Source organism: Neolewinella persica DSM 23188, from assembly GCF_000373105.1.
Lineage (GTDB): Bacteria > Bacteroidota > Bacteroidia > Chitinophagales > Saprospiraceae > Neolewinella > Neolewinella persica.
The window spans coordinates 1-57,671 of record NZ_KB890449.1 but is presented as its reverse complement, the minus strand read 5'-3'; the positions used below and the strand labels follow the sequence as shown (position 1 = coordinate 57,671).

Sequence of the window (57,671 nt, the reverse complement as noted above, 5' to 3'; positions counted from 1 at the left end):
TTTACCAGGCCAGTGGTCGACATAAAGAAGGCGCTGATTTATACGCGACACTGATCAAAGAAAACCCGGAAGAGGAAGTTTACTATCTGGAGCGGGCCGCGTTCCTGGTCCGAGCGCAAGACATTAAAGGTGCCATTTCAGCCTATAACGCCCTGGAACAACGTATTGGAATCAACCTCGAATTGGCCCGCCACAAGCATGCCCTATATCTTGGGCAGGGAGACACTAAGAAAGCGGAAAAAGAACTGACGGCCCTCGTGGAATCGGAACCCCGCAATCTTCAGTATCGTCATATGTTGGCGGGGTATTACACCAGCCAGAACGACGCCAATAAGGCGAAAAAAGTCTATCAGGAAATATTGTCCATCCAACCGGCCGACGTCCGGGCACAATTGGCACTGCAGGAAGTCTCTCCGAACAAGCCTTCTGCGGGCGGTGATTTGGAGTTGATGGCGTTACTGGGGCGTCCGGATGTAGACATCGACCTTAAAGTAGGCAAATTGCTTCCCCTGGTCAATCAGGTGGCGGGGTCGCAGGATGCAGGCATGGGACAAAGGGCAATGGCCCTGGCCGCCGAGCTTCGGCGTGTTCACCCAGACGAAGCGAAGGCTGCTGCCATTCAGGGAGATATCTTTTTCCACACCGGTCAACTGGCCAAAGCAAGTGAAGCCTATAAAGCTACGATTGAACTGGATGACACCGTCTATCCCGTATGGGAACAACTCCTGGGTACGCTTTACCTTGACAATCAGGTCTCAGAATTGCGCAAGTATGCAGAGGAGGCACTGGATGTATACCCAAACCGGCCAGCCGTTTATGTCAATTATGCCCTGGGGGAGGCGCTGCGCGCTAACTTCAGTGAAGCTACGTCCTTACTTGATCAGGCCCGTCTGATGGTCAGCGGCCAACCCGACGCCATTGCTGCCCTGGATGAATTAGCTACTGCCTTCGCCGGCTTCGCCGCCGAAGATACCGCCGGCCCACTTGACCTGGCCAAACTACCTGGCGGTACTGCCGGCCCGGTTGGCTTCCTGTGGAATAACACCGACAACGCAGCGGCTCTCCTTGCCTACGACTCCCCCACCAATACTAACGCCCTCTTCCTCGAATACCTGGGAGATGCACAGGCTGCCGCCGGAAATAAGGCCGATGCCGAAAAAGCCTATTCCCGGGCTAAGACTGCCGGCAGTAAGTCTACCACGCTTGGCCGTAAACTATCAAAAGTTCGTAGTTAACCAGGTTTCTGGCGTTCTTCACGTACCTCAGTTGAAGTGCACTTTTTGTTGCAGACACCATCCCAACTAAACTTTGCGCTTAAGGCCCTTACCTTGGCACCTGCGTCCCCGCCAAAAAATCACTCCTTCCTATGCGTACTTACCTACTTCTTGCCTGTACCTGCCTGTTCTTTTTTTTCGCCTGCAAAGTAAAAGTCGGAGCAGGCAAGGACGGACGGGACGGCGTAACTACCGTCAGCAAAGCCGCGAAGGTGATCAAAGGCATGGAAGACAACAGTTTCGATGCTGAGTTTATGGAAGGCCGGGCTAATATTAAGCTGGAAAGCCGCGACTTTAACATCGGTGGCACCGCCGTCATCCGAATGGAAAAGGACAAGGCCATTTGGATGAGTGTCAAGAAGTTTGGCTTCGAAGGGGCTCGTGCACTGATCCGCCCTGATTCCTTTTTTGTCCTCAACCGCCTCAACGGAGATTACACCGCCGAGCCTCTGAGTTACATCGAGCAGAAGTATAAAATCCCCGCGCGCTTTGACCTGCTGCAGGAGGCCGTCCTGGGCAACGCGGTGTTTTTCACCCGTGATCTGGACCTCAAAACAGAAGGGGAAACCTACTTGCTTAGTGGCCGCGACCAGCGCTTTGCCACCAATTATAAGGTAGGCTCCCGAGGTTTCAAGTTGGAAGAAATGGAGCTAAAGGAACTGGTCCAAAACCGTTCCCTCACCATTAACAACGCTGACTTCCGCCAGGCGGAAGGTAAAACGGGTGAGCCTGATTTCGCGCATTCACGCACCCTCCGGATCGATGCCGAAGCCACCGGCCCCGCCAAACTTGATTTGAAGTTTACCCGGCTTAGTTTCAGTGGCCCGCTTGATATGCCGTTTCAACGGAGGTGATGCAGGTTGCAGGTTGCAGGTTGCAAAAAACAGCGGCAGCGCCAGGATCACTGACACTGCCGCCGGGCGCCTTCCCTTAAAATTTGGAAGGTTAAATGCTAGTCATATTCGCGATAGGGGCTGAACCTGCAACCTGCAACTTGCAACCTGCAACTTGCAACCTGAAACTTGCAACCTATTTAGTCCTTATTGTCGTCGTAGAACGTTTCCTTGTCCATTACGATGACCTTATCGCCTCCCTTAAGTTTACGGCTTAATGCAGTATAAGGACCAGCAACAACCTCATCTCCTGCGGAGATCCCAGTTTTGATCTCGATCACATTAGCATCCTGAACGCCGGTGGTCACTGTCGTTTGAGTAATGGTATCACCGGAGATCACGAAGACAACTTCTTCCAGGTTATCTATTCCGGAAATATCCTCATCATCGGTTTTCTTTTCCCGGGTTGTAACCGATTCAATCGGTACACTGATGATACCACTGGCTGTTTTGGTTAGGATGTCTACACTAGCTGACATACCTGGGCGGAAGGGATAAGTATTACCACTAGCGACAAGGTCTGCGTAGCTTTCCTGATCAATGCTGATGCGCACTTCGAAATTGGTTACCTGATCGCTGTTGAGCACATTATCCGCAGCCGTTCCAGCGGTGGTGCTTGAATTCGCGATTTGGGTAACACGTCCCTTAAAGGTCCGGTTGAGGTAGGCATCAACTTCTACTTCAGCGACATCTCCAATCTTTACGGAAGGGACGTCATTTTCACTGACTTCTACCCGGACTTCCATCGCATTGAGGTTGGCAATCCGCATCAGTTCGGTACCCGTCATTTGGATGGTACCAACTACGCGTTCACCCTGTTCTATGTTGAGCAGGGAAACCACGCCGCCCATTGGCGCATAAATGGTGGTACGCCGCAAGCTGGTCCTTAACTCACTCAGCGTCGCCTGAGAAGATTCAACGCCAAACTGGGCGGCGCGAGCACTTTCGCGGGCACCCTTAATATTACTTTCGGCCGCTTTCATATTGGCTTCGAGGCCCCGGAGGCTGGCCTGGCTGGCTTCCAGTTCCGCCGTACTTACCACACCATCGGCGGCAAGGCCTTTGTTTCTTTCGTAGATCTCCCGGGCATTGGCCAACTGGGCTTCAATCTGGGCCTGCTGGGCTTCGAGACTGTTGATCTGCGCATTAGCGTTAGCCAGCTGAGCTTTGCTGCTATTTACACCGGCGACTCCCCTTGCCACTTGGCTCTGGTAGGCATCAGCATCAATTTTTGCGAGCAGTTGGTTCGGCACCACGCTGTCTCCTTCTTCCACATAAAGCTCAATGACCTCACCGGAAACATCGGAGCTGATCTTGACTTCCGTTTGCGGGAAAATTTTGCCACTTGCAGAAACAAGTTCCTGAATGGTCCGGGCCTTTGCCTCGGTGGTAAACACTTTCGTTCCGGTTTCTTTACGCCCGCTGAAGGCTACAGCGGCAATGGCGCCGACGACGATCAGTGCAAAGATTAAGAGGATTATTTTACGTGCCATAGTGAGGAATAGCTAGAGGTTGATTGCGGATGGTTGATGGTGTGCCGGGGCCGTGCTGCAGTATTGCGAGACAGGGCCAGGAGTGGGTGGTAAAAGAAGCAGGACAGGAGGTCAATCCCGTCCTGCTTCGGGGATTTGGGGTACTGGGTAGTTGGTATAGGTTAGTTGAGCGAGAAGCCCTGGCCGAGGTAGAATTTGATTACCTGACGGTTGAAAATAAGTTGGTATTTGGTTCTTGTAAATTCTGTTTGCGCCTGTTCCAGACGGTTGGTGGCCGTGACCAGATCGAGGCTGTTGGCCGCGCCGGCGCGAAAGCGTCGCTGGGCATTATCATAAGCTGCCTGAGCGGCTTCCTGACTTGCCTCAGCAGCACGGTAGGTTTGCCGGGCACCACGTAGATTGGCCAAAGCAAGTTCTACGTCGTTACGCAGTTGGTTATCGGCCTGCTCAATGTCAAGGACAGCATTAAGCTTTTGCACTTGAGCACGCTGGACGTTGATCTTGTTGCGGCCCTGGCTGTAAATCGGAACGTTCAGCGACATGCCTAAGGACTGACCAAAGTTTCGGTTGAGCTGGTTAAAGTATCCAAGTTTTGGGAAGGTGGGGGAACCGCTGGCACCAAATTCTGCCAATGTTGCATCCTCTCCGTTTATCACGACCGGAATTGCTGGTCCTTGGACAATTTCAATGCCAGTAAGGTCTGGATTAGTAAAGTCCCTGGCCACAGTAGAGAAGTTCGTGCTCAGGCTACCGAAGAGGCTGACGGTGGGCCGCAGGCCCGACTTAGCAATTTCGATGCCCGTCTCTGCTGCGTCGCGGCGCAGTTCAGCGGCAAGCACGGTGGGCTGCACGTTTCGGGCAGCGGCATAGATTTCGTTAACGTTGAACGTTTCAAATAGCTGTTCTTCACTCGGGTTAAGCTCCGGTGTAGAAACGGTGAACTCCTGTTCAAAGTCAACTTCAAGCAGGATACGCAGTCCGAGAATGGACGTTAGCACCTGATTTTCCAGCTCGACTATGGCCCGTTCATTGGCCGCTTTCTGTGCAACCAGGTCGAAACGTTGTGCAGCGGGCAAGGCACCTGCATTGATCAGCCGGTCGGTATTACTGAGTTGGTCGTCGGTAAGCTGTAGTTGAGCGCGGGAGTTAGTGAGTTGTTCCTTCAGCAAGACGATGGTCAAATAGCTGTTGGCTACCTGCAGGCCGATGTTGTTACCGGTAACTTTAGCATCCATCTCCGCAGCTGCGAGGTTGAATTCCGCCTGGCGCAGGTTATTTTTGATCAGGCCGCCATTGTACAGCGTGACCCCCGCGTTGAGTTGGTAGCCCTGGAAGCCAATCGTCTGGGCGTTGAATTCGTTGGTGGTCGGGTCAATCGTTCGACCGAACTGCGCACCGACATTGGAGGAACCGTTGGCGGTGGGCAAGCGTCCATTCTGTGCTTGTTGCAAGTTAAGACGGGCGATCTCGGCGAAATTATCCAACCGCTTTACCTGGAGATTGTTTTCCAGCGCATGGTTAACGGCCTTTTCCAACGTCCATGGAGTAGTACCCTGAGCGGAAAGACCATAGGAGCAGAGGCAGGTAATAAGGAGTAAGTAAGCTTGGCGCATAAATAGTATTTGACTACGGATGGCAAAGCTACCAAATGCCACGAGGTTGGGAAGTTTAATCTATGAACGGCATATCTTTATGGATGAAAGGAAGCAATAGTACCCGCTATTGGCCGTTGACCTGTTCGTACCAAACGTTACTAAGGCAATACACCAGAATAATTGGTTACTGGACCAACTCCGGCAAAGAAGCCCCAGTACCCATACTTTTGGGGCCAATGAACACTACGATACCGATGGAGAATATACTAGTACAACAGATGTCTCAACTCACCTTCTTATCCCCGGAAGAACGCCAGGGGATCAGAGAAAGCTTCCCGGTAAAGACTTTTGAAAAAGGGCACTATTTGTTAAAAGAAGGAATGGTGGCAAACGATGCTTTCTTTGTCGTAAAGGGCTGTATTCGTGAGTTCAAAACCCTGAATGGAGAGGAAAAGACAACAGCTTTCTATACCGAGAACCAATCAGCAATAAACTTCGGTAGCCAGGCAAATGGAAAGCCCTCTGCCATATATTTCATCTGTACGGAAACAACTACAGTAGCTATTCTTAATCGAAAAAAAGAGGAGGCCCTTTACCAAAAGCACCCCCGTTTCGAATCATTCTGCAGAGAAGGCATGGAGCAAATGATGGGAGCCCAACAAGAAACGCTCACAAAATTCATCACCCTTAGCCCCCGGGAAAGGTATTTACTACTGGTAGATAACCGGCCTGACCTGATTAATAGGATTCCCCAGTATCAAATCGCCAGCTACCTGGGAATTAAGCCTGAGACATTGAGCAGGATAAGAAGAAAAATAATGCCTGGCCACAGTTGAACGGCTAAGAGTTCAGAAGACAAAGCCAACATGGAGGCCCGGTTCGAATAAGAAGTAATTGGCCCACTTATCCTCTTCCAATTGAAACGAAGCGGGCAAATTAGTATTAACGGGCCAGTAGGTGAAGGCGACGGAAGGCGATACAAACCATCTTCTCTTTAAAACCTTAAAGTGGTAACCGAACCGAAGGCTGTTGAACAGCTGAAAACCACTTTGTATTTTCTGCTTACGTTCGTCCCGATAAATTTGCCGGAAAGCCGTCGAATGTATTTGGCCAAAGGCTCCTTTCCATAGAAACCGCTTGTAAGCAAACCCTACGCCAAAGGCCTTGACATCTCCAGGAAAATCAGACGCCGGATTCTCAAAATCCGGGCCATGGGGCCTGCCCCCTGGCCCCCGATAGACCCAGGTAATCGCTTCTATTGATATTTCATCTTTTGCGGTCGGTCGGTAACCGTAGCTAAGCTGGTAAAACTCCGGAGAACGATCCAGGAGGGGTGTAAAAATCATGAAGGCCTGCGTACCAATGAAATGTTTACGTTCAAAACCCCAATTATCCTCAGTTTGAGCCTGAGTAGGCAGGCAGAAGAATACTACTAGTGCGTAAGTAAGGACGGTTATTGCTTTCATCAAATCGTATTTTAGGTCAAATCTCGGAGGATACCGCCCGTTTTTCATTGACTAAAGTCAATAAAGCCCGCTAAGAAGGTTAAAGGACAGATTTGCGCTCCGTTGAATAACCTCGCCTAAAAGAGCTTTTTCACCATTCCTGAGAACCATTAACAAAATCACCTCCAAAGAACTTCTCGAAGAATTGATTCAGTAGTAAAACGTCGGCAGGTAAACCCAATCCCCATTTTGAGAAATACCGGGCCGGATTAAATGAGCTGCGACTAATCAAGATTCAATATCTGGCTAAATGAATCTTCTCTTAAAAAACAAGCTATCCCCGCAACTTCTCTCCCCGAATAGCCCATTACTTCCTAAACCCTTCGAAATGACCTACTCCAACGACTGGCTCCTCCAGCAACTTCGAGACGAACACTCCTTCAAATACCTATACTTCTGGGGCCACCGCACCAGAAAAGATGGTGTCATTACCTCCAGTTGTCTCAGCCAGTGGTATCCCCGTGGCTTCGACCATGAGGAAGTTTATTACCCCACTGCAGAACATTGGATGATGGCCGAAAAGGCTCGTCTTTTCAACGATGAGACTATCCTCGAAAAAATTCTGGTTACTGAAAACCCCGCCATAGCCAAAAAACTTGGTCGCCAGGTCAAAGACTTTGACGTAACCATTTGGAAACAGCACATGCGTCAAATCGTCACGGAAGGCTCTTTCCTGAAATTTAAGCACAACCCCGATCTACTGGAATTCCTCGAAACCACCGGCAATAAAATCCTCGTAGAAGCCAGCCCCTTTGATCCTCACTGGGGCATAGGCATGAGTGCTGCCGACGCAGAAAGCGTCGGCCCCGAAGACTGGAAGGGGACTAATTGGTTGGGGTGGTGTTTGATGGAAGCTAGAGATTTGATCCGCAAATCTTAGGCAAATAGGTCCCTGCGCTCCTTTTCTCGGTAGACGGCCTTCGGCCTTCAGTAGGTAGTGCTCCGCACGGGGCAGTTCGCTGCACTCGTTTATGCCACATATTTCAGCTTTCCGCTTCTCCAACGACGGCTCTCTGTACCCCCTCGGTGCCTCCCTCTCTGTGAGAACAAAGCTTCGAAGCATCCGAGCGAAGCGAGCTGAGCCATGTGGCAGCCTACCTTCTACAATCTGCCTAGTGAGCGTAGCGGACGTCTACCAAGTTGCACAGCACCGTCTAATCAAGCGTACTATTCAGCAAAAGTGCCCCTATCAACCGATCATATCTCCCCCCGATCGGCCGCCAGTACACCAATGCCAGGTAATCATTTTCGGTTTCATCGAAGCTGCCTTCAAGTTCATCGTAATTGATCCGGTCGGTAGAGCCCTTCTCCGGCCTTTTCTCCGTGACGTAGTGATAGTTGTAAAAGCCCTGCTTAAGCATCGTTCGACCAACATAAGCGTTGATCTGTGGATTCCAGATCATTTTCAAGCCAGGCTTCAGCTGGTACTCACTTAATCCGCCAAAAATATAAACGTCGCGGTCAAGTGGGAAGGGGGTCTTCAACACCCAGGTCATTTCAATGTATTCCCCATTAAAGTCGAAGCGCAAGCGATCGAAATTTTCCTGCAAAAACTCATCTGCGAGGGTGAGCACGTCCCGGTCGAACCGGAAATTGACGAAGTCACCGTTTAAGTCAAAGTAGCTAAGGTAAGTACCCGTATCCCTGGGCTTTTCCGCCTCCATCATCATGGCGTAGAAGTCTCCCTCGTTGGTGATGCCCGCCATCGGGGAGCGGGGTGCACGGACGGAGCGGATGTCGAGGTTCCGAAATTCATTACCTCCTTGGAAGCTGACCTTGCCTTGGTAATCAAACCGGACGTAATCTGGTTTCAGCAGGTTAGGGATGATGCCGGTAACGGCGTTGTCCCATCGGTTATTCTGGAGTACAGTCAGGCTCAGTTCCCGCATCGGGGCCTTCAGGTTCAGTTGTTTGGTATTTACGGTTATGTCCACTTCCTGGTGGGTATGAATCTTGTCCACCTGCGCCGGTCGCATGATCCGGCCACTCATGCCGGCAATGTTTTCCTGCACCATAAATCGCCGGGTGATTACCGGGAAAGCATCATCTTCTTCATCGTAAACAACCAGCAGATAGTTGCCGCTGACATCCAATTTCATGTTCCGGTTGGGAAAGGTCAGGTCATAATGGACATATTCCTTCAGCGTTCGGAGACTAAAGTCGTAGTCCTCCAGATAGTCGGTCGAGTAACCAGAGTTGAATTCCAGTGAGCTCAGACCGGAAGGTTTCCAATCCTGGTCGCAATGAATGAATTTATAAGAGTAGCGACGCACCTCGTCGCTCAGATCGTCGAACGAAAGCCGCAGCCGGGCATTGCCGTTCAGCTCGATAAACGGATAGCTGTGCGGAAACCCATCAATGTGTAATCGCACCGTCTTAATGTAGTCGACGTAGGTATTATCGATAAACTTCAGGTCTTCGTTTTGCGCCGTCAGATTTATACTCAGGAGCATAAGCAGGGCGGGGACGCAGGTGCAAAAGAAGATTTTTAAAGAGCGATGAATCATCAACATTGTTTTAAACTTTAGGCTACCAAAACACGTCAGCTTTGTAAAACACCTACCCCGTGGAACCGCCGCAGGTAGCCGCGCAGCGCACGGTTGTAAGGAGATTAATACACTCGTTTTGGGTAAAAAGCCGACTAACCCGCCAACTTTCACCTTTCCTTAAAGGCATTCAACCGACTTACGAACCGGGAGTCTTTCCGGTAAAACCGCCAGGCCTTGCTTGTCCATGGCTCCCCGGCATAACCGATACCGATCCGTGGCGTCGCTATAAGCTGAGACGGCGGCACCTCAGGCCCGGTCACTTCCAGCCTGACAACACCGTTGGGCAACAGCAGGTCGTGACCATTGAGCTTCCGGTCAATACCGAGAGCTTTGGTCAAAACGCCCGGCCCGCTGCTTAATTGCGGGCTTAAGGTTTCAATATTACGTCTTTTCTTGATGTGTTCCAAGCCCCGGCTCGGTTCTCCCGCCCGGATCAGGATGGCATGCGCGGTGCCTGCCGGCCCCGTCACCACGTTGAACATTTCATGGATACCGTAGCAAAGGTACACGTAGGCCGTGCCCGGCTGGTGAAAAAACACCTCCGTTCGTTTGGTCCGTTTATTCCCGAAGGCGTGGCTTGCCCGGTCATCCGGTGCCCAGTACGCTTCCGTTTCTGTTATGCGAACAGCGGTCTCTACCCCGCCCAACGTGGTGACCAGTTCCACCCCGATCAGCTGGCGGGCGATGACTACGGGGTCAGTTCCGGTAAGAAATTGTAGATTGTTGATTAGCAATTATTGACGTTTACTGCTGAAAACTAAACCCTGAAAACTAGGTCCTGAAAACTGAAAGCTGAACCCCGTTCACTCCATAAGCGCCGCATAAACCGCCACCCGAAACTTTCGTACCACTTCCCCGTACTGCGGAATCGGATGCACATTGGTATAAACCAGCATCACCAGTTCTTCTTCCGGGTCAACGAAGTATTCCGAACAATACAAGCCGCCCCAGGTAAAAGCACCTGGCCGAGCCTGGTCGCCATAGTGCGTTCCGGCGGTGATAAGCTGAAAACCGAGGCCGAATTTGTCCTTACGATCCCACACTTCCGCATCGCCAATCTGGTTCTTCAACATCATGTCCACGGTTTTGGGCGCCAGTAAGCGCACGCCGTTGTAGGTGCCGCGGTTGAGCATTAGTTGGCAGAAACGGGCGTAGTCATCAATCGTTCCCACCGATCCGGCACCAGCGGAGAAGTAGGTTTGAGCACCTTTGATGGCGAAGTCCCGGTAGGTTTCGTTTTCGTGGAGAGTGAGCGGAGCCTCTGCAGTGTATTTTGAGTACAGCTTCACCAATCGGTCGTGCTTAGCGGCAGGAAGGTAGAAGTGGCTGTCGGTCATACCGAGCGGTCCCCACACCTTCTGCAGCATGTACTCTTCCAGCGTTTGCCCTGAAATAACCTCTAGCAGTCGGCCCGCTACATCAATACCCAATCCATAGCTAAAGCCTTCTCCGGGTTGGTGGAGCAAGGGGCGTTTAGCGATACGGTTCGCTACGTCTTCGAGAGTATCGTCTTCCAGGCTGGCAAAGTACGGCACCTTCATCTCCTCGGTCTCTACCGGGATACCATAGCTGATCCCGGAGGTATGGCTCAGCAGCTGCCGGATGGTGATGCTGCTTCTGGCAGGCTCGGTAGTGAACTTTTTTCGCTTCGCATTATGCGTTTTGAAGACGCGCATTTTGGCAAATGCTGGCAAGTACTTTTCTAACGGGTCTTCCAGCAGAAATTTTCCTTGCTCATATTCCATCATCAGCGCTACGGTAACCATGGCTTTGGTCTGGCTGGCGATTCGGTAGATGTCGTTGGGGCGGGCAGGTGTTTTCTTCTCGAGGTCGGCGTACCCGAAGGTGCCCCGGTGGACTACCTTGCCGCGCCGCAGTACGATCGTCTGCGCATTCGGGATGATACCCTGGTCCACAAAACCCTGCATCAGCGTGTTAACCCCTTCCAGCCTTTCCGCATCGAAACCCATACTTTCCGGCGAAGCGGTGGGCATATTTTGGGCGCGGACGCCGGTGCAGAGGAGGAGTAAAAGCGCAAGGAGGGGGAAGCGTAATATCATTGACGTGGGGATTTGATGGTGAATATAGGTGGTGATACCTGTTTCTGGCACCGATTGGACAAAGAAGTATTACCTCAAGGGTGAGTGGGCTGTGCCCCGATAAGATCAGGGTAAAATGGGAAAAATTCGGGGCACAGCCCACTCGCCCCTAAAACAAACTATGCACCTGCGGCCCCGCCCTGCATATAAACCTACTTGTACGCAATGCACGAACCTACACCAACCCCTCCCTGATCAGATCATGCACGTGCAAGATCCCAAGATACTTTTCCTCTTTTCCCACCACCACTAATTGGCTGATGTTATTGGCCCGCAGCAATTCCATAGCCTTAATGGCCAGCGTACTTTTATGAATCTTTTTAGGATTGAGCGTCATTATTTCCCCAGCCGTTACCGTCTCCAGGTGAGGGTTACCAGTGAGCATCCGGCGCAGGTCGCCGTCGGTGATGATGCCAGCCAACTTATTTGTTCCCGGCTCAAGGACCGCCGTTGCCCCCAAACGCTTAGAGGTCATCTCTAACAGAATCTCCCGGAGGGGGGACTCAGTCGTCACCGAAGGTTTCTCATTATTGGGGTACAGGTCCGACACCCGCAGGTACAACTGCTTCCCCAGCGAACCACCGGGATGGAAGCGGGCGAAATCCCCCGGAGTAAATCCACGCAAGGCCAATAAGGAAGTGGCCAAAGCATCTCCAAGGGCCATTTGGGCCGTTGTGCTGGCCGTAGGGGCCAGATCGTTTGGGTCAGCCTCTCTGCTTATCGGCGTCAGGAGCACATGGTCGGCCTGGTGTGCAAGGCTACAATCCTTACGGCTTACCATGGCGATAAGGGGGTTGCCCGCCTGCCGCACCAGCAAGGCGAGCATTTTCACTTCCGCCGTTTCACCGCTCTTACTCAGGCACAACACGATGTCTTCGGGTTGCACCATCCCGATATCTCCATGGATTGCGTCGGCTGCGTGTAAAAAAAGTGCCGGAGTGCCCGTAGAGTTCAGTGTAGCTACAATCTTTTTAGCTACTAAAGCTGTTTTCCCTATTCCTGTTACCACAACCCTGCCGGAACCGGCATGGATGGTGTTCACACAGGCGACAAAAGATTCATCCAAGGTACCGACCAAATCACGCAAGGTATTTGCTTCGATTTCAAGCGTTTTGCGGGCTACCCCGAGAATGAGACTTGCGTTTTTCACGTAAAAGTGTATTTTTGAGCCCTCGTAGCGAATTTGCCCGTAAATTTTAACGGGTGACTTTCATGAAAATTCGCGGTCTAAAGCGAAGAAGTATCAACTTAAACCCTTAAATTAACAACCGATTGGTTCAGGCCAATTGTATTCGCCTATTCTTTGCCCAACTAGTATTTATCAACCTACATCGAAAATGGTGAGCACCGCAAAGGTATCACCCTGAGTTAAAAAACCTTCCGATGCCGTTCTTCAATGCAAATAAATCTTGCGACGAGGTGCTACACGGCTACAGTAAAAGAACATTCGGAGCAAAGTGAATCTATACATGACCGCTAAACCAGTTGCCACCCACTTAGAGGATGCATTGTTTGAGCAATTCGGCTTTAAAACTTTTAAGGGCCACCAAAAGGCCATCATCGAAGCTCTTTTTGAAGGACGGGATACTTTCGTCATCATGCCAACCGGTGGTGGAAAAAGCCTCTGCTACCAACTTCCAGGCCTGATGATGGATGGATGTGCCCTGGTCATTTCACCGCTGATTGCGCTGATGAAAAACCAGGTTGATTCTATCCGGTCTTACGGAGACAACGATGCCGTAGCGCACTTCCTGAATTCTTCCCTTTCCAAAACGCAGATGCGCCAGGTAAAGGAGGACATTACGAGCGGTGAGACTAAACTCTTATTCGTTGCACCGGAAACGCTGACCAAGGAGGAAAACATTGAGTTCTTCCGGGAGTCCAACATTTCTTTCGTTGCCATCGATGAAGCCCACTGTATCTCTGAATGGGGACACGACTTCCGCCCGGAGTACCGCCGGATTCGTGAAATGCTGGACCAGATTGGGCACCAGATCCCCATCATTGCCCTTACGGCTACCGCTACGCCGAAAGTCCAGTCCGACATCGTGAAGAACCTGCGGATGGGCGAAAACCACGCCACCTTTGTCTCCAGTTTCAACCGGGACAACCTTTATTACGAAGTGAGGCCAAAGGGCAAGAAAGAATACACCTTCAAGCAGATCATCCAGGTCGTAAAAACAATGCCCGGAGAATCCGGCATCGTTTACGTCCAGAGTCGGAAATCAGCAGAAGAGATTGCAGAGACCTTGCGGGTAAACGGTGTCAAAGCCGCTCCTTACCATGCTGGCCTCGACCCCAAGACGCGCTCCCGTACGCAGGATGAGTTTTTGATGGAAGATGTGGACGTTATCTGTGCCACCATTGCTTTCGGAATGGGTATCGACAAACCTGATGTGCGGTTTGTGATTCACTACGACATCCCGAAGTCCATCGAAAATTACTACCAGGAAACTGGCCGTGCCGGACGGGATGGCATGGGCGGCAGCTGTATTGCTTTTTATGCTTACAAAGACATCCTGAAGCTCGAGAAATTCCTCCGCGACAAGCCGCTGATGGAACGGGAGATGGGTGCGCAGCTGATGCAGGAGGTTATGGCTTACTCCGAAACGACGGCTTGCCGCCGTCGCTTTCTGCTTCATTACTTCGGAGAAGAATACGACGACAAAAATTGTGGTAAGCGATGCGATAACTGTCGCCACCCCAAAGAGCGTATTGAAGCAAAGGATAAGGTGGTTGAAGCCCTCAAGGCGGTCATTGAATTAGACCAAAACTACCCCCTTAAGACGCTCATCGAATTCGTGCTCGGCAAAGAGACGAAGCAGATGAAGGATTATAAGTTCGTCAAGCGCAAAGGCTTTGGTGTAGGCAAAGGGGAGGAAGAGGTTCTGTGGAGCTCCATATTCCGCCAGGCACTGCTTAATAACCTCGTGCGTAAAGACATCGAATCTTATGGCACCATCAAAATTACCGAGGAAGGCGAGGCCTTTTTGAAGAAACCACGAAGTTTCCAGATACCGATTGACCACGACTTTGAAAAAGAGTTGGCCGCCGACATTCAGGGAGCTGCCGACGATGCTCGTGCTGTGGTTCTCGACAAGGCCCTCCTCCTGGCGCTGAAAGACCTGCGAAAAAAGGAAGCAAAGCGATTGGACATTCCTCCTTTCGTTATTTTCCAGGATCCTTCCCTTCACGAGATGGCGACCCGCTACCCCATCACGCTGGAGGAGATGAAGAATGTAAATGGTGTCAGTATCGGCAAAGCCCGACGCTACGCCACGCCGTTCCTGATGCTGATTGAAAAGTATGTGGAAGAAAATGACATTGACCGGCCGAGTGATTTTGTCGTCAAACAGGTGGCCAATAAGTCTAAGAAAAAGATCAACATTATCCAGGCGGTAGATCGGAAAATTCCGTTGGAGGATATTGCTTCCGGCAATCAACTTTCCATGGACGAATTGATGGAAGAGATGGTTTCCATCGTTCATTCTGGTACCAAACTCAACATCGACTATTACATCGAAGAGGAAGTTGATGAGTACAGCCTGGAGGAAACCTACGACTACTTTATGGACCCCGACCGTGAGACGGACGATCCCGATATTGCCTTCCAGACTTTAAAAGAGGAAGATGTAACCATCGAGGAAATTAAGCTGGTTCGTATTAAGTTCCTGAGTGAAATGGCGAATTAAAAAGTCAGGGAGTCAAAAGCGTCAGGTAGTCAGTTCGGAGGTTCCGGGCTGACTATTTTTTTTGGGCGAGGCCGCAGGTGCGGGGGAAGGTTTGAGGAGTAGGGCTCAGCTGGGGTTTAAGCTTACTATTTCAATGCTCAAGGCCCGCCGGACGGGCGGCGCTGCCGTCCGATAAATTCTTTTGACCTGGCGCAGCCGGGCAAAAGTTTGTCTGTCGGCTACAGTCCTGTTAAGTTGAGGACGCCCTCAGCCAGGTTGTTTATCGGATTCCTCCCCCCTGTTCTCCGCGCGATAAATCACCAAAGGCAAAATCACAACCTTTTCTCCCCTTGCTTCTTTTATCCCTTCTCCGCACCTGCGGCCGCGCCCTGAAATTTCCTATTCTCGTCATAAGCACGCATCCAATCAATCTATGGTAGCTTCAAAGCTGGAAATACACTTTGAATTTACGACTTTTGCGTCCCAGTTAACTTTACGCCATGAGCCAGCCAACGTTTTTCTCCCTGCCAATAAGTTCCATTCAACCGGAAACGGACCAGGCACTCACTGTTTCTTTTAAGCCGGAAGCAGCGGACGTGGAACAATTCAACTACTTTGCAGGCCAGTACCTGACCTTGAAATTCGTCATCAACGGAAAAGAGGAAAGACGCGCATACAGCATGAGTTCCGCTCCGCACGACGATGAAATTTCCGTGACCATTAAACGCGTAAAGGGAGGCATCGTCAGTAACCATATTGCCGACAACCTTCGTCCCGGAGACCTTGTCGAAGTAATGCCCCCGCAGGGCAGGTTCCTCGTCAAGCCGGATCCTGCCAGCCGCCGGGATTATTACCTCTTTGGGGCCGGTAGTGGAATTACTCCGCTGATGGCGATTCTCCGGACCTTGCTGGAGCATGAGCCTAAGTCCTCCGTTTACCTGCTCTACGGTAACCGGGACGAGGAGAACATCATCTTTTCAGAACAACTCAAGGTGCTGCAAAACCGGTATGAAGGCCAACTGGTCGTTCACCACACCCTTTCCCGCCCTAAGAAGTATAAGGTTGGCGGACTAAAAGGACTGTTCTCCGGCGGTAAGCCTAAGTGGACTGGCACCATCGGCCGTATAGAAATAAAGACGGTCCAGGATTTCCTTAACGCCAATCCCGGTGCTGTGGAAGATAAGCACTACTACATCTGCGGGCCAGGAGAGATGATCGATAACGTGGAGCAGGCACTTTTAGGTCTTGGCGTCAAAAAAGATGTCATCAATAGCGAGCGCTTCGTGTCCGCCAACGATACCAAAAAGAAAAAAGAGGCGACCAGCCCCGTGGCTGGCGGGAAAGCGTTCGTAAAACTTAGCGGTAAAGAAATTGTCGTAGACCTGAAGCCAGGGCAGACCATTCTGGACGGCCTGCTCGAAGCAGGTGCCGCCCCACCCTACAGCTGTCTGGCCGGAGCCTGCAGTACCTGTATGGCTAAGGTCGTTAAAGGTGGCGTTAAAATGGACGTCTGCTTTGCCATTGATGATGATGAAATTGCCGAAGGCTATATTTTGGCCTGTCAGGCACACCCAACCACCCCCGAAGTGCATGTAGAATTCGAGTAGGTAGTGCCTTACTGCGTTATTTTTTTGTTTTAGGGACTGGAATCCACCCATAAAAGCAACTATTATAATTTCGGTAACGGTACCTTAGGCAACCTGAACAGCAAAAAAAACGTATTTTATGCGAGGGTAAGAGTTGACCCTTTGTGTTTTTGTCGTCCTAAGGTTACCTAAGCTAGTTCTTTCATGCTACGTCACGCTGCTATTTCATCGCTGATTTTGTTATTTTGTTTCGCCTTTACCGGGCTGGAAGCACAGCAGCTTATCAGTTTGCAGGGAGCCAACGCACCTGCGGAAATTGATCCGCTACTTCGCCCCGATGGTCAGGAACTCTTTTTTACCCGACCAAACTTCGCAAGTAATAAGGGTACCGATAATGCTGCCGACATTTGGACGATGCCTCGTTATGCCGACGGAAGCTGGGGCCGCCCCCTTAACCCCGGCTCCCCCATTAACTCCTTCGCCCATGACCGTGCGCTGGCTTTCTCTCCCGATGGTAACCGGTTAGCCGTGTTACGCACCGGAGCGGTAAGCTACCTCGACGTCCTTGAAAAAAGCGGCCGGAACTGGAGAATTCTGGACAGTTGGCCACTGCCCGAAGGCATTGCGCCGCGCTATGATGTAACCTTCGACCCTAATGCCCTCCAACTCATTTACAGCGCTTATGATGGGGGCAATCTGGACCTTTATCGGAGAGACGCTTTACCTAACGGAACCTGGGGCGCCTCCAAAGAGCTTCTAGAAGCCAATGGTCCGGGTAATGAAACGTCTCCTACTTTGGCTACCGACGGTCGGACGATGTATTTCCGCAGGGATGGTGGCCGGTGGTTCCGCCAGGACATCCCGGGAGTCCGCCCGGTATCTGTAGACATACCCACTAATGTTCGTCAGTTCTCGGCCTCCTTATCGTCTGCCGAAATTATTGCGGCCTTACCGGCCACCTCCTCCAAAAAGGAACAGCTCGTTTTGCTGCCGGTAGAAATAAAAGATCTTCCGGTGCCCGTCACCCTGGAAAGAGGCTACCTTTCAGGTCCGCCACCTCCCGGAAGTCAGACAGCGAGAGTAGCGCTTACTGATGGTCTATTATTAACGGTTTACCCTGATGCCCTGAACCGTTACGCCGTATTCCTGCGCAGGGGAGAGACCTGGGCAATTGACCGTAGTTTGCCGCCACTGGTTGACCATGGTCAACGACAAGGCAACCTCGTGGCTACTACCGCGCCGGATGTTTATGGTACGCCGGACCGCCAGCAGATTCAGGCGGGCATTACCCGTCGTCAGCGAGAATTGGACCTCCTCGATGCGGAGCGTCGCAAATACGACCTCGTTGCTCCAAAAACGGGTGACCCTGAACTTGCGGCATTGCGGGATCAATATCAGCGCTCCACGATGTCGCCAACGGATACTATCCCTCCATCGGCAACAACGGCAAAGAGTAAGGGCCGTTCCAAGCGCTACGCCGAAGAGTTGGCGGAACTGGAGCGTATGAAGGCAAAGTTTCGCCGCCAGCAAAACGAGAAACTCGGACAACGCAGTGACTCTAACCATAAATGGACCAAAAAGACCGCGACTCCTGCACCGGCAGCAGTAGAAATCCCCAGCATTGGTGAGAGCTATCGCCCTCCAAGCCCTGTGGTACGGACGCAGGCCGAACTGGAACAGGCCTACAACGATAGCTTACGGATAGCCGCTGAAATCCGGGCTGGCCTTAAAAGGGATAATACACCCAGGATTTATGAACGTGCCTCCTGGGAAAACGAAGTTCGGGAGGGCCTGCCCAGAACCGAGCCACTTTCGCCTGCAGAAATTGCCCGACTTGACAGCGACTACCAGCGGCAACTGGATGAACTGGAAGCCCTGCGAGCCCAGCTGCGACGGTTAGATGCCACGCCAACATCGCCGCAGCCGACGACCTACGGACAACCAGCCACCACCAACCGGCCTGCTGCTGCGCAGACCTGGGAGGCAAAAGGTACGCCCTCACCTAATCAACCAGCCAAAGCACCGTCGCCGTATGCACGCCCCGCTACGCCGGAAGAGTATAATGCCCGTCCTCCGGCTTCACTAACTACCCGGGAGGTTACCTCCCCTACTACAGCAACTAATTCCCTGCCTTCCGGCCGGGGTGCTCCTATGCCGGCAGGGATCAGCTTCATCCCGAATACTGCCTACCCCGATAGCCGAGGCTACACTGGTCTCGATCAACTTGTCGGGCTTATTCAGCAGTCGACTTCTGTCCTCGAAATCAGGGTTCATACCCCCGCCAACCTAGACCCACGCGCCGCTCAGTTATTGAGCGAAGAACGCGCAACGACCATCAGAAACTTCCTGGCGAACAAAGGCATTGCACCAAATAACTACCAGGCTATTGGTTTTGGAAATAATCTTACGGGAGAACAGGGAGAACGGGTGGAGGTACTCAGGTAGACAAAAAGTCGCTGCGCTCTTTTTCTTGGTAGACGGCCTTTGGTCTTTGTAGTGGTTAGTAGGTAGTGCTCCCGCAGGAGGCAACTCACTTCGCTCGTAAGGGCTAGTTTTCTATTTTATATTCCGACGACGGCCCTCTGTGCTTCCACTGTGCCTCCCTCTGCGCTTTACCTCTGTGAGGAATAAAAGGCTGCGGAGCAGTCCCCAGATATCACAATTCCACTACCTTTCCAGAAGGAGCAATCTTAAAGCGCCGGACAGTGCTGCTGCTGGCCTTATAATCGTACTCTCCCTCGGCATTAGCCTGCCCACTGACCTGGTATATCATTAGGTTTTCGTTTAGTACCGCCTGAGTCTGGGTCACCTCTTCCCCATCGTAGCTCACGCCGGCAATTACCTGCCGGTCAATTAATTCCTGGGTTTTAGGGTGAAAGGTGACCAAGGTGTAGTGGTATTGCAGGAGGTCCGCACGCCAGTAAACGATACCGACGTATTCCTCCTTCTCCGGCAAGCGTAAGCAAGCGACAAACTCCGTTAACTCATCGGCCATTCCCGGTTCGACGGGAAGGATAAACTGGGAGATGAGGGCGGGGGGCAGTGGCGGTGTTTCCCGGCTGATGGTCCGTACAGTATCCTCGCTGAAGGTTAGCGGGAGGTCGATTTCGGGAAATTGTTCCAGGAAGTAGTTAAAGGTTGGTTGAGACATGTTGGTCTGTTGGAGTATTGTCTGTTGATCGGTTAGTCTGTTGCTTCCCTGAGTGCTCGTTTCGGGGAGCGTTAGAAGGGAACGCCTGAGAATGATTAAAGATGAAGTGTAAGTTATCTACACAAAGGAGTTAACCGAACGTGTTCTTAGTCTTCCTTTGATGAGCGTAACAGAAGCATTGGAAACTTAGAAAAAACAATCAGCCCTGATCACTGGGTAGTGATCAGGGCTGGCCATTAAAACTTTAGACTGTAGTATTTCGCTACACTGCGAACGATTCGCCACATCCACACTCCCGACTAGCGTTGGGATTGTTGAAGGAAAAGCCGTTGCCCTCCAAACCACCGTTGAACTCCAGGGTGGAGTTACAGAGGTAGAGAAAAGACTTGAGATCACAAACAACGGTTTCGCCGTTGTCTTCAAAAACCTGGTCTCTTTCCTTCAGCTCGTTATCGAAATCAAGCTGATAAGTCAGGCCGGAGCAACCACCACTGGTAATGGTGGCGCGCAGGAAGTAATCGGGGGTAAAGCCCTTGGCTTCCCGGATCGATGCTAACCTGCCTTTTGCGCTGTCTGCTACGTATAACATAGTCTTATAATCTTGTAGTTTGATAGTCTTGTAGGGCAGTATTCCGGATTTCTACCAGACTACCCAACTACAAGACTACCAGACTAATTAATGTGCTTCTACCGTGGCGGTAACCTCCAGGCCATTCTTCTGCTGGTAGTCACGGATAGCGCCTTTAATAGCGTCTTCAGCGAGAACAGAGCAGTGAATTTTTACCGGAGGCAGGGCAAGTTCTTCCACGATTGCCATGTTGTCGATAGAAAGTGCTTCATCAACGCTCTTCCCCTTAAGCCACTCGGTGGCGAGGCTGGAGCTGGCGATAGCGGAACCACAACCGAAGGTCTTGAATTTAGCGTCGGTGATCTTCTGCGTTTCCGGATCCACCTGGATCTGGAGGCGCATAACGTCACCACATTCGGGGGCACCTACGAGGCCGGTACCAACACCGCTGTTATTCTTGTCAAGTGTACCGACGTTGCGGGGATTCTTGAAGTGGTCGAGAAGTTTTTCGCTGTAAGCCATGGCCTAAGTATTATTGATTATTGATTGGTAATTATTGATTGTTAGATCGCTGATTATCAGGTAAACACCTGAAATTGAAGCTGGTTGCAATTTGGAACCTGCAACCTGCATCTTGCAACCTGGTCTAGTGCTCTGACCATTCGATGGCGTCGATGTCGACCCCTTCCTTAAACATTTCCCAGATGGGGCTGAGTTCGCGCATGTGGTTGACACCCTCAGATACTTGCTTGATGGTGGCGTCGATGTCTTCTTCGGTCGTAAAGCGACCTAGTGAGAAGCGGAGGCTGGAGTGTGCCAGGTCATCTCCCAGGCCGAGGGCAACCAGTACGTAGCTGGGCTCAAGGCTGGCGGAGGTACAGGCAGAACCAGAGCTGAGGGCGATGTTCTGATTAAAGGTCATCATCAGACCTTCTCCTTCTACGTGCTTGAAACTGATGTTCGTCACGTGGGGCATCCGGTGCTCCTCGCTGCCGTTAACGTAGGATTCCTCGAGAATGTCCATCAGCCCACTCTGCAGTTTGTCGCGCAGCTTTGATAAACGGGCGGCGTCTTCGTGCATTTCTTCCTTGGCGATGGCAGCGGCTTTACCGAAACCAACGATGCCAGGAACGTTGAGGGTACCGGAGCGCATGCCGCGCTCGTGGCCACCACCGTCCATCTGGCTGGTTACCTTAACCCGGGGATTCTTACGATTCACAAAAAGCGCACCAACGCCCTTGGGGCCGTACATCTTGTGACTGGTAAAGGCCATCAGGTGAACGCCCGTTGCTTTGGGGTCAACCGGAATCTTACCAACCGCCTGGGTCGCGTCAGACATAAACAGTACTCCGTGCTTTGCACAGATCTCACCAATTTCCTTCATCGGCTGAATAACACCAGTTTCGTTATTGGCCCACATGATGGAAACGAGGATCGTTTTATCCGTAATGGCTGCTTCAAGAGCTTCCAGGCTGATAAGGCCCTCACTATCGACTTCGAGGTAAGTAACTTCACCACCTTTCTTTTCTACTTTCTTACAGGCGTCAAGTACCGCTTTGTGCTCGGTAGTTGCCGTAATAATGTGGTTGCCTTTGCGGGCGTACATTTCGAAAACACCTTTAATGGCCAGGTTGTCGGATTCCGTCGCACCGGAAGTAAAGATGATTTCGCGGGGATCCACATTGATGAGATCTGCGATCTGCTCACGGGCAGTGTCTACGGCACCCTCAGCGACCCAACCCGCAGGGTGGTTACGACTGGCAGCATTGCCTGGGTTTTCGTAGAAATAAGGAATCATCGTCTCCACTACACGTGGATCGGTTGGCGTTGTGGCGTTGTTGTCGAGGTAGATGAGGCGCTGGCCCATACTTGAAGAAATTTTCGGCTTGATTTAAGAGGCGCAAAGATAACAACCATCAAGCGCTTTAGTTCTTGTCTAAATAAGACAAGTCCTCCTTTTGTTCTACACGTAATGATAGTTTTACTTTCTTCAACTGAAAGAGATACTACCTGCCTGCTTATTTTCATCCCCTTTAGGCAACAATACATACCGCCTTACTTCAAACAACTTTTAATTTCTCCCGCCCCGATAGCTCTCGGGGTGCCCTGATTGAATGAGTGAATAAAAGAATTAGAGAATGAGAGAATAGCTACCGCAGTAACCACTCACTGCGCTGCGCGCGTTCGCTACTGTGCTTGCGGTAGCCATTCACTCATTCACCAACTCACTCAATGACGATGTGCGGCACTTCTTCCAATTTCCAATCGATCACCAAACCGCCGGCCAGTGAACGGGCGATGCTATCGCCGTACAGATGCTCGGCCAGGTATAGCGCCGCCTCGAAGGATTTGGCGCCACCGGCACTGGTTATGTATTTACCATCGTGGACAAAAAGGACGTCCTTGCGAACATCAAGGTGCGGAAATCTGGCCCGCATCTTATCGATATCGCTGGGAAAAGTTGTACTAGTGCGGCCATCAAGCACGCCGGCGGCAGCCAGTACAAAGGCTCCATCGCAGTGACTGGTCATGAATAGGGCTTCCCGGTCTGTGCGTCGGATAAAATCCAACAACGCCTCATTTTCCAGATCTGTATCCAGGTGATGCTCGGCGCTCGGCACCACCAGAATATCGATGCGCGGAAGGCTATCGGTCAGGTATCCCAAGTCCGGAAGAATGCGCATGCCCTCAAAAGTGGTCACCACATCATGATCTTCAGCCACCATAAACGTCTGCATCGGGCGGATGCCTTCCCGAAAGATCGTGTGTTGAAATATGTCGTAAGGCGCCGTCAGTTCCGTATTGTAAACGCCGTCCATGATGAGGAGCGCTACATTATAAACTTGCTGATCCGGGTCGCTGAAATCCTGAATTTCAGCTTTTATTTCCGGCATTTTTTGGGCGGGGCCGCTGGTGCCTGGTTCGTTGGAGGAGCAGGCGGTGAGCGACAGTAGCAAGGGAAGGACAAGGTAGTGCATGGGGTAAGGTAATCAGTATTACAGCCGTCAAACAAACTTTTGGCCGGCTTCACCGGGCTAGAATCATCCGTCGGACGGGTCCAGAGGAAAATAAAGTATTAAAAATCCATCAAGGCTATCTTAAATCGTGGACAAATGCACCTTTTCCACATGCAATCCCCTTACCTTTAGTTAATTGACCGAACCCTGCTTTTGTACCCAATGACCGTTTTTAATCGAATTTGCTGCTGCCTGCTGCTTCTGCCTGCCCTTGCTTTGCCGGCCCAGGACCCTTTTTTTACGCACTTCACCGGTAATGAAGCACTCTTCAATCCGGCGATGACGGGCACGTTAGGAGCTACCACTTTCACGCTAAAAAACAAGCAGCAATGGCAACAAGCCGGGCATAACGGTTATCAGACCTCAGCCGTAGTCTACGAAGAAAGTATGCCTTGCAGCCTATTCGACTACGGCCTCTCCTTTGTACGGGATCAGGAGGGGCAGGGGCTCCTGAAGACAATAAAAATGGGTGGAATGTTAGCCGCCTACGTACCCTTAGGCCGAGGAGCAAAATCACTTCGCCCGGCGGATTTACGCATCGGTACTGGCTTACACTGGGGCCAACAATCCATTGACTTCGGCCGGCTGACCTTCATCGATCAACTGCACCCCAAATATGGCCGGGTAGGCCCCGATCAGCAGGCCATCCTGTCTTCCTTCGTTGCGCCCAATGGCGGCCGGTCTGACTGGTACTTTCAACCCTCCATCGGATTCAATCTCCGAGGCATTGTGCTGGCCAAACGAGACAACCCCGTTTTCGGCAGTATCGGCGGGGCAGTCCATAACCTGGTACCGCTGGTTGGGCGGCAAGGACAAAATTGGTCTTTACTCGGCCTGGGTACTTCAACGATTCCGCGTTACAGCTTCCATGCGGAAGCGGAGGCCGTGATTAAAGAATTCGACCGTAAAAATTTCCTTTCCATACAACCCCGTTTTGCCGGCCAGGTACAGGGTATACTCTCCTATTTCGAAGCTGGTCTCGACGTTGGATTCTCCCAACGACTGTCTGCCGGAGTAACCTACCATACTGCACAGACCAACGCCGAAGGTGAACCCGCCACCAACTGGGCCAGTCTGCACCTGCAAACAGGTATCTTCAGCTTTCCCGGCCAGCGGCTGGACGTGGGTTTCAGTTACAACTTCAACCTGAGCGGGCTCCGCAACTTCGTAGGGAACACGCTGGAATTTACCGCCCGCTGGAGCCTCGCAACCAGTACCATCTGCCGTATCCGGGGCCAAAAGGCCAGTTATGATGGAACTGATGCTTTACAATGCCCGACTGCCAGAGGAGGCCGTGGACGTGATAAGATATACGAGAATATCTGGTACAAAACCGATGTGCTGGATAAAGGGGCTAAGCCCGAATAAATACCCGTAACCATGCAACACAAGCTCCCCACGATTGCAGGCCAACTGCAACGCTTGAAAAACGCGCAGCATTTTCAAAGAACCTCCCACATGGAGAGGGTTGGGAGAGGGTTACTTTTCCCACTATTACTCCTACTCTTCTCTCAATCTCTTCTCGCTCAAGACTGCGAGCCAACGCCACCCGCTGCAAATACAAACGACTGTAACATCGATCCGGTCCGAATCTCGCTGGCCGCCGACGGCAATAATATCTTCTGTGACGGCCAGTCTGCAATTGTAGCCATAGATGAAGACCGTAGTATTGACTTCGATCAGTTAATCTATTACTGGTGTGACGGCACCGTAGATACGATAGGGTTTGATGAGCAGCCCGGCACTCACGTCTATAATATTTCAGAAGAAGACCTTTGCGACCAAACTGAAGACAGTTATTTCATCCGGGTTATCGGACAGAAATTTTGCGCCGATGGTGTAACGGAGAGGAGTACCGGCATTTCAGTTGGTGTACGATACCGCCCTCGTGCCGAATTTACAATAACGGGCACTGTTTGTCTAATGGATGGCATCAGCCCTTCAAATGCAAGCTGTAACGCCACTATGTATCAATGGGATTTTGGGGATGGTTTTATGTCGGATTTGCCAAACCCAAGTCACATTTATGACAATCCGGGCAATTATACCATCAGACTACGGGCCAGCAACGAATGTGGTACTGACACCTACACCCAGGGCATCAGTGTAGTCCAGGAACCCGATGCTGCTTTCACTGCCTCCGAACCCGATGGTTGTGTAGGTGACGTGATCGACCTCGACGCAACCGTTAATTCCTTTACCAATACCCGGTGGACGATTCTCCCGGCCGACACCCTGGCCTGGTGCTATACCGATACCGCAACGATGAACGATCGTACTCAAGACGTTTCCATCAGGTTCAAGCGTGTTGGCACCTACACCATCACACTGACCGGTTCCAATGCTTGTGGTATGGAGCAGGAAATGATCACCATTGAGATTGCGGATGCTCCGGTGTTCGATCTTCGGCCACCATCTGCTACCTGTGGGCCGCAAACCTTAAACGCGGGGGACCTTGGGTTTACTTTTAATGGCGACGTTACCGGTATTGAATGGACCTTCACCGGTGCGGACCGGACAACAGCCAGTGGAGAGGACTTCGGCGACGTTACCTTTAATCAGAGCGGCACCGCCACCGTTATTGTCAGGAGTGAATGCAACCCGCAGGGGACTGAGCGCACCGTCGACGTAATCGTCGTTGAACCACAAACAGTCAGTATTACCGACCCTGGAGAGTTCTGCGCTTCAACGGATACCGTTAGGCTTACGGCCACCCCGGCGGGAGGCACCTGGTCAGGAGGAAACGTGACGCCTGATGGCCGGTTCGTGCCCAATACCGCTGGCACCCGCAACTTTACTTACTCACTCAGTAATGCTCCTTGCGATAACTCCGGGTCAATCTCTGTTTTGATTAATGATGCGCCGCTGGCACAATTAAGTGACCCGGCGGCGGCCTGCGACCAAGCCAGTATTACCGCCGGAGATCTCGGTTTTTCCGTTAATGGAATCTATACGGGGCTTAGCTGGACGTTTGAAAACGGCAACCCGACAACTGCTTCGGGAGAAGATATTGGTACCATCGTTTTTAGTGCCAGCGGCACCATTACATTAATGGTAAACAGCGATTGTGGCGATACCGAGCTGACGGCGGATGTCGTCGTTTCGAACAGCCAGGCAGTCAGTATTGATCCCGTGGGTATTCTATGTACGGGCTCCTCTGCCGTACAACTTACCAGCACCCCGCCAGGAGGTACCTGGACCGGCACGGCAGTAAGTTCCTCCGGGCTTTTCGATCCGGGAAGTGCCGGTGCCGGAAACTACACCCTCACTTATCACCTCAACAATGCCCCCTGTAATGATGAAGCGACCATTGATGTCGAAGTCGTCAACTCAACCACCGTTTCCATTCAGGACGAAATAGCCTGTATCGACAGCGCGCCGTTTACCCTTAGTGCCAGCCCCGGTGGCGGAACCTGGTCCGGAACCGGCATCACCAACCCGGTCACCGGCCTGTTTGACCCTGCGACAGCAGGCGTCGGTACCCATACCCCTACTTATTCTTTCACGGATGCCAATGCCTGCGCGGTCACCGCCAGCCCACAGATCACGGTCGAAGCCATACCGGTGCTCAGCGGACCAGACACCCTAGACGTATGCCAAACCAATGACGACCTGGACCTGCCTGCCCTGACCAGCGTTTCGGCCAATCCAGGCGGAGGTGCCTTTACCTGGTCCGGCCCCGGCGTTTCGGCCAATGGCTCCTTCAATTCCGGTGCAGCCGGGCTTGGAGAAGGCTTCTACGTGGCCCGTTATGCGTATACCCGGAATGATTGCGAAGTAGCTGACAGCCTCATTATTGCCGTCACCATTCCCGCACAGCTGGCGGTAGCCGGCCCAGATGAGATTTGCATCGCCGAGGGAACACTCACCCTCACGACTAACCTAAATGGGGGGCGCTGGACCGGACCAGGCATTGACGCCAGCACCGGAGAGATAGACCTCGCCGCCGCCGGCGGTGCCATTCATACCTACACCTACCAAACCGCCGCAGGCACCTCTTGTGAACAAGAGGCCAGCCTCCAGCTGGAAATTAAAGACCCGGCTGTGGGGCTAACCACCGGCGGCCCGGTTACCATTTGCGAAGGCCCGGCTTCTTATAGTCTGCTCGGTGCCAGCCCGCAGGGTGGCTTGTGGTCAGGCCCGGCCCTGACCAGCTTTATCACCGGCACCATCGACCTGACGCAGCTGACGCCAGGTCAGGATTATACCTACACCTACTGTGTTTCAGATGCTTCCGTCCCCGATTGCGATGCCTGCCAGGATAAGATATTTACCTACAGTGCCAAACCATCAGCCGTCTTTGCGATTTCGGGACCGACCTGTATAAATGAACGCTTCCAGCTAGAGCCGGCAATGACCGGGCTAAGCTATCGCTGGGACTTTGGTGACGGTAATACCTCCACCAGCTCCAATCCGCAGCATGATTACGACTCCAGGGGGAACTATACCATCCAGTTGATTGTAGAAACCGGGCCAGGTTGTACCGATACCAGCCGTCAATCGTTGTTCATTTCCGAACCGCCCGTAGCGGGCTATGCCCTCCCGGTAAACGAAGGTTGCGCACCCTTCGAACTGCAGTTAAACGACTTAAGTTCCGGAGACAACATCACCGTCCGATACCTTATCGAAGGTGACACTTTACTCAGTCCGAATTACGTCTTCGACAGCATTACCGACGATCGTTGGTTCACCATTACGCAATTGGTCGAAAACGATTGCGGCCTGCGGACAACGATAGATTCCGTTCTCGTTCACCCTTACCCCCTGGCCCGTTTCGGGATCGATGCTGACGAAGGTTGTTCTCCTTACACGTCCGAACTGATCAACATTACCCTCGGCAACCCCGATAGTTTTTACTGGAACCTGGGCCTTGACAACATTATCCTCCGGGATTTTGAGCCTACGCTACCTTCTTATACTACCCCCGATGATTCCGTATCGGTTTACACCATCACCCTCGTCGCCACTAACGAGTGCGGTACAGACACCTTTACGCAAGAAATTACGGTACTGCCTCCCGACGTAACCGCCTTCATCCAGTTAGATACCCTGCGTGGTTGCCAGCCCCTCACCCTTCCCGCACAATCCTTCAGTACGCCGGGCTCGGAGTTGAGTTGGACCATCATTGGCCCCGACGGAACGCAAGTCAGCGGCGGTACCGGTAACCGACCAAATGTGCCGTTGGACCAGCCCGGGCTACACACCATTATACTTACTGCCACAGGTTGCGGTACAGATGCCGACACTGCTTATGTCGAGGTGCTACCGGCTCCTGAAGTTAACTTCACCAACCTTCCGACGATTTGCCTTGGTCAGTCCATCACATTCAATAACGGTTCTCCGGCCATCAGTGCCAGCAGTTGGGATTTTGGAGATAGCACATCTTCTGCCGATTACTCTCCTGTTCACATTTACGATTCTGCCGGCGTCTACACCGTCACTTATACCGGGTTTTCCCAGGTAAATAATTGTCCGGCAACCGTGACTGGTGAGGTTCGGGTACTTGGCCTTCCCGTTAGCGCCTTCAGCCCCGCCAATAGCAGCGGGTGCCCAGGACTTACTGTTGATTTCATGAACAACTCCAGCGGAGTTGGCCCCCTACGCTACAGTTGGAACTTTGGGGATGGTAGCAACGAGACTTCCGAAGTTTCCCCCAGCCACACCTTTCAAAGAGCGGGTGATTATACCGTCCGGATGATCACTTTCGACGACGCTGGCTGCTTCAGCGACACCACCTTTGCCGTGGTCAGTATTTTTGAGCCGCCGGTCAGTAGTTTCAACCTCAGTAGTAACGAATTATGCCTGAACAACGACGTGCTGTTGGCGAACTCTACCTCCTCAGCCGCAAGTACCGACTGGCTGGTTGACGGCCTCGCCACAACCGGGCCAAACACTACTTTTACGCCCACGACGCCCGGACCATTCACCATTCGCCAGATCGTTACCAACAGTGAAGGATGCCGGGATACCAGTCAACAAGTATTCACCGTCCTTCCATCGCCGACGGCGATGGCGACCGTAGACCTCGCCGAGATTTGCGCTGGCGCCGCCCCGGTATTCTCTTCCGGGGGTAGTACTTTCTCTACCGGCTTCGTGTGGGACTTTGCGGACGGCACCGGCAGTACGGCGCCCATGCCGGCACAAACCTTCAACGTGCCAGGCGACTATCGCGTCCGCCTGATTGCCACCAATACTAATGGCTGTCCGGCAGACACTGCCTTCCAGGATTTGACCGTCTACCCCAACCCAAGGGCACGCTTCCTCATCGACAAGCCGGAAGATTGTGGAGCCCCGGCCGAGGTCAACCTCAATAATACCTCCAACAATAACTTGAGCAATGAATGGGACTTTGGAAACGGACAAACCGGTACCGACCGCTCTCCTACCCTGATCTACGACAATGCTGGTACCTACACGATCCAGCTGATCGCCGTTTCGGACTTTGGTTGTCGGGATACAGCCCGCCAGGAGATTGATATTTTTGGTCGGCCAGAAGCAGTAGCAACGGCTTCAGACGCCTTCATCTGTGCGCGTGACACCCTGACGATGATCGCGGAAACAACCCAGGCTATCCGCTACGAATGGTACCTGGCGCCGGATCTACGACCACGGCTGGGACGAATCCAGCAATACGTCTTACCTGATGCAGGAACCTATGCTTTCAACCTGATTGCCGTATACAACGCCCAGTGCCGGGATACTCTTTCGGAACCGATCCTGGTCCGGGTCTTTGACCGGCCGGTGGCAGATTTTGACTTCGTCTCCGATGAATCTCCGGCGGTTATCGGAGACGTCCGCTTCATCAATCTCTCAGACGGCGGCGACACTTTTGAGTGGGACCTGGGCGACGGCACCGAGAGGAATGACTTCGAGTTTACGCACGAATACGACATCAACGGCAGCCTCGATGTACGCCTGATCGCAGCAACAACAAATGGCGGCAGCCTTTTTTGTGCCGACACCATCATCAAGTCGGTATCATTAGAGTCCATCGCCAGTTTTGAGGTACCTGACGCCCTTTCGCCAGACTACGGTGCGGAAGCGATCCGGGTCTGGGGAGCAGTAGGCTCCGGAGTGGAGGCCTATAACCTGCGGGTATATTCTCCTTACGGTGAATTGATATGGCAAACGGAGAGCCTTGCCGATGATCAGCCGGATGGCCGGTGGGATGGTACGATTAACGGAGCGCCCGTTCCGCAGGGTGCCTATAGCTGGGAAGCCCAGGCTACGTTTCTGGACGGACGAGTTGTTCGTCGGGTGGGAACGATGACGGTACTTAGGTAGAACTAGAAGGGTAAAGAGTAACCACAAGGGCACTAAGAGCTACACTAAGGGAAACAGGCGCATCAGGCGGGGGCGCAGGTACCAAAGTAAGGGATAAAAAGAGCAAGGTGGAAAAGGGCCTAGTGCTACCCCCAGATGACCAAAGTATAGCCTGCCATAAAATGATTTACCGGAGACAGCGGGAATTACGAAGATGATTGCGTTCCTAATCTTAGGGACAGGAACTTCTCCCTCCGCGCTTCTCCGCCACTCCGCGCGAAAACTTATTCTATTCTCACGCGGAGTGGCGGAGAAAAAATAGTTACTTCGTAATGATGTCCAGTCATGCGGATGTTAAGGTGCTGCTTAATGAACAGGACATAGCCTTGACTCCCTTGTTCCTTTTACCTTTTTCTTGCACCTGCGGCCGCGCCAAATATGCTAAACAGGCGTTCAAAACACGCAGGCTTGATATCATCTCAACCTAAACCAGACGGGAACATCAAAGGTGCTTTCCGTTCCTTGGCCGTAAATGAGCCCCGGCTTAAAGGGCGGTAACTTACCGACCTGTTCTAATACGGCTTCATCGCAGCCGAACCCCAGCGATCGCAAAACATCTACATTACTGATGGCTCCATCAGCTGCAATAGTAAGGCGTAATACTACGGTCCCTTCAATGCTGTTTTCCCATGCTAACTCAGGATAGGTAAGTCCGTCAGAAATAAGTTTCATCAACTTCGCCTGTCCTCCTGGAAAGGCAGGTGCTACCCAGGCAATCTCCTGCGCATCGGATGCCATATCCGTTCTTTCCTGCAGTGGAGCAACATCCGCCAGTGCCATTTCACGCTGACCGATAACTGAAGCAGAAAAGAATAGAAGTGCACTAATGGAGAGTATAAGTTTCATCCTGGTGGTTATTGAGTCTTCTGTGATTGGATACACTGTAAAGAACCAGGCAGATAAGACCGTCCACAATCAATACTCCTATGAACCATCATTATCAAAGGTTGAACCATCAACATAGCTCCCAAAGTGATGTGTAGAGAGGTGCTAAGGTCTTAAGGCCGGGCATAATTCAATATTTGTGTTTTTTTCAAAAAAACAAACATTAATTTGCAACGAATTCAGCCGCCCCCTATTTTTGTCAAAACAACCACCAATGACTGTACAACAAATTGCCGATCGTCTGGTCGAGCTATGCCGCACCGGAGAATTCGACCAGTGCTACCACGAATTATTCGCCGCTGATGCCGATGCTTACGAGATGCCCGGTTTCCCCGACAATCACACAAAAGGCGTTGAAGCCCTTTTGGCCAAATCCAAAGGCTTTGCGGAAAAAACTGAAGCTTTCTATGGTTTTTCGATATCAGATCCTATCATCGAGGGCAATACTTTTGCCGTGGGCATGATGATCGACATGCAAGAAAAAGGCAAGGACAGGGCCAAATCGCATGAGATTTGTGCCTACGTTGTTAAGGATGGTAAGATCGTGAGCGAACACTTCGTCTACGCTATGTAATTCTCCGGTTTACGGGACACACTACGAAAAGCGGCCCGGACACTCGATGTTGTCCGGGCCGTTTTCTGTTCGCCAAAATGAGTCCAGTTTATCGGTTACCTAAGTACCGTAATGTCTCCACGGTAAAGCAGTTTGGCGTTATCGAGGAATTCGACTTCTATCACATACACAAAGACGGCGGGGTTCACCGGTTTTCCGTTTTGGCCGGTTCCATCCCAGAGTTGAATGCCATCAAGACAATTAGGCTCCAGGTTGTCGTTGGTGTAGACCAGGCCGCCCCAGCGGTCAAAGACCTGAACGGTGTTGACGCTGCGCACGCCCTGGCAGGCAAAGATTCGGAAGTCTTCGTTACGGCCGTCCCGGTTCGGGCTGAATACATTTGGAATGTAGACATTGCGGTTGGCGTCGACCTCAACAAAAATATCGGCGAAGGCCTGACAGCCATTAGCATTGGTCACCTGGAATACGTAATCAAGACTTTCAAAGGGGAAAATCAGGGGGTTACGTACCGTATCTGCGCTGAGAAAGTCAGCTGGAGTCCAAAGATATTCGTAGACATCACCAGCCGGACTGACGAGTGGATTAAGGCGCGTTAGGCTATCACCCAGTTCAATGGTAATCTCTTCCGGAAGATCAATGAGAATTTGCGGAGGTTGATTAACGCTGAAGGTTTGGGCTGCAGAACAGCCTACACTGTCGAAGACAGTAACCACCACTTCTCCGGCAAAGGCCGTGCCCGTCTGGCCAACCGGAATCCGGAAGCCATCATTATTTACCGAGAAGGTAAAATCTCCGATGCCGTTAGAAGTACCACCGAAAGCCGTGTCGATCAATACCGGGGTCGTCTCACCAAAACACATTGGTTCTTCAATTGGCAGCACACTAAAGACAATGGCCTCGGGCTCGCCAATGGTATACCGCACACTGTCCTGACAGCCTTCTACGTCGGTAACGGTTACGGAGTAAGTTCCAGGCGAGAGGTCCGTGGCTAACATGTCATTAGCGCCTGCAACGTTACCCGACCATGAGAATGGATTGGGTGCCAGTGCATTATTGTTGACGCTACTGATGAATACGCTTACCCGGCCATTCGCATCGCCGGCACAACGGACGGTTTCTGTCGTTTGAACTGGGTCAATGGAAAGTGTCAGCGGATCAGGCTCCATAATCACGAAAGTCTGTGTACCGGGGGAGCACCCTCGTGCATCGGTGATGTCAACAGTATAATTTATTCCAGCGGCAATGCCCATAACGGTGCTGTCCATGTCAGCGGAAACCGACCAGGCATAATCGTAACCAGGAGTACCACCACTGATAACGACTGCTGCGGCACCATCTGCCAGGCCATTACAGCTTACGGCATCCGTCACAATATCCACCTCAAATTCCTCCGGGCTATCGATAGTATCGGTAAAGGATGCCAAACAAATGCCATCTGAAACGCGCACGGTTACCGGACCGCGGGCCAGTCCTCCTTCGGTACTCTGGCTAGCGTTCATTGTATTATTGTTACTGCCAGTCCAGGTAAAGTTAAAGGAGCCAGCGGAGCCATCAGCGTAGTTTGCGCTGAAGGTTGCTTGTCCGTCCGCCACCATATCGTCCGGGCAGCTAACCGGAACGGTCATCCAGGTACCGGAGATTGCCGGCGGATCGGTTAGTATAAAGGTCGTGTCAAAGGGAGGTAAACAGCCGTTTCCATCGGTGATGGTTACGGTATAGCTGCCTGCCCGCAGGTTCGTGAACGCCGGGTTTTGGGTCGGTGCTGCAAACGGGTCGGTTGACCATACGTAGTTGTAGGTACCATCTGCATTAGGCGTTCCTCCTCCGGGGTTAATGAAGATACTGCCGTTCGCGTCACCGGGGCATTGTGGATCATTTGCGACAAAATCCTGTAGAAAGACCTCACCTGGGCTAACTACTGCAGCCTGGGCGAAGATGTTACAGGAATTGGAAGTAATGACTTCCACCGCATAATCTCCTACGGAGAGGTTATTCTGCGTAGTTGGTCCAGTCGCTACCTGAGCTCCTAGACTTCCGTTCGGGTTCAATCTGTACCAGTTAATTCCAGTAATTGTTTCTCCCGCAGGAGGCATGGCTACCACGGTCAGCTGACCATCATTGTCTCCGGGACAGGAAATAAAACTGGTATCAATCATGCTGATCAAGGCTCCTTCCGGAGCATTGATCCGGAAGCGGAGTGAATCCATACAGCCGTTGTCATCAGTTACGATGAGGACATAATTGGTATCTGCGCTCAAGGCAGTAAGGGAGTTACCGGGGGTGATGGTATCCATCGGAGTATCCAGGCTATCGTTTACCCACCGGTAGATGTAGGGCATAGTGCCACCACCTACTGACACCATAATGCTACCGTCGTTTCCGACGGTACAGGTTTCATTCCTTACCGTTGGATTATTGTCGATCTCTAACAGAGGCGGTTCAAAGATGGTGAAGGTGTCGGTAGTTTCACAGCCAGCGGGGTCCATGTCACGTAAAGTAACTACGTACCTGGCGGGGCCCAGGTTATTGAACTCGAAAGGAACGGTATTATTGGTTATTTCCTGGAACGGGCCCGGAGGTGTCATCAGGGTCAGATTTTCCAGGCTCACCTCATAATTTCCTACCGGTGCAGCTCCTCTGGCGGTTCCGTTTACCCGGATGGCTCCGTCAGCATCACCAAAACAAGTGACGGAGTCAATTTCGGAGACGATGCCCAAAACCTTTTGTGCGTCGACCACAAAATTTGAGGTATCCCGGCAACCGCGGCTGTCCTCAACAATGACTTCGTATTCATCGGGGAGGAGATTCATCCGGTCGGAAGCATTTACGTCAAAGTCGGTCATCAGGGTGCCCGGCCAGATGAAGTCATAGGGGCCGGTACCTCCATCAGCGGTAATAGTGATACTGCCATCAGGGACCCCGGTACAAGTAGCATTGCTGACCGCGTCAACGGGGTTATCCGGGCGAACGCGGACAGCTGCGGGCTGGCTCAGGTTTCCAATATCAAAACTGGTACACAAGCCATTGGGAGCAGTAACGGTGACCTGATATTGAGGACCGGAGGTTAATCCGGTACGGACATCTCCTGTTTCCGCGCTATCCTGCCAAGCAAAAGTATAACCGGCTGCTAATGGGTTAACCACTTCTACCCCGCTTTCAGTAACTACCGCCCTGACAGAACCATCGGCAAAACCGTTGCAGCTAGGTTGCATCTCAGGAATAATGTTAACCCTTATGTCTAGCCCAGCTTCAACTTCAATGGTGTCGATAACCACATCGCCATTAGCGGCTTCTACTCGCACGGCATACTCTGCGTCTTCTAACCCGTTGAAAGTAGCAGACGCAGGGTTCCCAACACGAGTGGCTGCATCCCGGAATACCGCTTCAGGTGATGGTAGAATTCGGCGAATGGAAAAAATGTAAGGATCTTGGGCACCATTGGCGGTAGCCGTAATTCGGCCATCGTCAAATCCTTCACAGTTTTCGTTCTCTCTGGTCAGCTCAACCAGGAAGGCTTTGTCGGTCACTACGATGGATCCAGGGTTAACGATGATCTCTCCATTGTCAGCACCTGGTCTGGTGTATTCAGTAATTACGCCATCTTCCATCAGCGGGCTATCGTCTCCGATGTTTCCGATGATTGTAAAGCACATATTCATGAGGACCTCGCCGTCAGGTATTGATGTAGGTCCACTGAAACTTCCGTCATAGAGTATGCGAACCTGTCCTTCGGGGAGGGTACCTCCGCTGTTTGGTGGTCCGTTATATTGAGGGTTAATTGGCAAGCTGGAGTTAAAAGCCGTGAGGCTGTCGAACTGGAGTACGGCGGGATCGAAGCCTACTTCCAGTTGAAAGCTCAGGATGTCGGTGAAGTTTTCAACCGTAACCGGCAGGCAGATGCTCTGCCCCGGTATACCACCGCCGAGGGGTAAGTTAAGCACCAGTGGTTGAGAACATCCGTCGGGATGAACAACGGTAACGCCGGCACCGCGGCCGAGGCTACAGCTATTGCCATCCTCAATGGTGATTCGGTAAGTACCGGCCGTTGGCACTTCGTATTCGACGATTCCGTTGTGAATGATATCTTCAGGTGCCGTGAGGATTGCAGCCCGGGCACCGGTAGCAATGTTCTCGATCACGATGTCATAGCCAGTACCTCCCCGCAGTTCAGGAGTACCACCACGTACATCGAAGAGGCCTTCACACCCGGAGGGGTTAGTATTCAGGTTGGCAAGGTTGATCGGGTTGAGGAAGGCTACCGTAAAAGTCTGGGTAGTAGAAACATCCACACAGGAGCCGATGGGGCTACCTTCATAAATTGCTTCACCAACCGTCAGGTCCGCATCATCGAAAGTGATCGGAGCCAGCGTCAGTACAACAGGGGTCGGTTCTCCACCGACCGGAAAAAGTCCGGGATAAGTGAATCCATTCTGAAGATCATTAATCAGCGTCAGCGTGTAATCTCCTGTAGCGTAGTTTACGGGAATGGCAATGGCAAGTGAGTCAAACGGCGGCAGGCCGTTGTCGGCCACACAAGGATCAGCTGCAATTTGAGCCAATGTCGGGCCCGTAACGGTAGGCGCACAGCGGTAAAAAGCGTAGCCCACACCTGCCTGGGTAGCCAGGTCAGGGTCGCCTGAAATATCCGTTGAACCAACTACCAGGTTTACGTTGAACTCATCATCTGCACAGAGGAAAATGGTATCCGGCCGGCTCCCATAGGGGCGGACGTCGGTGGTCATCAGGTTATCACCAAAGCTGGTGCTTTCCATGTTAAACCCTGAAAATCGGTTAATCTCTCCAGCATCATTACACTCCATCTTCTGACCCGACGACTGGCCAACCGGCTCTCCTTTAGGGAGTTTTACCGATACGGGTCGTTGAGCCAGCAGACCAGAAGGTGCTAACAACAAACAGAGAATAGTGAGCAGGAAAAAGGAACGGAGCGAGGAACCGTGTTGCATACAGGGCAAATTCAATTCATAGCGCCTCAAGGAGGCAGGGAGACACAAAACCAACGGTTTTGTTCGACGTTTGTCGGATAAAGACCGCAAAGGTACAGCCTTACCAACGTAGGTGGTAGGGCAGAAAGTGCAAAGGATGGATGTTAAATATTAGGTAAGCACTTGTTTGGGATACTCTTAACTATTTTATGACCCTTGCTTCCAGCCGGTTATTGACCGCAAAATCGGCAGGACCGCAATTGGTACACGGACGCAAGCGGTACGCATTACCGTACGAAACCGTACGAATACGACTCCCTCTTACACCACGCCGGAGCAACGCCTGCCGAACAGCCTCCGCCCGTTGTTCTCCTAGTCTGACCAACAATTCAGGCGTTTTGGGGCCATCAGTGTGCGCAATTAACATCAACTGAATATCCGGCCGGTCTTCCAACAGGCGCTGCAATAAGTCAATATCGCCCGACAACTCCTCTTGCAGGATCGCTGTAGCGTCGAAAAAATTTAACCCGGGAAGAGGCAGGAGTGCATCCACTGAGTTCACCCCGTGGCGGCTTATGTTTCCCTCGGGCTTGAGGCTTACATCAAACACCGGATGTTCAACTCCTGTGAGTTGATCTACTGGCAACCGAACTACAGCCGTCTCATACCCTGGCCGGCCCGCAGCGATCAGGAATCCGCAATCAGGTGACAGGCAGATTTCATAATATCCAGCCATGTCCGTTATGGTTGACACCGTTCCACTATTGCATCCTTCCGGCCTGAACTGAACCGGCACCGCTTCAACACCTCCACCATTCCTGTCAGTGATCCGCCCAGAAACCAGGCGACAATTATTTGGCCTGAGGGTAACGGCCAATGGACGGCTGGGGCCGTCCCTGGTATAAACGAAACGAAGGTATTCGGGTGCGTACCCGTTCTTATGCACCCATAGTTCGTAGGTCTTTCCTGCCGTTAATTCGAGGCGCAGACTACCCTCCCGGTCCGTCCGCAAGGCAGTTGATGGCAGCTTACCCACCGGTAAGGTCGCCGGCACGATCTGTTTTTCACCGTTCCTTTCTTCCAGCTTAAAAGAATAGAAACTTGCGGGTAGGCGACCGGCGGGATCCACCTCGGTAAACCAGACCAGGGCATTGCTCACCCGTCGGCTCGTAGCTCCGTCATACAACGTAAAGGTCTCCCCGTCGATTTCGGGGCCGCGCAGGGATGTCAGTCCTCGTTTCAGGCGCAGCAGGTAGATATCGTCTTGTCCTTTACCGGCGGCACGGTTACTGACCAGGTACGCTCGATTGCCATCGTTCGTCAGGGTAATCCCGATATCGTCTCCCGGCGAATTTACGGGGGAAGGCAGGTTGATCAGGTCTCCCCAGCGTCGGCCGCTGAGGTTCATCATAAACAAGTCGTAGCCGCCTTGTCCGCCATGGCCGTCGCTGGCAAAAAACAACCGGCCACTGGGGTGAATGTAAGGGAATGCTTCGTTGCCTTCAGTGTTAATTTCTGGACCTAAGTTAATGGCCCTACTCCAGCGGCCTTCCCAATAGTCACTGAAGTAAATATCATACCCCCCGTAACCTCCTTCCCGGTTGCTGGCGAAGAATACCCGGCGGCCATCTTTGGTCACCGAGGGGTGTTGATTACTGAAATTCTTACCGTTGAAAGGGAGTGGACGAATACCTGCCCAGTCGTATTCGGCCCGGTAGGCGGAATAAATTCCCAGGTTCACTTTTCCGTTTATATCCTCCACGGTCGTACCGTCCCGCTGTTGGGTTCGGGTGAGAAAAATCACGCGGTCTTCCTGCGTAAAAGAAACTGGTCCTTCGTTGTAATTCGAATTCAGCTCAACGGAAAAGGGTCGCGGATTTCCGGGAAGCCCGTCCCGGGAAATGGGCGAGCGAAAAAGCTTGTAGTAGGTTTGGCGGGTAATGGGGTCGACATTACCACGCTTGGGGCGGGTAAGAAAAACGAGTTCTTCGCCGTAAATAGCGGGACCGAATTGGGTTTCCCGGTCATTGATCCGGGCACAGTTCTCAATTTCGATGTCTCCGTTTACCACTGAAGTCATCAAGGTACCCTGAGCCTGAGCGCAAAGTGACCACAACAGAATAAGGAGCGTCGGGAGCGTTTTTGTTGTCATGTCAGAAAATCGGCTCGTAAAGGTAAGCACTTCCCGCAAGGCTGAACATAAGGGGGCGCGGCCGCAGGTGCAGGCTTCGGAACAGGAAGCCAGGGAGCTAGACGCTAATCACCAGTTCTCAGCTTCCTAGTTCCTAACTCTGCACCTGCGGCCGCGCCTTATCCTGCTACTACCCTCCCTGATTCAGGTCAGACAGGAAAAAGTCGTCGTATTGCATCCTCACGTGCGGTAAAAATCCCTTTTACCTGCGCATTTACGAATACCCAGTCAACGAAAGTACCTAGTGGTCCAAATGGCACCTGGTAATGCAGTACATCGGTCATCTCGGTACGGCCATCTCCCAAGTCTTTAAACCGATGCTGGTGGTGCCAGAGCGCAAATGGGCCAACACGTTGGTCATCTATAAAATGCTCGTGGTGCTTTATTTGTGTGATCTCCGTCACCCAATCAGTGCTAAAGCCTGAAAACGGGCTAACGCGATATTGAATGATCATACCCTCGTACATTTCTACGCCAGCAACTGGCGATCGGATATCGAAAGAAACGTCGGGAGGGGTCAGTTTCTCCAGATTTTCCGGACGGCTAAAAAAGTCCCATGTTTCGGCTATTGGGCGAGGGACAACGGTTGTAAACTCCAGGCGGCGTGGCGTCATAATCAGCTATTTGTGGCCTTTATAAGCGGCGTTTGGGCAAAAGGGTTCACCTAAAATTCTTCCCCGGGCAGCGTTCGCGAGAAAACACCGTTTAATAATTGAAACCGACCGTTTCCTTAGTTGGCTGCACAACCCGTATATTTGTAGCACCCATATTCAACTTTCCCTAAGAAACATTTAAGCCAAAGCTCTGGCAGATACTATGAAACAACGTCTTATTTGGTTTGGCGAACGGTTAATAGCCGTTACCTTGTTGCTCTCTTGGGCGGGCACAGACCTTATTGGGCAAGACGATTCATCGGATATTGCGGCCATTGATTTTTTTGAAACCTGGCAGGAAGACCCCGTTAGTGAGGACTACCTCTATTTTGATCTCGGTTGTAATGCAGGAGCCTGGAGTGGATACTTTGCCCCTAAACGTTGGCGCAGGGTCGTGGAGGACAAGGCTATTGTATCCCTGGCTGCCACCCGAATGAACCACGATAAGGGAGATGTTCCTAGTATCATCTTTGCGGAAGGGAGGGAACACACCGAAAACTGGTCGATTGAAATTCCTGCTGCCGGTTATCTTTCCTTCTGCTTACAGCCAACGCCTCTGGTTAACCAGGCAACGGTTTCCGTCTCCATCAACGACAATGAAACGGATTATCAGGTCCGGTCTGATGGCCTTTACTACAGCCCATTTCTACAGCGTGGAGATGTTTTCTCTCTACAGATTCCGGCAGGAACGGCGGTATATTACTGGAGCAAACTGGTTTTCCACTCAAATTTTAATGCCGTAATTGTACGCCCTCAGGCGGCAACCATTGAACAAAAATTCGTCCCCATCATCGAGGGTAACATCCAGCGTGTGTTCTTTCCTTCTGACGCCCCTGGCACCTGGCCGGTTTTCGATCAGGATGGTGACAGGTCGACTGTTTTTGATCAACAGGAACTACGTTCAAGCAATGAAATATTTGAAGTAGAATACACTGATAATCAGATTTTTACTGAACGTACATTTACGTTAGAGCGCACTTTCATCATTCGTGAAAAGTGTAGCCGAGCGAATTGGCTTAAGCGAAATCGTGCGTGGTGTACTTTACCCCTTATCGTGGAATAACAGGTGACAAAAAGCCTGAAAAAAACCTCCACCGCCAGTCGGAATTAAATTTGGCGTGTTCGAGAACCGCGTTGAGAATCTTCTTCATTGTTGAAAATAGCAAGAAGAAATAACCGTAATAGATTTAAGGCTTTGTTATCTTTGCAGCGCATTCACTATCCGGATTCTACATTCAGCCGGTGTGATATGTTATTGCCTGAATCCGTAAATCAGGATCCAGCGTAGTATTTACAAAGCACACAGTATTATTCAAGAAGCGCAATATATCTACATGCAAACAACGGAACAGACGCGTTATAGCGACGCTGACTTAGAAGAATTTCGTATTCTTATTAAAGAAAAACTGTCTATTGCCAAGCAACAACTTGACTTTTACCTCGACCAGTTGGCCGAACGTACAAATAGCGAAGACGGTAAAGTTCGTGGCCTTGACGATGGGACTACCTCCATGGCTAATGAAGACACTCACAATTTGGCTAACCGCCAGCGCAAGTTGGTACAACATCTGGATAATGCGCTGCTGCGTATTGATAATAAAGTTTACGGTATTTGCCGATCATCGGGCAAGCTCATCTCGAAAGAGCGGCTTCGCATCGTGCCTCACACTACGTTGAGCATTCACGCCAAGCAGAACCGCTAAACGAATACCAACAAGTCGATTATGCAATCTTTCGGCCCTTTCTTCTTATGGAGGAAGGGCCGCTTTCGTTGCGTCAATGGCCATGGCCTCCCAGATATTTGTTTCCTTTACCTCATGAATCGTAAGCTACTTGTTTCACTAACGCTTTTTCTGGTACTGTTACTTGACCAATGCCTCAAAATCTGGGTAAAGACCCACATGGCCTATGGAGAAGAATTTCAGCTTTTCGGCTGGGATGGAGCGCTCATTCATTTTGTGGAGAACAATGGCATGGCCTTTGGACTGAGCCTGGGAGCTAAATACGGTAAACTATTTCTTACGTTATTCAGAATTACCGCCGTCAGCTTTCTATTTGTCTATCTGTTTAGATTGATACGTGAGAAAGCGGAAAGAACTTTGCTGCTTGGTTTTTCACTGATCCAGGCAGGTGCGCTTGGCAATATTATCGATAGTGTATTTTATGGGTACATCTTTTCGGAATCCTCCTTTCACGGAGGCATTGCGACGCTGTTTCCCGCTGAAGGTGGTTACGCTCCTCTTCTTTACGGAAGGGTGGTAGACATGCTTTATTTCCCACTGTTCTATGGGACCTACCCCGATTGGATACCAGCCGTTGGCGGAAACGCTTACTTGTTTTTTCGCCCGGTATTTAACATTGCCGACGTCGCAATTTCAGCAGGAGTCGTACTACTACTGTATTTCTACTTTACGAATATCCTGAGGAAGAAAAAACATGCTACCGAAGAGGAATAAGGAAACGATCGTAGTTAGCCGTTGGCGGCACCGCCAGCCTTCTGTTGTGGCTGAATGGCTTTTTCGTAGGCAAGGATAGCAGCCATTGTATGTTTCAATTTGCCATACTTGAGGCGGTAATGGATAAATTTCCCTCTACGTTCAGTCTCAACCAACCCAGCCTGTCGCAAAATGCGCAAGTGTTGGGAAGTGATTGATTGTTCCAATCGTAGTGAACTGTAGATCTTATTGACATTGATCATTTCGTTCTGGTCAATAAATTCAAGAATCCGCATCCGTAAGGGATGAGCCAGGGCACGTAAAATCTCAGTGGATCGGGTCAACTCCTTTTCCTGAATTGGTGGGGTTGTAAAAAGCTCCATCTCGTTTGCTTGCGAGTATTGTGCTGGGGCAGGCGAAGTAGTGTAGTGTTTAGGTTTAAGAGTATGGGATATTCGAAGCCTTGCCAGCAAGTAAAATTAGGGATGATAATGCACAAGGATGCCTTTACACCTTTGTTCAGGACAAAGATCGTATAAATAATTGAGCAATACAAGGATTTTTCAAGAGAACGGTCGTTTTCGTTGAGAAAACGGCGCAAAAAGGTCAACGATCGGTCAGTCGGAAAGACTTGTCACCAGCTCGGCTATTTGGGAAAGACGCTCCTTTTCCAAGCTATAGAAAATGTACTTCCCTTCCCGGAAGGGCTCCACGATACCAGCTTTACGCAAGATAGCCAGGTGTTGGGAGGCTACTGATTGTTCGATTCTTAGCTTAATGTAGATTTCAGTTACGGTCATACGCTGCTCTTCTTCCAGCAAACCGATAATACTACGTCTTAGATCATGATTGATAGCTCGTAAGACCAATACCGCATTACGTAGATTATCGTAGCTGATATTAATTTCTTCTTCTCCCTGCTGCAGAACAATGCGCTCTTTTTTGGTCTTGGCCATGCCCTCAAGTTTATATATTAGGATTTTGCATTCATAAATGAACTGAAACGTAGGCAAAAATAAATAATATATCTCATATATCCATCTGCGCCTGCGCTAAAAGACCTGCCCAGGCATAAAAAAGCCTTTAACTTAAAAGTTAAAGGCTACATAACAAACACTATGAACAACACAAAATTCTTTACTGACGACCAACAGGTCAGAATCAGCTATGTGTAAAGATAGCGTTTTTGCTGATTATACCCAAATTTTAGCCAATAATGAACCGCCTATTCTCAGCTTAAAAGACAGTTCATTGTTAGGGTTTGTTTTCTCGGAAGTTATCTCGACCTTTGGAGCCAGACCACGGAGAATGAAACCACAGGAATTTCAACAATATTTGGAGCAGCCAGGGCTGCTTTATCAACTGCCGCTTACTAGCTTACAGCAGTTGGCAATGGAATATCCTTATTCTCCAAATCTTCGTCTGCTGCTGTTGCTAAAGACTCATCTGGAGGGGCATCCCGACGAGGCTGACTACCTCAGTCGCTGCTCCGCAGCCTCGTTTGACCGGTCGTTTATTTATGACTTACTGCAGGACATTGAGCTACAACCAGCTGGCGGAAACCAGGAAGACACCGAAATACTGGAACTAAGGACGCTTGATGAAATAGCGTTGGAAGAGGCTGCTATGCTTGCGGAGGATGCCTCCACCAGCTCTCCCGAAACGGAGCCAAGTTATCAAAGCGTATTTCCCCCACTGGAAGACTTCGTTGAGGAGCCCGACTTACCACTGGAGCCTAAGGTTGTACCCGTACCGCCTTCGCCCGTCGATACTTACCATAGCTGGGCAGATAATGCTGCGGCCTACCTTAGTGCATTACCGGAACAGCCTGCCGATCCGACGGTAAGTCAAAGCCCCGAACCCGTCACCAACTTCCGCAATGCCGCCCTTACCAAAAAAGCACCGTCGTTGCGGGAACGTCTCCTTACCATTCGTCGTTTCCAGGCAGATAAAATAGCCGACGAGCAAGAGGAAGTTAAAAAAATTGCCCGCCGTAGCCTTGTCGCTCAAGAGGCAGTAGCCAGCGAAACACTTGCCAAGCTACTCGTCCGCCAGGGCCAGTACCAGAATGCAATAAAAATGTACCAGCACCTGGCCTTGCTTTATCCGAAAAAAAAGACGACCTTTGCAGGCCTTATCAAAGATTTGAAGGAAAAATTATAACCCCATGGTCAATCTTCTTACCATCCTGACCGGCCTAGTTTGCCTCCTCCTCATGTTGGTTGTTCTCGTTCAAAACCCCAAAGGTGGTGGAATCGACTCTACCTTCGGTGGCTCACAAGCCAATCAGATGCTCGGCGCTTCCCGCTCTACCGACGTAATCGAAAAAATTACTTGGGGCCTTGCCGCCGCACTCTTCGCTCTCTGCGTCCTTACTGCTCTGGCGGTATCTGGTCAGGGATCTGCCGGTGACCTCCTCCTCAACAATTAAATAACCGTTCACTTCTTTCAATTACGGCAAAAGGCCGAAGCACCTTAGGGAGCTTCGGCCTTTTGCCGTTTGCATTCGCTGAGTACCACCCACCTACAATCGGGTATTGATAACGTTGTTGTACAATGACCCGAAAGTGTAGCTAAGGCCAAAACTCAGGTCCGCCTCGAAGTTCGTTGCCAATTGGGATTGCCCCAGGAGAATATCCTCCACTGAAGCTTCTCCCCGTGGCAGGCTGATTTGATCATTGATGATCTCGTAGCTACCGCCCACGTTGAAAGAAAGTCCTTTGATCAGCCTTACGTTGGCCCGGCCACTCAACGATACCCGATTCTTAGAGAAATCATTGAGGAAATTACCCGCAGAAACACCGGCGAAGATTTGACCCCAACGCTGTCGTAAACGTAAATCAGCATCAAGGACCTGGCGCATAAGGCTCTCCTCCGTTTTCAGGAAAATGGTTTCCTCTGAATAGTTGTTGTGCGTCCAGCCCAGGCGGTAGGCCACCGTAAATTCCTTAAAGGGTACTTCATTATAGTTGAAAAAACTATACTCGATCGCCGGAGCGATCCACAGCCCGTAGTCGATATTCCGAAAAGTAGTGGAACTCATACTATTGAAAAAACCGACCGACCAGTGATCACTAATACTTTTAACAATGGAAGCATTCATCCACATATCTTGCCGGAAGGAGGTCAGTATTGAGCCATCAGACTGGGTAATCGTTTGTTTCCGGTAAAAGTAATTAGGGGCGAATCGAATTCGTAATTCCGGGGTCGTCCGGTCGGCCTCAAAACCCAGCCGGAAGTCGGTCCGACCACGAAGGCTTTCTTTATTCGTATTGAAACGGGCATTCACTTCGAAAATCCAGTTGTTCCAGTTATCCTCCTGAGCGGCTTCTTCTTCAGCGATGGCTTCCTCACTGGGGGCTTCCACCAAAACCTCGGCCAGTGCCGCGTATGGAGTACCGGCCAGAAATCCGGCTAAACCAAGTTTTATCCGTTTGGTGAGTGCTTCGTCTACTTCCCGACCAGTCATTACGGCGGTTACCGGTAGTTTGAAGCTAAGTTGATTGCCTTCCAACTCGTGTTGCCCCTTAAAACTCAGGTTAAATACCTTCCCCCCATTACTCAGATAACTGGTTACGATAAAAAGATTAATCTGAGCGTTCGCCGGGTCAATGGCGTGGTTTACGTAGTTAATCTCCTGCTTCAGGATCGTCTTGTTGCACTCGCAGTCGATAAATAGATTAAGACGCGCCTGGGCAGATAACCCTGTAGTCGTAAAAAGACAAATTAGCAGGAAGAATTGGGAAAAGAACGGTCGTCTCATGGTTTACTTGGCTTTGAGTTGCAAAGTTAGTGTGATTATTACGCTAAGGTCAACCCCACGAACACCCCATTCTGCCCTACAAATGTTTTTTTAGGCACCACTATGCCTTTTTTGGCGAGGCCGCAGGTGCAGAAGAAGGTTAATTAAGCAAGGTAATTCCTCACAATGCGCTTCGCTGAAAACTGGCGCCCAAATACTGAACATTAAATCCTAAATCCTGATTACTTAACCCTACCCCCTGGCTTCTGCCAATGCTTCTTTATAAACCCGCAAAGCCCGTTCCCTACCCCACTTATGTTCTACGAGTGGTTCAGCAGGGTAATCCGGCGTACCGAATTCCGACACCCACTCTTTAACGTACTTGTATTCCGGGTCGAATTTCTTCTGCTGACTCTCATAGTTGAATATTCGGAAATACGGCTGGGCGTCCGTACCGCACCCGGCCGCCCACTGCCAGCCACCGTTGTTGCTGGCCAGGTCGTAGTCGAGCAGTTTTTCGGCAAAATAGCCCTCGCCCCAGCGCCAGTCGATCAGCAGGTGCTTGGTCAGATAGCTGGCCACGATCATACGAACACGGTTATGCATCCAGCCAGATTCGTTGAGTTGACGCATACCAGCATCGACGATCGGGACCCCCGTTTTGCCTTCGCACCATGCTTTGAACTGTTTTTCGTCGTTTTCCCAGGGGATAGCTTCGTATTCTGGACGAAAGGGACCATCTACTACCCGCGGAAAGGCCTGGAGAATATTGGAGTAAAAATCCCGCCATACCAACTCTTTCAGGTAAGTCTCGTTCAGCCCCAAAGCTTTACGTGCCTTGTCCCGGATGGAAATCGTTCCATGCCGGAAATGAACGCTCAGTTCGCTGGTCCCTTTGATGCCGGGGATATCTCGCGTCTCATTGTAGCTGCGGATGATCTTACGTGGCACCTCCTTCGACGGGATATCCGGTTGTATTTCTTTGAAGCCCATCTCCGCCAGTGTCGGAATCGACTCCTTCACTTTGCCCTGCAATAAGTTTTTCAGGTATTTTTCCGAAGGGTATGGTTTCAGGTAATAGCTGATCTCTCCACCTTCAAAGGGCACCATCCTGCTTTCCATGATGGTCCTCCATTTTCGCCAGTAGGGGGTGTAAACGGTGTAAGGACCACCGTCGTTCTTCTGCACCTCATGGCTCTCGAAAATGATCTGGTCCTTATAATCGTGGAATTCGATGCCATCTTCGGCCAGTAATTCCTTTACCGCCAGGTCCCTGACTTTGGCGTAGGGCTCATAGTCGCGGTTGGTGTACACTGCAGCAAGGTCGTACTCTTTTTTGATGTCTTGCCAGACGTTGAGTGGTTTACCGTAGAAAACCCGAAGATCGCCTCCATGCTCCCGGTAAGCTTCGGCCAGCGCCGTTACGCTGTCGTGGATGAAGACGACCCGGGCGTCTTCCGAAGGAAGCTTACTCAAAATTTCGTAGTCAAAGATGAAGATGGGCAGGACCGGCCCGCCGGCTTTGAGGGCACGGTAGAGACCGGCGTTGTCGGAGATTCGGAGGTCACGGCGGTGCCAGAAGATGGTCAAGAGTAAAGGGGGTAAGGGATTAAGGAAAAAGGGCTACGGCAGTGTAATCGCCGAATGTGGCGAAAGGTTTAAGGATTTGATGATTTCCCTCGTCCGAGTCCTGATCGAGCTTTATTATTAGTACGCGAAGAACTAAACCACAAGTTAGGAGCCCCTTCGTCATCAATAACTTTTGCCCCTCAGAAAAAGAGTCAATTTCAGTCCCACAATCGATTTCGTCTTCGTCGCTAATCTCCTGATCCGAATATTGGTACTTGATTATTTCAACAAACCCCACTTACCTTTCGTAGAATCAATTTTGAAGTCATGCCATTGACCGGTGTAGCTGATAAATTATCCAACACACATGTAATTACCGTTAAATCCAGTGAAGGAGCAACACGAGTATTGAGAGCGTTCTGAAATAGATTCACCCCCATAGTGTATCCCACGTCCTCGGCAAGAAGGCCACTATCCCATCCACCAAGCAAGCAGCGTCCACACTAAGAAAATGGTAGCTTTTCTCATATTATCTATACTTAAGATTTAGTGTAATTGAAGTCCCCAAGGTTTCAACTCTCCTGCATTGATAGCTCTGGACGAACGGAGTGAACATAGCTGTGCGGCAGCGCTACCTACTACCGATCGCGAAGCGCATCTACCAAGAAAATGAGCGTAGCGAATTTCCGTCTAATTAGTCGCGCCAATTCCAGATTACCAGCAGCCAGTCCTTGCCAGATTGCTCTCCTACAAAACGATCCAGCTCTTTGAACCCAATGCGTTCATGTACGTGGATGGACCGCGTATTTCGCGCATCGATGGCCGTAACCAGGTAAGGATAATGCAGGCTGTAACAGGAGCGCATGTATTTGTACATCCGGTCGGCCACGCGGTGGCCGCGGGCTTCTTCGGCGACACATATCTGCCCCATAACGAGGTAGCCTGCGTCTCCTAGTCGTTCGCCGCGATGGATAGCCTCATCCTGGCGGTGAAATAGTTCGGTTAGGGCGGGGACATCGTTGGCGAACTCCCGTTTCATGGTCAGGGCGTAGCCAACCACCCGGTTGCCGTCTTTGGCGATGACGGTGGCTGCGGCGGAATTCATGGCTTCCAGAACCTTGTAATCATGCACTGCGGTGACGAAGCCCTGATCTTTGGCAGTGGCTTCGTCTACCGCAGCCAGGTGGTTCTTTTTTTGCAGTTCGATGATCTGCTTTAGCTCGGTCTTTTTTCGGGCCAGGGTGATACGGATGGGATTTTCCATGCAGGCTTAGTTTCGCTTTAAGTTGATGACGGTTCCGGGAGTAGTCCCCCCCCCGGACTCCGCTCGATGCTTCGCATCTTGCAACGTCCGGGGTTAAAACGGTTTGATCCCTCCGGGATCATGGGTGGGTAGGCATACTCTGCTCCTTTAACTTTACTTGCACCTGCGACCGCGCCCAAAGAAGAGGGCCCTCCTATCATAGTAAGAGGGCCGTTTCAAATCCTTTATATATTGTTGGCTTACTTCTTCGCAATTGCACGCTTAGCAGCAGCTACTACGTCCTTTATGCCAAGGCCATACTTATCGAGTAACTCGTTAGCCGTACCAGACTCTCCGAAGGTATCGTCGGTAGCTACGTACTCCTGAAAGGTCGGGTGGTTTTTGCTCAGACATTCAGCGATGGCGCTACCCAGACCACCATACTTGTTGTGCTCTTCGCAGGAGACCACCGCGCCGGTCTTTTTAGCGCTGGCAATAACTGCAGCTTCATCCAGTGGCTTAATCGTATGGATATTGATGAGGTCCACGCTGATGCCCTCTGCCTCCAGTTGGCGGGCGGCCTCTACTGCGTGCCAAACAAGGTGCCCAGTAGCAAAGATCGACACATCACTGCCTTCGTTCAGGTGGAGTGCCTTACCGATCACGAACTCCTGATCTTCGGGAATGAAGATGGGCCATCCGGGCCGGCCGAAACGCAGGTAAACCGGACCGTGGTGTTCGGCGATGGCCTGCACCGCAGCTTTTGTCTGGTTGTAATCACAGGGGTTGATCACCGTCATTCCGGGCAACATCCGCATCATGCCGATGTCTTCCAGAATCTGGTGGGTAGCGCCGTCTTCGCCGAGGGTGAGACCGGCGTGGCTGGCACAAATTTTCACGTTCTTATCGCTGTAGGCAATGCTCTGGCGAATCTGGTCGTAGACCCGTCCGGTGCTGAAGTTGGCGAAAGTAGTCGTCATCGGAATCTTGCCCGCTGTGGCCAAACCAGCGGCGACACCCATCATGTTGGCTTCTGAAATGCCACACTGGATGAAGCGATCGGGATAAGTATTGATGAAATCTTCCGACTTCATGGAGCCACGAAGGTCAGCCGTTAGCATGATCACGTTGTCGTGCTTGTCGCCGGCGGCTTTGAGGCCAGCACCGAAACCATCACGGGTGGCTTTTTTGCCGGTGGATTGTAGTTTATTTAAGGATAGCATTGCTATGAATATTCTTGGTTGATGAATAGCAACTGGGCGGGGCCGCAGGTGCAAGGGAGGGGGCGAGGGCAATCTGGTGCCCGTCACTTGGCGGTTAACGGGCACCGGAGTGCCCTCGCCAATTAAGCGGGGAAGTCTCCCAAAGTTTCTTCCAGCTGAGCCAGCGCAACTTTTGTCTGCTCTTCGCTCGGTGCCTTACCATGCCAGTGGTGGGTACCCTCCATGAAATCGACACCTTTACCCATTGCGGTTTTCATGACGATACAGGTGGGCTTTCCGTTCCGTTTGGCTTGCGCTTCCTTCAGGACTTTCACGGTTTCGGCCATATTGTTGCCGTCCATGTGCATGACATCCCAGCCGAATGCTTTGTATTTGTCTTCGAAGCTACCCAGGCGGAGTACTTCCTCAGTGGGGCCATCAATCTGCTGGCCGTTATCGTCGATGATCAGTACCAGATTTTCGAGTTTATTGTGGGGGGCAAACAGGGCTGCTTCCCAAATCTGGCCTTCCTGCTGCTCTCCGTCGCCGGTCAAAACGAAGACCGTACGGTCATCACCGTTCATCCGTTTGGCCATGGCCATACCGCAAGCTACGGAGGGTCCTTGCCCCAACGAACCGGAAGAGATACGGATTCCGGGTAATCCTTCGTGAGTAGTAGGATGTCCTTGGACCCGAGAATTTATTTGTCGGAAGGTTGCTAATTCCGCTACCGGAAAATAGCCTGCGTGCGCCAATACACTGTAAAAAACCGGTGAGATATGGCCATTGGACAACAAGAAAACATCTTCGCCTTCGGCCTTCATGTTGAAGGAAGGATCGTGCTTCATTACTTCGAAGTAAAGGGCTACGAGCAAGTCTGCATTCCCTAAAGAGCCACCGGGGTGGCCACTTTGGCACAGGTAAACCTGGCGGATGATATCACGACGCACCTGCGAAGCAATACTTTCTAGTTTTTTTATGTCTGCCATGAAGGATGGATTTTTTTAGTTGCTCCCGGAATTCCCGGGAGGGATAAGTTTAATTGCAAAGCTAAGTCTTTCCAACTTAATCGTTACTAACTTTTAAAGGCACAATCGGTTGAGGTGTTCGGAAAATAATGGTTTTTCTACGACTCACCGTTGCGGGAAGCATTTATCATGACCTCAAAGAGCGCTAAAAGAACAAAACCCACCTCTCCTGAAAGGAGAGGCGGGTATGTTCATTGAGCATTCAACCTCCGGGAATTCCCGGGGCGGGGTTATTCTATGATTACCATACGCTTGGTTGCTATCCATTCACCCGCACTAACGGTGTAGGTGTATACGCCGGAAGCTCCACCAAGCTGACGCTTGGTCACGGTGACATTGTTGTATCCGATGCTACCTTCCTGCTTGAACTCGCGTACAAGTCGACCGGCGGCATCCGTAATGGCAATCGTAACTTCTCCATAAGCCTCTGGCAGTTCGTAACCGATGACGGTTTCGTTACGTACCGGGTTCGGCACGTTCTGCAGCAAACGGAAACCAGCCACCTCAACGACTTCTTCGTTAAAGACGAAGGTCAGGTTACGCAGCCCAGCGCCGTTGCGCTGGTAAGCTTCTGCTTCGGTGAATCGGTTTCCTGCATCGATGGCCTCGCTCAGCAAGCCGTTGGCTTCTGCACGAACTACGAGGGAGAAGAGTACTTCATCACCAGTCCAGTTGGCGGGCGTTTCAGCCCCGGTCCAACTCCAGCTGGTCGTAATCAATCCCTGGTTTACGAAGCGCCATCCGAAGTTGGCGGCAGTGACCAGGCCTGGTTCGATGCCTTCGATCTCGACGGCTGTTTGGTCAAACTCCAGCGTAAACTGGTAACCGTCAACTTGCGTCAATTCAGCGGCAGTAACCGGAACCGTGTAGGTCTCCCCTTCGATCATGTTAACTTCATCAAGCTCCAGTTCGAGGTCACCGCGGAAATCACGTGGCACACCAGGAGCAAACGAATTAGGTCGGGCAGAACCATTGAGGTCACCGATCTTGACACCGACAAAGTCAGCATCTACTACATTGCTCTGAAGATTATTGTAGTTAGCTACTTCAGGGAAGGCTTCTACCCATGGGTTATCCTGCTGCGGGAACTCGTAGTCAACTGGCACGAATGCCCAGCTGCCAACATTGTTCGGGAATTCATCCGAAAGACCAAGAATCAGTCTACGGATAGTCAGAATATCACCTACATCGATACTTTGATCACCATTAGCATCCGCCGCAATGCGAAGGTATGGGGTTGCCAGCGGATTGACGCCAAGGATATGACGTGTAGCCGCTACGATATCCGAAGTTCGGACTCCGTTCAGGTAATCAGTGTAGTGCGTCGGAGTAACGGTGTAGTCAACGCCGAATTCTAGGGTATTGAACGAAATTCGTCCGTCGTCCATGGTCGTCATGCTACGCTGCTCATCACCTCCTTCGAGGTTCACGATAACGTTTTCAACGGGTTCCATACTTTCCGTCAGGATCACACCGGCAATGTTACCGGTACTTGCATCCTCACAGTGGCCCATATTATCCTGTACTTCCACTACTACTTCACAGTAATCAGGCGTACTTCCGTTATCATCGAAGGCGTAAACCCGGACACTCAGGTTACCGATATCATCACAGGTAATGTCTGCGATGCCATCAGTGGCAGGAGGATCAAAGGTTGGAACAAACCCGGCAGCGCCTGCAACAGAAGAGCGGAACATGCTGTATTTGTTGATCGTGTTTCCGAAGCAGTCTTCTACCGGAGATGCGATGAAGTCAGCAGCCCAGATCGCGGCAATACCGCCACCGTCACCGTCGTCCATAAGCACAACCGTAATGGTCTGGATACAGATTGGGGTAGGCGTGCGATCAGCAGTTACACAGAACTCAATGATCTGAACGTCTGTGTTACCACAGCCGTCGTTTGCACGAACGCGTAGTGCGTGTTCGCCCACCGGTACATTGGTGGCAGTTACAGTGTACTCTCCTAAAGAATCAACTTCAACACTAATACCGATGCCGAGAGCGGCCGCGTTATCAGCGTTAAAGCCATTGGCTTCAATGTAGTTAGCGTCTAGTTCCAGATCAACGGTCGGCGTAGAACATTCATCGATTGCAGTAAAGATCAACTCTACTGTAGCACGACATCCTTCTCCGCTTCCGGCAACACACTCCTCCATTTCCGTGAAGGTAATTTCTGGTGCAACCTCGTCGTAGATCTTAATGAACTGCGTGTAGCGGAAGAAGCCACGGCTATCGCTTGAGGCGTATCCGTTGAACTCCTGGTCACGTTGTGGTGCACCAGGGCTCAGTACCCGGTCGCTAAACAGGGTCATGAATGCCTGGTCATCATCGGTGCCATCGGTATCGTTGGCAATCACATTTACGTAGAGTACATCATTGTCGACGTCCCTTGGCAGGCGTTGGCGGTTATTGACACCGGAACCATCACGCGTTACGATAAATGGATCACCAAGCGTGTTGTACTCACACCAGTTAACTACATCGTAGACAACGCGAAGCTTGAAGCACTCATCACCTGCATCTAACGTACGTAGCGTATCTACGTTTGTTGTTGTGGTAATCAGGTCACAAGAAAGTGCATCAGCGTCAACTCCGGCGTATTCAGGAATCTCGGCACAATCACCAGACTCATCCGTCGGGAAGGCCAGGCGGTAATCGTGTACTCCGATAACAGTGATGCTCTGAGTACAAGTCGGCGCGGTAAACGTACCATCTGTTACAACAAAGACACGGATAAAGCTACCGACACCACAGCTGTTAACATCTCCGGAGATACTCTGGGTGATGGTCACATTACAGTTGTCAGCACCACCTGCAGTCCCGAAGAGATTATCAAGTGTTTCATCGGAGGCATCCATAATATCAGCAGGTAGTGACTCATTGTATTCGGAACAAGTGATTGAAACAGGTCCCGGAGCGATACAAACCGGAGCGATCTTGTCTTCCACCAGGATATCCAACCAGCAGAAGTTCTCGTTACCGAGTGCATCTACAGCTCTGAGTCCCACTCTTACAGTTCCTGCATCAGCACAGGTTACAATAATTTCGTCGCGGTAATCTTCACCGTCGAGTGGCAGGTCGTTGTTACCGACCCGAGCGATCGAGAGGGTTACCTCAGAGCAATTATCGTAAGAACCTGCATCGATCATCTCAGGGGTAATGGCTGCAAAGCCGTTTCCATCCGTTCCTGTGATACTGATATTGAGTCCATCTTCACAGATAGCTACAGGAGCCGTCCGATCCACGATACGAATATCAACGTCAGTTATACCAGTGTTACCGCAATCATCAACATAAGTGTAGCGGATGATATGGTCACCGACAGGTATAGCAGTTGTCAGGTCCGGAGATCCACCAAGGGTTACCGTGAAGGCTCCAACCGGAGCACTGTTCAGGTCGCCATTCAGGAAGATTTCAGCAGAGAGGCTGATGGCTGCAGAGCAGTTATCGGTCAGCGTAATAGTAGCATCGTCTAAGCGGAGGTAAGCAGCACATTCGTCACTTGAATTCGTGCCGAAGGTAAGTGGCTGATCAGTGATCAGGTTGCCATCCTGGTCGGTCTGGAATGGAGCGGTGAAGATTGGCGCATCAAAGTCACCGACTTTAATGACCTGCGTATAGAAGATCGGATCACCTGATGGGTCACACCAATCGTAGATGCGGAAAGTTCTGACGAACTTGAAGGTATTCGGGCAAGTAACAATGCGTTCGGAGTCTTCGAATCCGGCAGCGATGTTACAGTAAGCTGAACCGCCAGGAATTGGGTAAGTACCAAATGCCGTGGTGATCGTCGGTATTCCTCCTAGTGCAGGTACGGGGTTTCCGTTAGGCAACGCATCGTAAGCTATACCGCAGCTGATTTCCACTACCTCCTCAGTCGGGATGGTTATGTCATCCAGAGTTGGAGGACGAACGGTAATCTGCTGAACACAGGTAGCGGTATTCCCACTCGCGTCAGTTACGGTGAACGTCCGGAGGATGGTTCTTACGGAGCACTGCTCATCAGCAACGGGTAACAGGAGGTCATAGAACTCAAGTACCAGCTCATCTTCCGGAGTACAGTTGTCAGCGATTGCCGGCGTACCGGTGAAAGCAAGGCTGCTCTGCTGATTCAGGATCATATCAATATCAGTACAGATAAAGTCTACACCATCAAAGCCATCGACATTATCGGGGCATTCGATTGTTGGGCGCTTTTTATCCTCGACGGTAATCTGTCCCCAGCAAGTATTCTGACACTGTGGATCAACCAGGCTAACAAGAAGTGTCTCATTAATCTGATCATTATTTACCGTAGCCGTTGGCATTCCGTTAGCGTCACGAAGGGTGTCGCCACTAAGTGTCAGCAGAATTACTTCGAGTGAGTTAGCACAAACCAGGTTGCCACGAAGGACAAGGTCAGGAGTAATTTCAGCTTCACAATCTTCTCCGAGAGAGATGTTTTGGAAGCCAGTACATGATAGGTTCTGAATGTCAAAGATGTCAATGGTAATGGTTGCTACCATTGCCGGACAATCATTAACAGCTGCAATCGTGTAATCGATGGAGTAGTCACGACTCCGGTCAATATTACCGGGGATTACGACATTTTCAGGATCGAAATCAGCTGTTCCGAGTGCATTTCCGTTGATGTCCAGAATCGTTACCCGAGCGCCGTCGTCGTCGATGAACAGAAGTTCTCCTTCGCTAAAGGTGCCGCCAATATTAGGCATTCCGGCAAGTGACTCGAAGAGATTCACTACAACCGTTGCTTCATCACAGCCGAGACAAACGGTCACGGTGTTGTTGACACCCGGATCCTGATAACACTCTACGGTAACGATAGCAATATCGCTGTCGTCTTCGTCATCATCGATGATACCATCACCGTCGGTGTCACCACCGCCGTTTTCATCATCATCGTCAATTTCACCGTCGTTACCTTGCTCATCGTCGGAGGTAGAGTCGATATCATCGACTTCGTTACCATCTTCATCAGTAGCAGAAACAATTTCAGCTTCATTCACAAGTACCTGTCCGGATTCGACACCATCTGGGTTCTCCATTACACCCATAGCATAATCGGGGAACATTTCAGGAGCGACGGTCAGCGTAATTTGTACTGTGGTCCGTTCACCTGGCTCAAGACCTCCTTCGAATAGTGCACCATTTAGGATACTCAATGTATCCACAGGGTTTCCATCCAAGTTCAGGTCCCAACCAGGGTTGAGTGCAGGATCGAAGATGAAGCCATCAGGTACGTAGTCAACGACTACAATGTTATCAGCTGTGATTGCTCCTTGATTGATCAATTCGATATCAAAGGTAATTTCATCACCAGCACTTACAATATTTGGCTCACCATCGGCAAGTCGCTTAACCAGCGCCAGGTCGAAGCCTCCCACCAGGATAGTCGCAGGGTCAGAGTTATCGGAATCACCACCAGTAAGCTGGTTACCGTCGATCTCATTGTCCTCAAAGAAGTTATCATTACCAGGAATAGTATCCATTGGCGAGTCAACTTCAATAACTTCGTTACCATTACCATCCGTAGCGTCGCTTACTTCTGCAATGTTGGTCAGTGGCATTACTGCTTCCATAGCCGGGTTGATAACCAAGAAGATTGGAACATCAACGAATTCCCCGGGCTCGAGTACCATCTGTCCGTTAAAGTCTGTCAGTACCGTATCGATGTATGTTGTATCGTTGATGTCGGCGTAAACCATCCACCCCGGATTTAGGGTTGGATCGAATAAGAACCCATCAACAGCAGATGGCGCATAATCACTCACCCGGATATTATCCGCAGCGATCTCGCCTTGGTTAATCACGCGGATATTGAAGGAGACTGTATCTCCAGCATCTACGTTCGGGGATTGTCCAGGACCAAGTGTCTTAATCAAGGCCAAATCAAAGGTGTTAGACACGATGTCTTCAAAGTCAGACTCGTCTTCGTCACCGCCTTCTAATCCGTTTCCATCAATGTCGTCGTCATCGTTATCATCAATGTCATCAGGTGAATCCGGATCAACATTTTCAGAGTCTACATCATCCTGTGGGTTGCCGTTTTCATCTGTCGCATCACCAAGTTCAGCGATGTTACGGAAAGTAAGACCACCTGCTACTGGAGCAGACAGGACAAGTTGAATCTGGACAGTCGCCGTGCCACCATTCGGGGCAATTGCCATAGCCAGGTCACCACCGGCTACTGTGAAGGTATCCGTTGCGGTATTCGTAGCAGCGTTAAACTGCCAGTTACCGAAACTCATGTCAAGCGTCATTCCTTCAGGAATAAAGTCAACTACCGGAATGTTATCCGCAGCAATATCGCCCTGATTCGTAATTACCAGATCGTAGGTAACCGTATCACCCGGATTCACCATGGCGCTCTGACCTTCGGCCAACTGCTTTTGCAGGGCAAGGTCGAAGGTCTGGATGAATACATCTTCGAAGTCAGATTCATCTTCGTCACCGCCGTTCTGGCCGTCTCCGTCGATGTCGTC

General features: G+C 51.1%; 39 protein-coding genes (1 of these 39 running past the window's edge). 15 read left to right on the top strand and 24 right to left on the bottom strand.

Annotated features, from left to right (window positions below; genetic code table 11):
* Together B036_RS0120585 and B036_RS0120580 are read left to right on the top strand one after the other, a co-directional pair.
* Nucleotides 1-1,235, top strand: partial view of a tetratricopeptide repeat protein gene (locus B036_RS0120585; RefSeq protein WP_026232180.1) — the 3' portion only. Its footprint begins 316 nt before the window's first position; the window shows 1,235 of its 1,551 coding nt (coding positions 317-1,551); its start codon lies beyond the left edge, outside the window; the stop codon is at nt 1,233-1,235.
* Nucleotides 1,236-1,366: 131 nt separating this feature from the next.
* Nucleotides 1,367-2,128 (top strand): DUF4292 domain-containing protein, encoded by a 762-nt coding sequence (locus B036_RS0120580; RefSeq protein WP_020570626.1) that lies wholly within the window; start codon nt 1,367-1,369, stop codon nt 2,126-2,128.
* A 179-nt stretch (nt 2,129-2,307) separates the two neighbouring features.
* On the opposite strand, the gene B036_RS0120575 is transcribed toward B036_RS0120580, so the two are convergent.
* Together B036_RS0120575 and B036_RS0120570 are read right to left on the bottom strand one after the other, a co-directional pair.
* The gene (locus B036_RS0120575; RefSeq protein ID WP_020570625.1) at nt 2,308-3,660 is read right to left on the bottom strand and encodes an HlyD family secretion protein; all 1,353 of its coding nucleotides are present in this window, start codon (nt 3,658-3,660) and stop codon (nt 2,308-2,310) included.
* Between the two features lie 161 nt (nt 3,661-3,821).
* A complete protein-coding gene (locus B036_RS0120570) occupies nt 3,822-5,273 on the bottom strand; it encodes a TolC family protein (protein ID WP_020570624.1) in 1,452 nt (483 codons plus the stop codon).
* A gap of 218 nt (nt 5,274-5,491) precedes the next feature.
* Between B036_RS0120570 and B036_RS0120565 the strand changes: the two genes are divergently transcribed.
* Nucleotides 5,492-6,091, top strand: a complete 600-nt coding sequence (locus B036_RS0120565) for a Crp/Fnr family transcriptional regulator (protein WP_245557494.1) — start codon at nt 5,492-5,494, stop codon at nt 6,089-6,091.
* Between the two features lie 12 nt (nt 6,092-6,103).
* On the opposite strand, the gene B036_RS0120560 is transcribed toward B036_RS0120565, so the two are convergent.
* Nucleotides 6,104-6,721, bottom strand: coding sequence for a hypothetical protein (locus B036_RS0120560; protein ID WP_071596795.1), 618 nt, complete (start codon nt 6,719-6,721; stop codon nt 6,104-6,106).
* Nucleotides 6,722-7,088: 367 nt separating this feature from the next.
* Between B036_RS0120560 and B036_RS0120555 the strand changes: the two genes are divergently transcribed.
* Complete coding sequence (locus B036_RS0120555) at nt 7,089-7,640, top strand: NADAR family protein (RefSeq protein WP_020570621.1); 552 nt, start codon at nt 7,089-7,091, stop codon at nt 7,638-7,640.
* Nucleotides 7,641-7,914: 274 nt separating this feature from the next.
* Here the strand turns inward: B036_RS0120555 and B036_RS0120550 are convergent, their stop codons facing one another.
* The 4 genes from B036_RS0120550 to B036_RS0120535 form a co-directional block, all read right to left on the bottom strand.
* Nucleotides 7,915-9,267, bottom strand: coding sequence for a type IX secretion system plug protein (locus B036_RS0120550; protein ID WP_026232179.1), 1,353 nt, complete (start codon nt 9,265-9,267; stop codon nt 7,915-7,917).
* A gap of 149 nt (nt 9,268-9,416) precedes the next feature.
* Nucleotides 9,417-10,043: a DNA-3-methyladenine glycosylase gene (locus tag B036_RS0120545; protein ID WP_020570619.1), complete on the bottom strand. Its 627-nt coding sequence runs from the start codon at nt 10,041-10,043 to the stop codon at nt 9,417-9,419.
* Between the two features lie 69 nt (nt 10,044-10,112).
* A complete protein-coding gene (locus B036_RS0120540; RefSeq protein ID WP_026232177.1) occupies nt 10,113-11,369 on the bottom strand; it encodes a serine hydrolase domain-containing protein in 1,257 nt (418 codons plus the stop codon).
* 214 nt (nt 11,370-11,583) lie between these two features.
* Complete coding sequence (locus tag B036_RS0120535; protein WP_020570617.1) at nt 11,584-12,558, bottom strand: KpsF/GutQ family sugar-phosphate isomerase; 975 nt, start codon at nt 12,556-12,558, stop codon at nt 11,584-11,586.
* 319 nt (nt 12,559-12,877) lie between these two features.
* Between B036_RS0120535 and B036_RS0120530 the strand changes: the two genes are divergently transcribed.
* From B036_RS0120530 to B036_RS0120520, 3 genes are all read left to right on the top strand, one after another.
* A complete protein-coding gene (locus B036_RS0120530; protein ID WP_020570616.1) occupies nt 12,878-15,100 on the top strand; it encodes a RecQ family ATP-dependent DNA helicase in 2,223 nt (740 codons plus the stop codon).
* Nucleotides 15,101-15,579: 479 nt separating this feature from the next.
* Complete coding sequence (locus tag B036_RS0120525; protein ID WP_020570615.1) at nt 15,580-16,686, top strand: ferredoxin--NADP reductase; 1,107 nt, start codon at nt 15,580-15,582, stop codon at nt 16,684-16,686.
* A gap of 183 nt (nt 16,687-16,869) precedes the next feature.
* Nucleotides 16,870-19,110: an OmpA family protein gene (locus B036_RS0120520; RefSeq protein WP_020570614.1), complete on the top strand. Its 2,241-nt coding sequence runs from the start codon at nt 16,870-16,872 to the stop codon at nt 19,108-19,110.
* 211 nt (nt 19,111-19,321) lie between these two features.
* Here B036_RS0120520 and B036_RS0120515 read toward each other — a convergent pair whose 3' ends face one another.
* From B036_RS0120515 to B036_RS0120495, 5 genes are all read right to left on the bottom strand, one after another.
* Nucleotides 19,322-19,816, bottom strand: coding sequence for a hypothetical protein (locus B036_RS0120515; RefSeq protein ID WP_020570613.1), 495 nt, complete (start codon nt 19,814-19,816; stop codon nt 19,322-19,324).
* A 262-nt stretch (nt 19,817-20,078) separates the two neighbouring features.
* Nucleotides 20,079-20,405, bottom strand: coding sequence for a HesB/IscA family protein (locus tag B036_RS0120510; RefSeq protein ID WP_020570612.1), 327 nt, complete (start codon nt 20,403-20,405; stop codon nt 20,079-20,081).
* Between the two features lie 87 nt (nt 20,406-20,492).
* A complete protein-coding gene (gene iscU / locus B036_RS0120505) occupies nt 20,493-20,906 on the bottom strand; it encodes a Fe-S cluster assembly scaffold IscU (protein ID WP_020570611.1) in 414 nt (137 codons plus the stop codon).
* 124 nt (nt 20,907-21,030) lie between these two features.
* Nucleotides 21,031-22,251 carry an IscS subfamily cysteine desulfurase gene (locus B036_RS0120500; RefSeq protein WP_020570610.1) on the bottom strand — a complete coding sequence of 407 codons (1,221 nt, stop codon included), beginning with the start codon at nt 22,249-22,251 and terminating at the stop codon, nt 21,031-21,033.
* 358 nt (nt 22,252-22,609) lie between these two features.
* Entirely contained in the window at nt 22,610-23,362 is a 753-nt protein-coding gene (locus B036_RS0120495; protein WP_020570609.1) for a DJ-1/PfpI family protein, read from the bottom strand.
* 201 nt (nt 23,363-23,563) lie between these two features.
* Here B036_RS0120495 and B036_RS0120490 point away from each other — a divergent pair, with 201 nt between their 5' ends.
* Both B036_RS0120490 and B036_RS0120485 read left to right on the top strand, forming a co-directional pair.
* Nucleotides 23,564-24,769 (top strand): type IX secretion system membrane protein PorP/SprF, encoded by a 1,206-nt coding sequence (locus tag B036_RS0120490; RefSeq protein WP_020570608.1) that lies wholly within the window; start codon nt 23,564-23,566, stop codon nt 24,767-24,769.
* Nucleotides 24,770-24,781: 12 nt separating this feature from the next.
* Nucleotides 24,782-30,685 carry a PKD domain-containing protein gene (locus tag B036_RS0120485; RefSeq protein WP_026232176.1) on the top strand — a complete coding sequence of 1,968 codons (5,904 nt, stop codon included), beginning with the start codon at nt 24,782-24,784 and terminating at the stop codon, nt 30,683-30,685.
* A 453-nt stretch (nt 30,686-31,138) separates the two neighbouring features.
* Here the strand turns inward: B036_RS0120485 and B036_RS0120480 are convergent, their stop codons facing one another.
* The gene (locus tag B036_RS0120480) at nt 31,139-31,570 is read right to left on the bottom strand and encodes an energy transducer TonB (protein WP_026232175.1); all 432 of its coding nucleotides are present in this window, start codon (nt 31,568-31,570) and stop codon (nt 31,139-31,141) included.
* A 253-nt stretch (nt 31,571-31,823) separates the two neighbouring features.
* On the opposite strand from B036_RS0120480, the gene B036_RS0120475 reads away from it, so the two are divergent.
* On the top strand, nt 31,824-32,183 hold the full coding sequence (locus B036_RS0120475; RefSeq protein WP_020570605.1) for a nuclear transport factor 2 family protein: 360 nt from the start codon (nt 31,824-31,826) through the stop codon (nt 32,181-32,183).
* Nucleotides 32,184-32,278: 95 nt separating this feature from the next.
* On the opposite strand, the gene B036_RS0120470 is transcribed toward B036_RS0120475, so the two are convergent.
* The 3 genes from B036_RS0120470 to B036_RS0120460 all read right to left on the bottom strand — a co-directional run bounded on the left by B036_RS0120470 (nt 32,279) and on the right by B036_RS0120460 (nt 39,931).
* Complete coding sequence (locus B036_RS0120470) at nt 32,279-37,147, bottom strand: T9SS type B sorting domain-containing protein (RefSeq protein WP_020570604.1); 4,869 nt, start codon at nt 37,145-37,147, stop codon at nt 32,279-32,281.
* Between the two features lie 181 nt (nt 37,148-37,328).
* The gene (locus B036_RS0120465; RefSeq protein ID WP_083926271.1) at nt 37,329-39,278 is read right to left on the bottom strand and encodes an OmpA family protein; all 1,950 of its coding nucleotides are present in this window, start codon (nt 39,276-39,278) and stop codon (nt 37,329-37,331) included.
* 188 nt (nt 39,279-39,466) lie between these two features.
* Nucleotides 39,467-39,931: an SRPBCC family protein gene (locus B036_RS0120460; RefSeq protein ID WP_020570602.1), complete on the bottom strand. Its 465-nt coding sequence runs from the start codon at nt 39,929-39,931 to the stop codon at nt 39,467-39,469.
* A gap of 202 nt (nt 39,932-40,133) precedes the next feature.
* Here B036_RS0120460 and B036_RS0120455 point away from each other — a divergent pair, with 202 nt between their 5' ends.
* The 3 genes from B036_RS0120455 (at nt 40,134) to B036_RS30310 (ending at nt 42,426) form a co-directional block, all read left to right on the top strand.
* Nucleotides 40,134-41,033, top strand: a complete 900-nt coding sequence (locus B036_RS0120455; protein ID WP_020570601.1) for a hypothetical protein — start codon at nt 40,134-40,136, stop codon at nt 41,031-41,033.
* 271 nt (nt 41,034-41,304) lie between these two features.
* On the top strand, nt 41,305-41,673 hold the full coding sequence (locus B036_RS0120450; protein WP_020570600.1) for a TraR/DksA family transcriptional regulator: 369 nt from the start codon (nt 41,305-41,307) through the stop codon (nt 41,671-41,673).
* 114 nt (nt 41,674-41,787) lie between these two features.
* Nucleotides 41,788-42,426 carry a lipoprotein signal peptidase gene (locus tag B036_RS30310; RefSeq protein WP_020570599.1) on the top strand — a complete coding sequence of 213 codons (639 nt, stop codon included), beginning with the start codon at nt 41,788-41,790 and terminating at the stop codon, nt 42,424-42,426.
* 14 nt (nt 42,427-42,440) lie between these two features.
* Here the strand turns inward: B036_RS30310 and B036_RS0120440 are convergent, their stop codons facing one another.
* Nucleotides 42,441-42,788, bottom strand: coding sequence for an ArsR/SmtB family transcription factor (locus tag B036_RS0120440; RefSeq protein ID WP_020570598.1), 348 nt, complete (start codon nt 42,786-42,788; stop codon nt 42,441-42,443).
* A gap of 234 nt (nt 42,789-43,022) precedes the next feature.
* Nucleotides 43,023-43,361 carry an ArsR/SmtB family transcription factor gene (locus B036_RS0120435; protein WP_052333983.1) on the bottom strand — a complete coding sequence of 113 codons (339 nt, stop codon included), beginning with the start codon at nt 43,359-43,361 and terminating at the stop codon, nt 43,023-43,025.
* A gap of 352 nt (nt 43,362-43,713) precedes the next feature.
* On the opposite strand from B036_RS0120435, the gene B036_RS0120430 reads away from it, so the two are divergent.
* Both B036_RS0120430 and secG read left to right on the top strand, forming a co-directional pair.
* Nucleotides 43,714-44,568, top strand: coding sequence for a hypothetical protein (locus B036_RS0120430; protein ID WP_026232171.1), 855 nt, complete (start codon nt 43,714-43,716; stop codon nt 44,566-44,568).
* 4 nt (nt 44,569-44,572) lie between these two features.
* Complete coding sequence (gene secG / locus B036_RS0120425) at nt 44,573-44,836, top strand: preprotein translocase subunit SecG (protein ID WP_020570595.1); 264 nt, start codon at nt 44,573-44,575, stop codon at nt 44,834-44,836.
* A 93-nt stretch (nt 44,837-44,929) separates the two neighbouring features.
* Here the strand turns inward: secG and B036_RS32405 are convergent, their stop codons facing one another.
* The 6 genes from B036_RS32405 to B036_RS30300 all read right to left on the bottom strand — a co-directional run.
* Nucleotides 44,930-46,168 (bottom strand): hypothetical protein, encoded by a 1,239-nt coding sequence (locus B036_RS32405; protein ID WP_020570594.1) that lies wholly within the window; start codon nt 46,166-46,168, stop codon nt 44,930-44,932.
* Nucleotides 46,169-46,399: 231 nt separating this feature from the next.
* A complete protein-coding gene (locus B036_RS0120415) occupies nt 46,400-47,737 on the bottom strand; it encodes a cryptochrome/photolyase family protein (RefSeq protein WP_020570593.1) in 1,338 nt (445 codons plus the stop codon).
* 673 nt (nt 47,738-48,410) lie between these two features.
* Nucleotides 48,411-48,980: a GNAT family N-acetyltransferase gene (locus B036_RS0120405; protein WP_020570591.1), complete on the bottom strand. Its 570-nt coding sequence runs from the start codon at nt 48,978-48,980 to the stop codon at nt 48,411-48,413.
* A 239-nt stretch (nt 48,981-49,219) separates the two neighbouring features.
* Nucleotides 49,220-50,182 carry a transketolase family protein gene (locus B036_RS0120400; protein WP_020570590.1) on the bottom strand — a complete coding sequence of 321 codons (963 nt, stop codon included), beginning with the start codon at nt 50,180-50,182 and terminating at the stop codon, nt 49,220-49,222.
* Between the two features lie 122 nt (nt 50,183-50,304).
* Complete coding sequence (locus tag B036_RS0120395) at nt 50,305-51,150, bottom strand: transketolase (RefSeq protein WP_020570589.1); 846 nt, start codon at nt 51,148-51,150, stop codon at nt 50,305-50,307.
* 269 nt (nt 51,151-51,419) lie between these two features.
* Nucleotides 51,420-57,671 (bottom strand): T9SS type A sorting domain-containing protein (locus B036_RS30300; protein WP_044103338.1); only part of this gene is annotated, 6,252 nt, incomplete at its 5' end.

What these genes read in the sequence shown, in the direction of transcription:
- B036_RS0120580 (WP_020570626.1), top strand. Translation starts at nt 1,367, where the DNA reads ATGCGTACTTACCTACTTCTTGCCTGTACCTGCCTGTTCTTTTTTTTC.
- B036_RS0120575 (WP_020570625.1), bottom strand. Translation starts at nt 3,660, where the DNA reads ATGGCACGTAAAATAATCCTCTTAATCTTTGCACTGATCGTCGTCGGC.
- B036_RS0120570 (WP_020570624.1), bottom strand. Translation starts at nt 5,273, where the DNA reads ATGCGCCAAGCTTACTTACTCCTTATTACCTGCCTCTGCTCCTATGGT.
- B036_RS0120565 (WP_245557494.1), top strand. Translation starts at nt 5,492, where the DNA reads ATGAACACTACGATACCGATGGAGAATATACTAGTACAACAGATGTCT.
- B036_RS0120560 (WP_071596795.1), bottom strand. Translation starts at nt 6,721, where the DNA reads ATGAAAGCAATAACCGTCCTTACTTACGCACTAGTAGTATTCTTCTGC.
- B036_RS0120555 (WP_020570621.1), top strand. Translation starts at nt 7,089, where the DNA reads ATGACCTACTCCAACGACTGGCTCCTCCAGCAACTTCGAGACGAACAC.
- B036_RS0120550 (WP_026232179.1), bottom strand. Translation starts at nt 9,267, where the DNA reads ATGATTCATCGCTCTTTAAAAATCTTCTTTTGCACCTGCGTCCCCGCC.
- B036_RS0120540 (WP_026232177.1), bottom strand. Translation starts at nt 11,369, where the DNA reads ATGATATTACGCTTCCCCCTCCTTGCGCTTTTACTCCTCCTCTGCACC.
- B036_RS0120530 (WP_020570616.1), top strand. Translation starts at nt 12,878, where the DNA reads ATGACCGCTAAACCAGTTGCCACCCACTTAGAGGATGCATTGTTTGAG.
- B036_RS0120525 (WP_020570615.1), top strand. Translation starts at nt 15,580, where the DNA reads ATGAGCCAGCCAACGTTTTTCTCCCTGCCAATAAGTTCCATTCAACCG.
- B036_RS0120520 (WP_020570614.1), top strand. Translation starts at nt 16,870, where the DNA reads ATGCTACGTCACGCTGCTATTTCATCGCTGATTTTGTTATTTTGTTTC.
- B036_RS0120515 (WP_020570613.1), bottom strand. Translation starts at nt 19,816, where the DNA reads ATGTCTCAACCAACCTTTAACTACTTCCTGGAACAATTTCCCGAAATC.
- B036_RS0120510 (WP_020570612.1), bottom strand. Translation starts at nt 20,405, where the DNA reads ATGTTATACGTAGCAGACAGCGCAAAAGGCAGGTTAGCATCGATCCGG.
- iscU (WP_020570611.1), bottom strand. Translation starts at nt 20,906, where the DNA reads ATGGCTTACAGCGAAAAACTTCTCGACCACTTCAAGAATCCCCGCAAC.
- B036_RS0120500 (WP_020570610.1), bottom strand. Translation starts at nt 22,251, where the DNA reads ATGGGCCAGCGCCTCATCTACCTCGACAACAACGCCACAACGCCAACC.
- B036_RS0120495 (WP_020570609.1), bottom strand. Translation starts at nt 23,362, where the DNA reads ATGCACTACCTTGTCCTTCCCTTGCTACTGTCGCTCACCGCCTGCTCC.
- B036_RS0120490 (WP_020570608.1), top strand. Translation starts at nt 23,564, where the DNA reads ATGACCGTTTTTAATCGAATTTGCTGCTGCCTGCTGCTTCTGCCTGCC.
- B036_RS0120485 (WP_026232176.1), top strand. Translation starts at nt 24,782, where the DNA reads ATGCAACACAAGCTCCCCACGATTGCAGGCCAACTGCAACGCTTGAAA.
- B036_RS0120480 (WP_026232175.1), bottom strand. Translation starts at nt 31,570, where the DNA reads ATGAAACTTATACTCTCCATTAGTGCACTTCTATTCTTTTCTGCTTCA.
- B036_RS0120475 (WP_020570605.1), top strand. Translation starts at nt 31,824, where the DNA reads ATGACTGTACAACAAATTGCCGATCGTCTGGTCGAGCTATGCCGCACC.
- B036_RS0120470 (WP_020570604.1), bottom strand. Translation starts at nt 37,147, where the DNA reads ATGCAACACGGTTCCTCGCTCCGTTCCTTTTTCCTGCTCACTATTCTC.
- B036_RS0120465 (WP_083926271.1), bottom strand. Translation starts at nt 39,278, where the DNA reads ATGACAACAAAAACGCTCCCGACGCTCCTTATTCTGTTGTGGTCACTT.
- B036_RS0120460 (WP_020570602.1), bottom strand. Translation starts at nt 39,931, where the DNA reads ATGACGCCACGCCGCCTGGAGTTTACAACCGTTGTCCCTCGCCCAATA.
- B036_RS0120455 (WP_020570601.1), top strand. Translation starts at nt 40,134, where the DNA reads ATGAAACAACGTCTTATTTGGTTTGGCGAACGGTTAATAGCCGTTACC.
- B036_RS0120450 (WP_020570600.1), top strand. Translation starts at nt 41,305, where the DNA reads ATGCAAACAACGGAACAGACGCGTTATAGCGACGCTGACTTAGAAGAA.
- B036_RS30310 (WP_020570599.1), top strand. Translation starts at nt 41,788, where the DNA reads ATGAATCGTAAGCTACTTGTTTCACTAACGCTTTTTCTGGTACTGTTA.
- B036_RS0120440 (WP_020570598.1), bottom strand. Translation starts at nt 42,788, where the DNA reads ATGGAGCTTTTTACAACCCCACCAATTCAGGAAAAGGAGTTGACCCGA.
- B036_RS0120435 (WP_052333983.1), bottom strand. Translation starts at nt 43,361, where the DNA reads ATGGCCAAGACCAAAAAAGAGCGCATTGTTCTGCAGCAGGGAGAAGAA.
- B036_RS0120430 (WP_026232171.1), top strand. Translation starts at nt 43,714, where the DNA reads ATGAAACCACAGGAATTTCAACAATATTTGGAGCAGCCAGGGCTGCTT.
- secG (WP_020570595.1), top strand. Translation starts at nt 44,573, where the DNA reads ATGGTCAATCTTCTTACCATCCTGACCGGCCTAGTTTGCCTCCTCCTC.
- B036_RS32405 (WP_020570594.1), bottom strand. Translation starts at nt 46,168, where the DNA reads ATGAGACGACCGTTCTTTTCCCAATTCTTCCTGCTAATTTGTCTTTTT.
- B036_RS0120405 (WP_020570591.1), bottom strand. Translation starts at nt 48,980, where the DNA reads ATGGAAAATCCCATCCGTATCACCCTGGCCCGAAAAAAGACCGAGCTA.
- B036_RS0120400 (WP_020570590.1), bottom strand. Translation starts at nt 50,182, where the DNA reads ATGCTATCCTTAAATAAACTACAATCCACCGGCAAAAAAGCCACCCGT.
- B036_RS0120395 (WP_020570589.1), bottom strand. Translation starts at nt 51,150, where the DNA reads ATGGCAGACATAAAAAAACTAGAAAGTATTGCTTCGCAGGTGCGTCGT.